55 protein-coding genes and 3 rRNA genes (2 of these 58 only partly in view) are annotated in these 56,388 nt (G+C 68.6%); 28 read left to right on the forward strand and 30 right to left on the reverse strand.

The genetic code is table 11. From position 1 onward, the window contains the following. The 4 genes from OHA64_RS22475 to OHA64_RS22490 all read right to left on the reverse strand — a co-directional run. On the reverse strand, window positions 1-66 hold the start of the coding sequence (locus tag OHA64_RS22475; RefSeq protein WP_405615803.1) for a hypothetical protein. Its footprint begins 2,172 nt before the window's first position; 66 of the gene's 2,238 nt are visible here — the first part of the coding sequence; the start codon lies at window positions 64-66; the stop codon falls past the left edge of the window. Window positions 67-131: 65 nt separating this feature from the next. After that, window positions 132-545: a DUF6507 family protein gene (locus tag OHA64_RS22480; RefSeq protein WP_405615806.1), complete on the reverse strand. Its 414-nt coding sequence runs from the start codon at window positions 543-545 to the stop codon at window positions 132-134. A 147-nt stretch (window positions 546-692) separates the two neighbouring features. After that, complete coding sequence (locus OHA64_RS22485) at window positions 693-896, reverse strand: DUF397 domain-containing protein (RefSeq protein ID WP_405615808.1); 204 nt, start codon at window positions 894-896, stop codon at window positions 693-695. Further along, entirely contained in the window at window positions 893-1,720 is an 828-nt protein-coding gene (locus OHA64_RS22490) for a helix-turn-helix domain-containing protein (protein WP_405615810.1), read from the reverse strand. The genes OHA64_RS22485 and OHA64_RS22490 overlap by 4 nt, the downstream gene beginning before the upstream one ends. A 136-nt stretch (window positions 1,721-1,856) precedes the next feature. Between OHA64_RS22490 and OHA64_RS22495 the strand changes: the two genes are divergently transcribed. Together OHA64_RS22495 and OHA64_RS22500 are read left to right on the forward strand one after the other, a co-directional pair. After that, window positions 1,857-2,189, forward strand: a complete 333-nt coding sequence (locus OHA64_RS22495) for a hypothetical protein (protein ID WP_405615813.1) — start codon at window positions 1,857-1,859, stop codon at window positions 2,187-2,189. Next, window positions 2,186-2,497 (forward strand): hypothetical protein, encoded by a 312-nt coding sequence (locus tag OHA64_RS22500; RefSeq protein ID WP_405615815.1) that lies wholly within the window; start codon window positions 2,186-2,188, stop codon window positions 2,495-2,497. The genes OHA64_RS22495 and OHA64_RS22500 overlap by 4 nt, the downstream gene beginning before the upstream one ends. An 83-nt stretch (window positions 2,498-2,580) precedes the next feature. Here OHA64_RS22500 and OHA64_RS22505 read toward each other — a convergent pair whose 3' ends face one another. Both OHA64_RS22505 and OHA64_RS22510 read right to left on the reverse strand, forming a co-directional pair. Beyond that, a complete protein-coding gene (locus tag OHA64_RS22505) occupies window positions 2,581-3,870 on the reverse strand; it encodes a DUF2993 domain-containing protein (protein WP_405615817.1) in 1,290 nt (429 codons plus the stop codon). Window positions 3,871-3,962: 92 nt separating this feature from the next. Then, the gene (locus OHA64_RS22510; RefSeq protein WP_405615819.1) at window positions 3,963-5,789 is read right to left on the reverse strand and encodes a bifunctional metallophosphatase/5'-nucleotidase; all 1,827 of its coding nucleotides are present in this window, start codon (window positions 5,787-5,789) and stop codon (window positions 3,963-3,965) included. Window positions 5,790-5,935: 146 nt separating this feature from the next. Here OHA64_RS22510 and mshD point away from each other — a divergent pair, with 146 nt between their 5' ends. After that, on the forward strand, window positions 5,936-6,862 hold the full coding sequence (gene mshD, locus OHA64_RS22515; protein ID WP_405615821.1) for a mycothiol synthase: 927 nt from the start codon (window positions 5,936-5,938) through the stop codon (window positions 6,860-6,862). Window positions 6,863-6,934: 72 nt separating this feature from the next. On the opposite strand, the gene OHA64_RS22520 is transcribed toward mshD, so the two are convergent. The 5 genes from OHA64_RS22520 to OHA64_RS22540 all read right to left on the reverse strand — a co-directional run bounded on the left by OHA64_RS22520 (window position 6,935) and on the right by OHA64_RS22540 (window position 11,536). Continuing rightward, complete coding sequence (locus tag OHA64_RS22520) at window positions 6,935-7,624, reverse strand: ABC transporter (protein WP_405615823.1); 690 nt, start codon at window positions 7,622-7,624, stop codon at window positions 6,935-6,937. Next, entirely contained in the window at window positions 7,615-9,138 is a 1,524-nt protein-coding gene (locus OHA64_RS22525; RefSeq protein WP_405615825.1) for an ABC transporter permease, read from the reverse strand. Before OHA64_RS22525 ends, OHA64_RS22520 begins: the two co-directional genes overlap by 10 nt. Continuing rightward, on the reverse strand, window positions 9,135-10,001 hold the full coding sequence (locus OHA64_RS22530) for an ABC transporter ATP-binding protein (RefSeq protein ID WP_405615827.1): 867 nt from the start codon (window positions 9,999-10,001) through the stop codon (window positions 9,135-9,137). Before OHA64_RS22530 ends, OHA64_RS22525 begins: the two co-directional genes overlap by 4 nt. Window positions 10,002-10,092: 91 nt before the next feature. Continuing rightward, a complete protein-coding gene (locus OHA64_RS22535; RefSeq protein ID WP_405615829.1) occupies window positions 10,093-10,929 on the reverse strand; it encodes a zf-HC2 domain-containing protein in 837 nt (278 codons plus the stop codon). Window positions 10,930-10,993: 64 nt separating this feature from the next. Beyond that, a complete protein-coding gene (locus OHA64_RS22540; RefSeq protein WP_405615832.1) occupies window positions 10,994-11,536 on the reverse strand; it encodes an RNA polymerase sigma factor in 543 nt (180 codons plus the stop codon). 111 nt (window positions 11,537-11,647) lie between these two features. Here OHA64_RS22540 and OHA64_RS22545 point away from each other — a divergent pair, with 111 nt between their 5' ends. The 6 genes from OHA64_RS22545 (at window position 11,648) to OHA64_RS22570 (ending at window position 17,585) form a co-directional block, all read left to right on the forward strand. Beyond that, window positions 11,648-12,034, forward strand: coding sequence for a GntR family transcriptional regulator (locus OHA64_RS22545; RefSeq protein ID WP_405615834.1), 387 nt, complete (start codon window positions 11,648-11,650; stop codon window positions 12,032-12,034). 168 nt (window positions 12,035-12,202) lie between these two features. Further along, window positions 12,203-14,569, forward strand: a complete 2,367-nt coding sequence (locus OHA64_RS22550) for an RNA degradosome polyphosphate kinase (protein ID WP_405615836.1) — start codon at window positions 12,203-12,205, stop codon at window positions 14,567-14,569. Then, a complete protein-coding gene (locus tag OHA64_RS22555; RefSeq protein ID WP_405615838.1) occupies window positions 14,550-15,686 on the forward strand; it encodes a CHAD domain-containing protein in 1,137 nt (378 codons plus the stop codon). The genes OHA64_RS22550 and OHA64_RS22555 overlap by 20 nt, the downstream gene beginning before the upstream one ends. Window positions 15,687-15,711: 25 nt before the next feature. Beyond that, entirely contained in the window at window positions 15,712-16,137 is a 426-nt protein-coding gene (locus tag OHA64_RS22560) for an NUDIX hydrolase (protein ID WP_405615840.1), read from the forward strand. 332 nt (window positions 16,138-16,469) lie between these two features. Beyond that, window positions 16,470-17,303, forward strand: a complete 834-nt coding sequence (locus OHA64_RS22565) for a hypothetical protein (RefSeq protein WP_405615842.1) — start codon at window positions 16,470-16,472, stop codon at window positions 17,301-17,303. A gap of 114 nt (window positions 17,304-17,417) precedes the next feature. Beyond that, a complete protein-coding gene (locus tag OHA64_RS22570) occupies window positions 17,418-17,585 on the forward strand; it encodes a hypothetical protein (RefSeq protein WP_405624446.1) in 168 nt (55 codons plus the stop codon). Window positions 17,586-17,618: 33 nt separating this feature from the next. Here OHA64_RS22570 and OHA64_RS22575 read toward each other — a convergent pair whose 3' ends face one another. Further along, window positions 17,619-17,978: a metal-sensitive transcriptional regulator gene (locus OHA64_RS22575; RefSeq protein ID WP_405615844.1), complete on the reverse strand. Its 360-nt coding sequence runs from the start codon at window positions 17,976-17,978 to the stop codon at window positions 17,619-17,621. Window positions 17,979-18,178: 200 nt separating this feature from the next. On the opposite strand from OHA64_RS22575, the gene OHA64_RS22580 reads away from it, so the two are divergent. Together OHA64_RS22580 and OHA64_RS22585 are read left to right on the forward strand one after the other, a co-directional pair. Further along, entirely contained in the window at window positions 18,179-18,799 is a 621-nt protein-coding gene (locus OHA64_RS22580) for a DUF47 family protein (RefSeq protein WP_356767878.1), read from the forward strand. Between the two features lie 7 nt (window positions 18,800-18,806). Next, window positions 18,807-19,805, forward strand: coding sequence for an anion permease (locus OHA64_RS22585; RefSeq protein WP_405615846.1), 999 nt, complete (start codon window positions 18,807-18,809; stop codon window positions 19,803-19,805). A 356-nt stretch (window positions 19,806-20,161) separates the two neighbouring features. Here OHA64_RS22585 and pstB read toward each other — a convergent pair whose 3' ends face one another. From pstB to pstS, 4 genes are all read right to left on the reverse strand, one after another. After that, a complete protein-coding gene (pstB, locus tag OHA64_RS22590) occupies window positions 20,162-20,938 on the reverse strand; it encodes a phosphate ABC transporter ATP-binding protein PstB (protein WP_405615848.1) in 777 nt (258 codons plus the stop codon). Between the two features lie 64 nt (window positions 20,939-21,002). Beyond that, a complete protein-coding gene (gene pstA, locus OHA64_RS22595) occupies window positions 21,003-22,061 on the reverse strand; it encodes a phosphate ABC transporter permease PstA (RefSeq protein WP_405615850.1) in 1,059 nt (352 codons plus the stop codon). Continuing rightward, complete coding sequence (gene pstC / locus OHA64_RS22600) at window positions 22,058-23,065, reverse strand: phosphate ABC transporter permease subunit PstC (protein WP_405615852.1); 1,008 nt, start codon at window positions 23,063-23,065, stop codon at window positions 22,058-22,060. Before pstC ends, pstA begins: the two co-directional genes overlap by 4 nt. Window positions 23,066-23,208: 143 nt before the next feature. Beyond that, window positions 23,209-24,333 (reverse strand): phosphate ABC transporter substrate-binding protein PstS, encoded by a 1,125-nt coding sequence (pstS, locus tag OHA64_RS22605; RefSeq protein WP_405615854.1) that lies wholly within the window; start codon window positions 24,331-24,333, stop codon window positions 23,209-23,211. A 403-nt stretch (window positions 24,334-24,736) separates the two neighbouring features. On the opposite strand from pstS, the gene OHA64_RS22610 reads away from it, so the two are divergent. Beyond that, window positions 24,737-26,281: an FAD-binding oxidoreductase gene (locus tag OHA64_RS22610; protein ID WP_405615856.1), complete on the forward strand. Its 1,545-nt coding sequence runs from the start codon at window positions 24,737-24,739 to the stop codon at window positions 26,279-26,281. A 96-nt stretch (window positions 26,282-26,377) separates the two neighbouring features. Here the strand turns inward: OHA64_RS22610 and OHA64_RS22615 are convergent, their stop codons facing one another. From OHA64_RS22615 to OHA64_RS22635, 5 genes are all read right to left on the reverse strand, one after another. Then, window positions 26,378-27,085 (reverse strand): phosphatase PAP2 family protein, encoded by a 708-nt coding sequence (locus OHA64_RS22615; protein ID WP_405615858.1) that lies wholly within the window; start codon window positions 27,083-27,085, stop codon window positions 26,378-26,380. Window positions 27,086-27,285: 200 nt separating this feature from the next. After that, window positions 27,286-28,293 (reverse strand): NlpC/P60 family protein, encoded by a 1,008-nt coding sequence (locus OHA64_RS22620; RefSeq protein ID WP_405615860.1) that lies wholly within the window; start codon window positions 28,291-28,293, stop codon window positions 27,286-27,288. Window positions 28,294-28,382: 89 nt separating this feature from the next. Further along, on the reverse strand, window positions 28,383-29,123 hold the full coding sequence (locus OHA64_RS22625; protein WP_405624054.1) for a trypsin-like serine peptidase: 741 nt from the start codon (window positions 29,121-29,123) through the stop codon (window positions 28,383-28,385). A gap of 113 nt (window positions 29,124-29,236) precedes the next feature. Further along, window positions 29,237-29,509 carry a hypothetical protein gene (locus OHA64_RS22630; protein WP_405615863.1) on the reverse strand — a complete coding sequence of 91 codons (273 nt, stop codon included), beginning with the start codon at window positions 29,507-29,509 and terminating at the stop codon, window positions 29,237-29,239. Window positions 29,510-29,579: 70 nt separating this feature from the next. Continuing rightward, complete coding sequence (locus OHA64_RS22635; protein ID WP_405615865.1) at window positions 29,580-29,999, reverse strand: MerR family transcriptional regulator; 420 nt, start codon at window positions 29,997-29,999, stop codon at window positions 29,580-29,582. A 53-nt stretch (window positions 30,000-30,052) separates the two neighbouring features. Here OHA64_RS22635 and OHA64_RS22640 point away from each other — a divergent pair, with 53 nt between their 5' ends. Then, window positions 30,053-31,006: an SDR family NAD(P)-dependent oxidoreductase gene (locus tag OHA64_RS22640; protein ID WP_405615867.1), complete on the forward strand. Its 954-nt coding sequence runs from the start codon at window positions 30,053-30,055 to the stop codon at window positions 31,004-31,006. A gap of 72 nt (window positions 31,007-31,078) precedes the next feature. Here the strand turns inward: OHA64_RS22640 and OHA64_RS22645 are convergent, their stop codons facing one another. Beyond that, a complete protein-coding gene (locus OHA64_RS22645) occupies window positions 31,079-31,975 on the reverse strand; it encodes a LysR family transcriptional regulator (protein ID WP_405615870.1) in 897 nt (298 codons plus the stop codon). A gap of 129 nt (window positions 31,976-32,104) precedes the next feature. Here OHA64_RS22645 and OHA64_RS22650 point away from each other — a divergent pair, with 129 nt between their 5' ends. Then, window positions 32,105-32,470 (forward strand): YybH family protein, encoded by a 366-nt coding sequence (locus OHA64_RS22650; protein ID WP_405615872.1) that lies wholly within the window; start codon window positions 32,105-32,107, stop codon window positions 32,468-32,470. Between the two features lie 94 nt (window positions 32,471-32,564). Here OHA64_RS22650 and OHA64_RS22655 read toward each other — a convergent pair whose 3' ends face one another. Both OHA64_RS22655 and OHA64_RS22660 read right to left on the reverse strand, forming a co-directional pair. Beyond that, window positions 32,565-33,335, reverse strand: coding sequence for a Uma2 family endonuclease (locus OHA64_RS22655; protein WP_405615874.1), 771 nt, complete (start codon window positions 33,333-33,335; stop codon window positions 32,565-32,567). A gap of 46 nt (window positions 33,336-33,381) precedes the next feature. Next, window positions 33,382-33,801: an ATP-binding protein gene (locus OHA64_RS22660; RefSeq protein ID WP_405615877.1), complete on the reverse strand. Its 420-nt coding sequence runs from the start codon at window positions 33,799-33,801 to the stop codon at window positions 33,382-33,384. A 203-nt stretch (window positions 33,802-34,004) separates the two neighbouring features. Here OHA64_RS22660 and OHA64_RS22665 point away from each other — a divergent pair, with 203 nt between their 5' ends. The 11 genes from OHA64_RS22665 to OHA64_RS22715 all read left to right on the forward strand — a co-directional run bounded on the left by OHA64_RS22665 (window position 34,005) and on the right by OHA64_RS22715 (window position 45,155). Then, the gene (locus OHA64_RS22665; RefSeq protein ID WP_405615879.1) at window positions 34,005-34,850 is read left to right on the forward strand and encodes a helix-turn-helix domain-containing protein; all 846 of its coding nucleotides are present in this window, start codon (window positions 34,005-34,007) and stop codon (window positions 34,848-34,850) included. Window positions 34,851-34,858: 8 nt separating this feature from the next. Continuing rightward, complete coding sequence (locus OHA64_RS22670) at window positions 34,859-35,047, forward strand: DUF397 domain-containing protein (protein ID WP_405615881.1); 189 nt, start codon at window positions 34,859-34,861, stop codon at window positions 35,045-35,047. Continuing rightward, the gene (locus OHA64_RS22675; RefSeq protein ID WP_405615883.1) at window positions 35,040-35,300 is read left to right on the forward strand and encodes a DUF397 domain-containing protein; all 261 of its coding nucleotides are present in this window, start codon (window positions 35,040-35,042) and stop codon (window positions 35,298-35,300) included. The genes OHA64_RS22670 and OHA64_RS22675 overlap by 8 nt, the downstream gene beginning before the upstream one ends. Then, complete coding sequence (locus OHA64_RS22680; protein ID WP_405615885.1) at window positions 35,293-35,667, forward strand: VOC family protein; 375 nt, start codon at window positions 35,293-35,295, stop codon at window positions 35,665-35,667. Before OHA64_RS22675 ends, OHA64_RS22680 begins: the two co-directional genes overlap by 8 nt. Before the next feature lie 340 nt (window positions 35,668-36,007). Beyond that, window positions 36,008-37,363 (forward strand): peptidase S8, encoded by a 1,356-nt coding sequence (locus OHA64_RS22685; RefSeq protein WP_405615888.1) that lies wholly within the window; start codon window positions 36,008-36,010, stop codon window positions 37,361-37,363. 474 nt (window positions 37,364-37,837) lie between these two features. Continuing rightward, the gene (locus OHA64_RS22690; protein WP_405615890.1) at window positions 37,838-38,146 is read left to right on the forward strand and encodes a hypothetical protein; all 309 of its coding nucleotides are present in this window, start codon (window positions 37,838-37,840) and stop codon (window positions 38,144-38,146) included. Between the two features lie 200 nt (window positions 38,147-38,346). Further along, on the forward strand, window positions 38,347-39,153 hold the full coding sequence (locus tag OHA64_RS22695) for a hypothetical protein (RefSeq protein WP_405615892.1): 807 nt from the start codon (window positions 38,347-38,349) through the stop codon (window positions 39,151-39,153). Continuing rightward, window positions 39,143-40,471, forward strand: a complete 1,329-nt coding sequence (locus tag OHA64_RS22700) for a hypothetical protein (protein WP_405615894.1) — start codon at window positions 39,143-39,145, stop codon at window positions 40,469-40,471. The genes OHA64_RS22695 and OHA64_RS22700 overlap by 11 nt, the downstream gene beginning before the upstream one ends. Continuing rightward, on the forward strand, window positions 40,468-42,027 hold the full coding sequence (locus OHA64_RS22705) for an SCO6880 family protein (protein WP_405615896.1): 1,560 nt from the start codon (window positions 40,468-40,470) through the stop codon (window positions 42,025-42,027). Before OHA64_RS22700 ends, OHA64_RS22705 begins: the two co-directional genes overlap by 4 nt. A 10-nt stretch (window positions 42,028-42,037) precedes the next feature. Beyond that, a complete protein-coding gene (locus tag OHA64_RS22710) occupies window positions 42,038-43,453 on the forward strand; it encodes an ATP-binding protein (protein WP_405615898.1) in 1,416 nt (471 codons plus the stop codon). A gap of 28 nt (window positions 43,454-43,481) precedes the next feature. Next, window positions 43,482-45,155, forward strand: a complete 1,674-nt coding sequence (locus OHA64_RS22715) for a type VI secretion protein (protein ID WP_405615900.1) — start codon at window positions 43,482-43,484, stop codon at window positions 45,153-45,155. Window positions 45,156-45,179: 24 nt separating this feature from the next. Here OHA64_RS22715 and OHA64_RS22720 read toward each other — a convergent pair whose 3' ends face one another. Next, on the reverse strand, window positions 45,180-45,734 hold the full coding sequence (locus tag OHA64_RS22720; RefSeq protein WP_405615902.1) for a GNAT family N-acetyltransferase: 555 nt from the start codon (window positions 45,732-45,734) through the stop codon (window positions 45,180-45,182). A gap of 85 nt (window positions 45,735-45,819) precedes the next feature. Here OHA64_RS22720 and OHA64_RS22725 point away from each other — a divergent pair, with 85 nt between their 5' ends. Continuing rightward, a complete protein-coding gene (locus OHA64_RS22725) occupies window positions 45,820-47,091 on the forward strand; it encodes a sensor histidine kinase (RefSeq protein WP_405615904.1) in 1,272 nt (423 codons plus the stop codon). Beyond that, window positions 47,088-47,762, forward strand: coding sequence for a response regulator (locus OHA64_RS22730; RefSeq protein ID WP_405615906.1), 675 nt, complete (start codon window positions 47,088-47,090; stop codon window positions 47,760-47,762). The genes OHA64_RS22725 and OHA64_RS22730 overlap by 4 nt, the downstream gene beginning before the upstream one ends. Window positions 47,763-47,850: 88 nt before the next feature. On the opposite strand, the gene rrf is transcribed toward OHA64_RS22730, so the two are convergent. From rrf to OHA64_RS22750, 4 genes are all read right to left on the reverse strand, one after another. After that, a 5S ribosomal RNA gene (gene rrf, locus OHA64_RS22735) occupies window positions 47,851-47,967 on the reverse strand. A 92-nt stretch (window positions 47,968-48,059) separates the two neighbouring features. Then, a 23S ribosomal RNA gene (locus OHA64_RS22740) occupies window positions 48,060-51,182 on the reverse strand. A gap of 319 nt (window positions 51,183-51,501) precedes the next feature. Then, window positions 51,502-53,027: ribosomal RNA gene (locus tag OHA64_RS22745) — 16S ribosomal RNA — on the reverse strand. The 16S, 23S and 5S rRNA genes sit together here, the layout of an rRNA operon. Window positions 53,028-53,689: 662 nt before the next feature. Then, on the reverse strand, window positions 53,690-54,241 hold the full coding sequence (locus OHA64_RS22750; RefSeq protein ID WP_405615908.1) for a MarR family winged helix-turn-helix transcriptional regulator: 552 nt from the start codon (window positions 54,239-54,241) through the stop codon (window positions 53,690-53,692). Between the two features lie 145 nt (window positions 54,242-54,386). On the opposite strand from OHA64_RS22750, the gene OHA64_RS22755 reads away from it, so the two are divergent. Beyond that, complete coding sequence (locus tag OHA64_RS22755; RefSeq protein WP_405624056.1) at window positions 54,387-55,670, forward strand: MFS transporter; 1,284 nt, start codon at window positions 54,387-54,389, stop codon at window positions 55,668-55,670. 25 nt (window positions 55,671-55,695) lie between these two features. Here the strand turns inward: OHA64_RS22755 and OHA64_RS22760 are convergent, their stop codons facing one another. Then, a protein-coding gene (locus tag OHA64_RS22760) for a SpoIIE family protein phosphatase (protein WP_405615910.1) crosses the window boundary here: on the reverse strand, window positions 55,696-56,388 show its 3' end. It continues 963 nt past the right edge of the window; only the last 693 of its 1,656 coding nucleotides appear in the window; the start codon falls outside the window, past its right edge; the stop codon is at window positions 55,696-55,698.

The raw sequence follows: 56,388 nt of genomic DNA on the forward strand, positions 1-56,388 counted from the left end.
GAAGCGGGAATGCACGTCCTGGCCGCTGTTGCGGATGCCGGTCGCGTGCTTGCGCAGCTCGGTCACGGCGGTGGCCACCTTGGCGAAGTCGCCGGTGTACTGCGGTATTCCCCCCGGACTGATCACCTCGGCTACTCCCCGCCCTTGCCGTCCGCTCGCTCCCCGACGGCTCGGAGTTCAGCCGGGGTGGGTGCCTTGGCCGCCTCACGCTGAGTATCGGCGGCCATGGTCAGGTCGCCCTCGATGTACGCGGTGGTGGCCTCCACCGTCCCGTCCATCGTCTTCTTGGTGCGGGCCGCCATGAACCTGATCTGGTTCTCGGTGTCGGACACGAAGTTGGCCACTGCGGCACCCACCGGCCCGACGGGCACGGAACCGCAGAACGGGCCGCTGATCGTCCCCGCCCACATCGCGGCGTCCTCCACGCTCTCGCCGTAGCCCTTGACGTCTTTGCTCAAGTCGTCGGCGGCAAGACCCACCAACGACAGAATGGACTCAACTCCGCTGGGCGTGATGTCCCACCCCGTCACGACAACCCCCCGCACATCCCCCGGCTGATGCGTCTCCTAGCTTCGCCCAGCATCACACACGGCACTGACAACAGGATTTTCATCTGTACCAGGCCGCTCGTTGCAGCAGCAACGCACTTCAAGCCAAAGGCAGCGTTGGAGGTCAGACGGGCGTGGACTGGGTTACGCGCTGCGCGCTGCGTGAGTCAGGAACGTCGCCCACGTGGTCGCACCGAAGACCAGCACCTGTCCGTCCGGAACCTTGCTGTCACGGACGGGGACGAGACCGGCGTAGCCGTCGGCGACCTCGACGCAGTTGTTGGCTCCCCCGTCGCTGTAGCTCGACTTGCGCCAGGCGGCGATGCTGAGGTCTGGGGTGTGCTTCATGATCTGTGCTCCTCCAGTACGTCCCTGATGAACGTCAGCGAGTCCGACGGGGACAGCGCCTGGTCCCGGAGCCGATCGTAGGACAAGCGGTGCAGAAGGACGTCCTCCGAATCATCCATCAACAGACCGCTGCTGCCGCTTTCCGTGTAGGCCACACCGCTGCCGTCCTTTTGCCAGAGAAGGGTCAGCGATCCCTTCCCCATGAGGTGGTGGATCCCTGCGGAGAACGGCAGCACCTGGACGACGACGTTGGGCCACTGCGCGACCGCTTCGATGTGCATCAGCTGGCATTCCCAGGTCTCCGCGCTGGCCGAGGGGCGTCGGAGGGCGGGTTCATCGATGACGAAGCGGACGCTGGGCGCCGGTTTCTTGTTCAGCAGCAGCTGGCGTCCCAGGCGGGCGGCCACCTGTTCCTCAAGCGCCTCCCGGTCCTGGTCCGTTGTCTGGGGCCCAGACAACACCTCCCGGGCTAAATCCTCGGTCTGCACCAGCCCAGGTACGTTCGGCGAGTACACCCAGATGATCCGCGCTGTCGCCTCCAGCCGCATGTACTCCTTGTACTTGTCCTTGAAGGCGTCGATCCGTGCCACCTTCCAGAGACTGACCAGCAGGTCAGCGCACCCGTAGTAGCCGTCCAGATCCTCCATGACCGTGACCTTGGACAGCCGCTCGCCCGACTCCAGCCGACTCAGATAGCTCTTGTCGTACCCGGTCTCGTCGGCCAGCCGACCCAGGGACTTGCCTTCCTTCTCCCGTAGGAAACGAAGCATCCGCCCGAGCACCGCACGCCCCGACTCGACTTCCACGTCAACCTGTTCGGTCACGTCACCCCTCCCCGTTGCCTGGGGGCGCGGACAACGCCACCCCCCTTCCGCAGCGTACGTCCGGACAGTGACGATGGAGGCACGAACGGTAATCACCGCTCGTCAGGACACCGCATCGCTGCGAAGGAGCACCGGCATGAGGGAACGAGTCGCGGGATTATGCGAGTTGGTACTGCTGGCGGTGGTGCGGGTGCTGCTCCCCGCCCGAGGCCGGCACCGGGCCTTCGGCGCCCGACCGCCGGTGCGGGAGCGGCTGTCGGGTCCGGTCGGCAACACGGCGGGAGCCGACCGCTCCCTCGACGCCTGGCCCTATCAGCCCGACGCCCACCTCGTACGGCCGTATCTCCTCACACCGGAGGAACGCCACGAGCGGAGGCTCCAACGGCAGCGACGTCGAGCCCTGTGGCTCGCTGTCCACGGCATCGACGTCGGCCCGCGTCACATCCACGGGTGGGAGGCCCCCGCATGAACACCCCCGCGGAACCACCCACGGTCGGCGACCTCCGGCTGCTGCCCTGGACCACTCCGGACGGCAAACCCTGCTACCTCAGTACTGACAGCGACCGCAGCATGCTCTCCCGGCTCGCCGACGAGATCGAGGCGGCTCAGCTCGCCTCCGGGGAACAGGTGCTCGCGGGAGCCCGGGAAGTGCTCGCCGACCCCAGCGCCGGGGAACGAGCGGTGCGCTTCGCGCTCACCAGGGCGGCGGAGTGCCTGGAGGACGCCCTCCGTGTCGCGGCGAGCCGGGGAGGGCGCATCCGCGAACGCGCGGTGTGACACCGAGCCATCGTCCGATCGGCCTCCCGGGCCCGTCGCACCTGCCGTCAAGACCAACGGAACCGTCAGGAACCACCGACCCGTCAGGACCCCCCGACCGACACCCCCGACCCCTCGATCCGCACCTGGATCCCGTCCTCACGCACCCGTACGTCCCGCAGCCGCAACTGGCCCTGCTCCGGCTTGGGCAGTTCGAACCCCAGTGACAACTGGTCGGCGAGGACCGGTCGGGTCAGCCGGGGCAGGGCGTCCATCAGCGCGGGATCGAAGCCGAGGCGGTCCAGCAGCTCGGGCTGTTCCAGGGCGAGGTCGACGAGGTTGAGGCGCATGGCCTGCTGCACGAAGGCCGGCCGGCCGGTGAGCCGGGACAGCGCGGAGTCGGAGCGCTGCGCCTCGCGCACGTCGGAGTCGGGCACACCCAGCGCCCGCACCACCGACGGAACCGCCAGCAGCGCCTTCGCCTTGCGGGTCTCATGGGCGAGGTCGGCGGCGGCCTTGCGGGTCAGATGGAGGCCCTCGGAGGCCGAGGTGCCCGGGCGGTACGTCGCCAGGTCCCCGATGTCCAGGCGCATTCCGCCGATCTCGGTGGCGATGCCCCGGTCGCCGTCCCGCCGCAGGCTGGCGTCGGCCCGCAGCCGCAGATCGTGTCCGGCCACCGGCAACGTGCCGCGCGCCAGCACACGGTCCCGGCCCTGCCCGGTGAACGTCACCTGGGACGCGCCGAGTTCGCGGTTCAGATCGTCGAAGGAGAGCAGCACCTCGCCGTCGAACCGGGGGATGTCGGCTCCCCTGATGGCGGTCAGCCCGTCCGCGTTCAGCTGGACGTCGTGCGCGGTCGCCGTCACACGGGCCAGCGAGACCCGGTCGGCGGCGACGTCCGGCACGGTCAGCCGTACCGTGTCGAGCCGCTTGTCGGCGACCTGGGTGAGGAACGGGAACCCGCCGATCTCCACCTCGGGCGCCGCGCTCAGCTTCAGCCGGTCCTTGAGCGTGTCCGCTGCCCGGTGTTCGGCGTACAGCAGGGCCCAGCGGTCGGCGAGCGTGAGGAAGGCGGCGAGGACGACGAGGCCGCAGACCGCCTTCAGCGCGAACGGAAGTCCGGCGAACCGGCCGCGCTTGCGACGGCGGTTGCTGCCGCTACGGCCGTGGTTCGGCGGAGCCCAGGGTTCGTCCTCCTCGGGCCCCCGTTCGAAGCCCTGCTCGGAGTCAGGGCCCCACTCGGGGTTCCATTCGGAGTCCCGCTCGGAGCCCCGCTGAAGGGCCCCCTCCAGGGGGCCGTCGTCGAGGGCACCGAGTTCGTCGTACGGATTTACCTGCGGGTTTGCATCGGGGTTTGCATGGGGGTGCGTAGGGATGTGGTGGGGGGCGCGCATCGATCCATCCGATCACGCGCGTACCCCCCACCCGCAAGCTGAACCGGCTCTGTGGGACTCAACTCACGATCCACCGGCCAACTGAACGTTCGCTACTGCACGATCGTGATGCGGTTCGTCGCCGGCGGTGCGATCGGTCCGGCGGCCGAGGAGTTGGCCGTCAGGTACTGCTCCAGGGCCGTCAGGTCGTCCGTGCCGACGAGGTCGTTCGCGCCCTGGCCCAGGGTGGTGAAGCCGTCGCCGCCGCCCGCGAGGAAGCTGTTCGTCGCGACCCGGTAGGTGGCGGCCGGGTCGATGGCCGTGCCGTTCACCTTGATGGAGTCGGTGACGACCCGGTCCGCGCCGGTCTTCGTCAGGTCCAGGGTGTACGTCAGGTTGGCGGAGGGCTGGAGGATCTTCGGCGCGGCCGAGTTCGTGCCGCTCACCTGCTCCTTGAGCACCTGGATCAGCTGGGCGCCCGTGAAGTCCTGGAGGTTCACCGTGTTGGAGAACGGCTGCACGGTGAAGCCCTCGGCGTACGTCACCACGCCGTCGCCCTCGCCGCCCTTGGCCGCGTAGGTGAGGCCCGCCCGGACACCGCCCGGGTTCATCAGGGCGAGGTCGGTTCCGGCGTCCAGCTCACGGCCGTACCAGAGCTGGGCGTCCGCAATCAGGTCGCCCATCGGGGACTCGGTGCCGGTGCTCGGCACGTCGGCGGAGATGTAGCCGATCGCGCGGTTGCCGATGGGCGCCGCGAGGGTGTTCCACTTGCCGATCAGCGCGGTCATGTCCGTCGCCTTGGGGACGGTCCGGGTGACCACGTGGTTCGCCGACTTCACGGACGTACGGGCGATGTCACCCGTCCACCGGTCGTAGGTGAGCGTGGTGTCCGTGTAGAGGCGGCCGAAGGACGCGGCCGAGGTGACCATGCGCGGCTTGCCCGCGGGGTCGGGGATCGTGCAGACGTACGCCGCGTGGGTGTGGCCGGTGACCAGGGCGTCCACCGACGGCGTGATGTTCTTCGCGATGTCGACGATCGGGCCGGAGATGCCGTTGCCCGCGCCGCCCGCGTCGCAGTCGTAGTTGTACGAGGAGGAGGCCGGGAGCCCGCCCTCGTGGATGAGGGCCACGATCGACTTCACGCCCTGCTTCTGCAGCACCTTGGCGTACTTGTTGATCGTCTCGACCTCGTCCTTGAACTTCAGGCCCTTGACGCCCTCGGCGGAGACGACGCCCGGGGTGTCCTCCAGGGTCACGCCGATGAAGCCGACCTTGACGCCCTTCTTCTTCCACACCCAGTACGGCTTGAGGATCGGCTTGCCGGTCTTCTCGTTCAGCACGTTCGCCGCGAGATAGGGGAAGTCGGCGCCCTTGAACTTCTTGTCCGTGTAGCAGCCGGCGGTGGGGTGACAGCCGCCGTTCTGCAGCCGGCCCAGTTCCTTGGCGCCCTCGTCGAACTCGTGGTTGCCGACCGACGTGACGTCCAGATCGAGCTTGTTCAGCGCCTCAATGGTGGGCTCGTCGTGGAACAGGCCCGAGATCAGCGGGGAGGCGCCGACCATGTCGCCGCCGGCCGCGGTGACGGAGTACGGGTTGCCCTTGCGGGCCTCGCGCAGATGGGTGGCGAGGTACTCGACGCCGCCCGCGTCGATCGTCTTCGTGGTGCCGTCCGCCTGGAGTTCGGTGACCCGGCCGGAGGAACCGGACGGCGGCTCCAGGTTGCCGTGCAGGTCGTTGAAGGACAGCAGTTGTACGTCCTGGTAGCGGCCCGGCAGGTGACCACCCGGGCGGCCCTTGCTCTCGCCCGCGCTCGCCGTGGCCGGCATCACGGCGGCCAGCGCGCCGACGGTGGCGAGACCGGCGGCAGCGGCGAGGAGCCGGCGGGTACGACGTCTGCGGCGCACGGCTTGAGCCGGCTGCGGTTGGGATGTGGCTGGCATACGCCCCCCTGTGATTCAGGTGTGGAAGTGGGCCCCGTCCGGCGCAGCCTAGGGTCAACGCGCGTAGCGCGACAGAGGTTTCGCGGTTACATCCTGGTTGCTTCTTTGCCGCCACTTTGCCGGGTGCTCCCCTTACTCTCGTACGCATGACCAGCGACGACACCGCACGCCCCGGTATCCCCCGCTCCATCGAGACCCGCTCCGAGCTCTCGCCGGACCAGACCGAGTCGGTGCTCGGGCTGCTCGCGACGGCGGCGCGAAGTGATGGGCAGCAGGCGGTGTCGGAACAGGGCCGGTTGCAGTTGCGGGGCGGCCCGCGCGCGGGGGTGGCTCATCTGCTGCTGTCGGTCGGGGACGAACTCGTCGGCTACGCCCAGCTGGAGGACACCGACCCGGTGGAGGCGCCGACGGCGGAACTCGTCGTCCATCCCTCGCACCGGGGTCACGGCCACGGCCGGGCGCTGGGTTCCGCGTTGCTCGCCGCGTCCGGGAAGCGGCTGCGGGTGTGGGCCCACGGGGGGCACTCGGCCGCCCGTCATCTGGCGCAGGTCCTCGGGCTGACCCTCTTCCGCGAACTTCGGCAGATGCGGCGGTCGTTGGACGATCTGGGCCTGCCGGATCCGGTGCTGCCCGAGGGCGTGACGGTACGGACCTTCGTCCCCGGCACCGACGACTCGGCCTGGCTCGCGGTGAACGCGGCGGCCTTCGCGCACCACCCGGAGCAGGGGTCCCTGACCCAGCGGGACCTCGACGACCGCCTGGCCGAGCCGTGGTTCGACCCCGCGGGGTTCTTCCTGGCCCTCCGCGGCGACGAACTCGTCGGCTTCCACTGGACGAAGGTCCACGCGGCGGAACGGCTCGGGGAGGTGTACGTCCTGGGAGTCCGGCCCGGTGCCCAGGGCGGCGGCCTGGGCAAGGCACTGACGACCGTCGGGCTACGGCATCTCGCGGGTCAGGGACTGCCGACGGCGATGCTGTACGTCGACGCCGACAACGAGGCGGCGGTCTCGGTGTACGAACGACTGGGCTTCGGGACGTACGAGACGGACCTGATGTACCGCACGGAGAGCTGAGACCCGCGCGGGCTGTAACGGACAGCCGGTGACCGGCCCCGGGACAGGGCCGGTCACCGGGACCAGGGGCCCTCAGGTGCGCGACGGTTTCAATGGACCCGCCGCCCACCGCCGCCGTACCGGCTCCATCCCGCACATCGCAAACACCGCCAACGCCGCCGCCAGCAGCGCGCCCCACCGTTCGTGCGCGGCCGCCCACCGCTCGTCCGTCACCGTCACGACGAGCTCCCAACAGTCCGGCAGCAGCAGCGGAGACAGCACGGCCCCTATGAGGAGCACCGCCGTCACCCCCGTCCCCGGCCGGGGTTCCTCGCGGAAGCGGATCGCCGCGGCGGACAGGGCGAGCGCCAGCGTGAACATCGTCGCGGCCTCCAGAGTGACCGCGCCCACCGGCGGACGGACCGCCGTCGGCACCAACAGGACGGCCGCGGTCCAGAACAGCGCGGCGAACGGGACCACCAGAACCACCCTCAGCAGCTGGCGGACCGGCCGCCGTACCGGTACCGGGGTCGTCGTGTGGCGGGCCGGGTCGTCCAGGAGGAACGCCAGGCCCGCGGCGAGGGCGAGGGCGGCGGCCCGCAGCAGGTTGAGCGCCAGCCAGTCGTCGGGCTCGTCGCCGAGCAGCCGGGGCACGGCGGCCAGCAGCAGACCCACCGCACCGGCCGCGCTCAGCGCCCGCCACGGCAGCGTGCGCGCGAGGGGGACCAGCAGCACCCGTACCGTCGCCGCCAGGGGCACTCGTACCGTCGCCGCTACAGGCACTTGTCCGCCTTCTTCGGCGCCTCGACGCCCAGCAGCCGGGCCACCTCGGCGGTCGTCACCTTCGGCGCGGTCAGCTCCGTCCAGTGCGACCTCACGCGCTCGGCGACCGTCTGCCGGGGCTGGTCGAGCAGCTGCCGTACGACACTGGTCTGGCCGCTCGTCATGTACAGGCCCTCGGTCGGCGAGATGACGACCGCGGAGCCGCTGATGCTGTCGTCGAGACGGACCCGGGCCAGGTCGCCGATCGGGTCGGGCCGGCCGGCCACGCCCAGCCACATGATGGTGACCATCCGCCCGTCGCACAGGCCGTCGGTCGCCTTCTTCTCGCTGCCCGCGACCAGCACTCCGGCGACCGCGACCGAGAACTCGGGGACGCGGTTGCCGCCCCAGTCGGTGCCCACGGTCACCTGGTGCGGGGTGGTGGACGGTTCGAGCGCGCTGTCGGAGCTCAGGCCGTAGCGGGCATCGATCCGCTGCCGGACGAGGAGCTTCTGGTCGTGCGCGGTACCGCCCGTGAGGGACTGGACCTGCTTCACCGTGTCGGCCCAGGTGCCGGTCCGCGGGGTCCACTCGGGGAACGCGCAGTACGTGGACCCGTCCCGCTCGACGCAGGTCTGTTCCTTCTCCGGGGTGGTCGAGGCCCGTTCACGGGCGGCGGTCGTGGCGGCCGGGACCCCGGTCATCTGGGCGGACGCGCCGAGCACGGTCACCGCGAGCATGGCCACGAAGGCACCCTGCACGGTCCGGATCCGCCGCCCGCCGCCGCACAGCACGGCGAGCAGACCGATCGTCAGGGCGAGCGCGAGGAGGTACAGGGCGTGCCAGGCGGCGGGCCGGCCCAGCAGGTCCGACGGGAGGGCGGTGGAGACGTTCTCGCTGATCACCGGGTACAGCCAGCGCGTGCCGTCCTCCTCGCCGGTGGAGGTGGTGCTGAAGAGGAAGACGAAGAGAAGGAAGACGATCAGCAGCGGCGACGCGACCACCGACGCCACCAGCCGGGCGAGGAGAACCCCTGCGGTCCCGGCCAGCAGTACCGTCAGCGGGCCGACGAGCAGTTCGCCGACCGAACCGTGGCCGACCGCCCCGGACTTGAGCGCCTCCCAGGTGAACTGCCCGGCCACGCACAACGCGACGACCGCGGCCACCAGCACGACGGACAGCACGTGTGCGGCCGTACGTCGCCACGGCGGCATCACCAGAACCGCGAAGTGCCGTTCCGTGTCCCGGCGCTTGGCGCGCAGAACCGCCTGGTTGGCGCTCAGCAGCACCGCCAGACCGACGAGCATCGGCCCGCCCTGGGTGGCGCGGTCGGCGTCCTGGAGGGCCGGGAAGCCGTCGAAGGAGTGCCGGGTCCGCCACACGATCCAGCCGATGTACACGAGGAAGGCGAAGAGGACCGGGATCCGCGTCAGCAGTCTGCGCGCCTCGAACAGGGCGAGGCCCGTCACCGCCCGCCACGGCCGTCCGGGCTCGGTGCGCACCACGGTGGGTGCCGCTTCCATGACCGCGCTCATGCCGCCTTCACCTCCTGGGCACCCTCGCCGTCGAGGGTGAGCAGGTAGCCGTCCTCCAGGGTGGGTTCGAGGAGCTCCGCGTTGGGCGGCGGATCACCCACGTTGCGGAAGGTGCCGGTTCCGGTGCGCCAGCCCGCCTTCGCGCCCGGGGCACGCTCGGTGCTGCTCCACACCCGGCCGGCCGCCCGTGCGGTCAGGTCGGCCGGGGTGCCGTCGAAGCGGACGCGACCACCCGCCATCACCAGGACACGGTGGCAGAGCATCGCCACGTCCTCCGTCTGGTGGGTCGACAGCAGCACGGTCCGGCCCTCTCCCGCCTGGGCGATCAACTCCCGGAACCGCATGCGCTGTTCGGGGTCCAGGCCGACGGTCGGCTCGTCGAGGACGAGGAATCCGGGGTCGCCTACGAGGGCGGCGGCCAGCGCGACCCGCTGCCGCATACCGCCGGACAGCTTCTTGATGCGTCTGCCGCGTACGTCGGCCAGGTCGACCTCGTCCAGGACGCGGCGCACCTCGCGGTGGCGTGCGGTGCGGTTGGTCAGCTCCTTCAGGATCGCCACGTAGTCGACGAACTCGAAGGCCGTGAAGTCCGGGTGGAAGCCGGGCGTCTGGGGCAGGTAGCCGAGCGCGCGCCGCACCTCCTGCCGGCCGCGTGCGGTGGCCGGGTCGTTGCCGAGCACGGTGAAGGCGCCGTGATCGGGCGGCAGGGCCGTGGCCAGCACCCGCAACAGGGTGGTCTTGCCGGCCCCGTTGGGCCCGAGCAGCCCGGTCACGCCCGGCGCGAGCCGCAGCGACACGTCGTCGAGGGCGTGCGTACCGCCGTAGCGGAGGCTGAGCCCGGAGGCGGAGACGGTGGGGGTCATACGGAACTCCCAAGAAGGTGTGCGAAGTGGGCGGGAGTCATCCGGGCCTCCCCTGGAACAGCTGGAACAGGTGGACGAGTGAGAAGAGTGGTCATACGGCCCTGCCCTGGAAGCGGTCGAAGCCGTCCCGCCAAGCGAACAGCAGCCCGGCCGCGAGCGCGGCGACCGCCGCGGCCACTCCCTGTCCGAGCGCGGTGAACGGCACCAGCGTCCCCTCGCCGGCCGGATCGGCGGCGTCCGCGACCAGCAGCAGCGCGATCCACGCGCCGCCGACCAGCGAGGGCGCGCGCACCGGGCCCAGCCGGGGGGTCAGTGCCAGCCCGGTCGTGGTGAGGGCGAGCGCGGGCAGCAGCCAGGCGAGGGCCCGCAGCCCGAACCCGGGCAGCGCGAGCGTGGCCAGGCCGTTGAGGCCGAGTCCGGCGACGAGCACCGCGACCGTCCGGATCATCAGCAGCCGGAAGCCGTGCAGCGGGGCCACCACGGCCATCTCGTACGTCGGGTCCAGTACGGGCCCGAACGAGAGCGCCACACCGGCCAGCGGCAGCAGCGGCGCGAGGGCGAGGAAGAGCGTGGGCGAGTCCGTGGTCCGCAGCGCGTTGCTCACCAGGACGGTCATGCCGAGCACGCCGAGGACCGCGCCCAGCCAGGAGCCACGCAGCACCGGGGTGGCCGCGAGCAGCCGCGCGATGTGGTCGGGGACGCCGGTGCGCACCAGCAGCGACTCGAACAACCCGGGCCGGGGCGCGTCGAGTTCGGCGTCCAGCCGCTCCCAGCCGGCGTCCAGGGCGGCCGGGTCGCCGACGTCGGCCAGCACGGCCCGGCACCGCGCGCAGGCGCCGAGGTGGGTGTCGGCGGCCCAGAGCACGGGCGGCGCCAACTCGCCCCGCGCGTAGGCCCGCAGATCCTCTTCGGTCACATGCCAGGTCATGCCGCCACCTCCCACCGTCGTCCATCCGTACTGATGCCGGTCTCTTGGGGTCGTTCTCGCGTCCTCATGCCAGTGCCTCCCGCAGCTGCCGGCGGGCCCGCATCGCCCGGGTCTTGACCGTGCCCGGCGGGATGCCGAGCAGGACGGCCGCCTCTCGGGTGGTCAGGCCGTCGATGACCGTCGCCTGGAGGACCGCCCGCAGTTCCGGCGAGAGCCGGACGAGGGCGCCCGCGAGGTCCCCGTGTTCCACCCCCGCGAGCACGCGTTCCTCCGCGGACGCCTCGTCCCGGTGCCGCAGCCGTGCCAGTGCCTGCCGCAGCCGCCCCCGTGCCCCGTCCCCGCGCAGCGCGTCGACCAGCCGCCGCGACCCGATGCGCCAGAGCCACCCCGCCACGTCTCCTTCCTGCCGGTACCGGGCCTTGCCCCGCCACACCGCCAGGAAGGTCTCCTGTACGACGTCGTCGACGAGCCCGGCGTCGGCGCACCGGCCGCGCAGGCGTGCGGTGAGCCACGGCGCGAACCGCCGGTACAGCTCCTCGAAGGCACGCCGGTCCGCGTCCGCCGCGATGGCCCGCAGCAGCTCCCCGTCGCTTCTCGTTTCGCTCACGTCCCCTCATCGGACGAGCCCGCCCGATCGGTTCACGCGATCAGGCTTGACTTTCGAAGGCTCCTTCAACCACCCTTTCACTACTCAATTAGTGAAAGGGTGGTTGTCCCAGTGGTCGAGTACCGCATCGACCGGCACAGCGGCGTGGCCACCTACGTCCAGATCGTCCAGCAGACCAAGCAGGCCCTTCGGCTGGGCCTGCTGGTGCCGGGCGACCGGCTTCCCACCGCCCGCGAGGTCGTCGAGGCCACCGCCATCAACCCGAACACCGTCCTCAAGGCCTACCGCGAGCTGGAGCGGGAGGGTCTGGTCGAGGCGCGGCGCGGCCTCGGGACCTTCGTCCGGCGCTCGCTGGGCACCGCCCCGGCCGGCTCCCCCCTGCGCGGGGAGCTGGACGCGTGGGCGGCCAGGGCCCGCGAGAGCGGGCTGGACCGGGACGACGTGACCGCGCTGTTCACGGCCGTTCTCGAGAAGCACTTCCAGGGGGATCCCTCCTGACCGGCACAGCCTCGGCCCTGGAGGCGGTCTCGCTCGGCAGGCGCTTCGGCCGCCGGGGCGTCCGGGCAGGCCCGGCGACCGCCTCCGACGCCCCAGAGCCGCCCCCAGATATCCCGCACGCCATGTCGCCGTAACCGTTGGTTCAGACGGGCTTGCGACGCTCGCTCAATGAACCCAGCCGTGCCAGAGCCTTCGCCTCCCCCCGGGGGAACCGCGAGGAACGGGGACGTCCGCGCGTCCGCCGCGCTCACGCCAGCGCTGTCCGACGCGCCTGTATTGCTCGTGGCGCGGAAGAATGGGTCCATGAGCCAGCCAAACGCCCAGGCACAGGTCCAGCACGCACAGCCCTCCGTGGGTTCCATAGCCGCGCACCGCCCGCACACCGTGTCGGCGGCCGTCTCCGACCTGGAACCCGACATCGACGCCGACCTCGACGCGTACGAGGAGGCGCCCTTCGACGGGCCCCAGCTTCCGCAGGGTCGTTTCCTCGACCGGGAGCGCAGTTGGCTCGCCTTCAACGAGCGCGTCCTCGAACTGGCCGAGGACCCGAACACGCCGCTGCTGGAGCGCGCGAACTTCCTCGCGATCTTCGCCAGCAACCTGGACGAGTTCTTCATGGTCCGGGTCGCCGGTCTCAAACGCCGTATCCACACCGGTGTCGCCACCCGGTCCGCGTCCGGCCTCCAGCCCCGCGAGGTGCTGGAGATGATCTGGGCCCGCTCCCGCGAGCTGATGGCCCGGCACGCCGCCTGTTACCACGAGGACGTCGCCCCCGCCCTGGCCGAGGAGGGCGTCCACCTGGTCCGCTGGAACGAGCTGCAGGAGAAGGAGCAGGCCCGCCTCTTCACGCTCTTCCGCCACCAGATCTTCCCGGTGCTGACCCCGCTGGCGGTCGACCCGGCGCACCCGTTCCCGTACATCTCCGGCCTGTCCCTGAACCTGGCCGTGCGGGTGCGCAACCCCGTCACCGGCACCCCGCACTTCGCACGCGTCAAGGTGCCCCCGCTGCTGTCCCGCTTCCTGGAGGTCTCCCCGGGCCGTTACGTCCCCCTGGAGGACGTCATCGGCGCCCACCTGGAGGAGCTGTTCCCGGGCATGGAGGTGCTGGAGCACCACGCCTTCCGGGTCACCCGCAACGAGGACCTGGAGGTCGAGGAGGACGACGCCGAGAACCTCCTCCAGGCCCTGGAGCGGGAACTCATGCGGCGCCGCTTCGGGCCGCCGGTGCGCCTGGAGGTCGAGGAGAACATCGACCGGGAGGTGCTCGACCTGCTGGTCCGGGAGCTGAAGATCAGCGAGGCCGAGGTGTACCCGCTGCCGGGTCCCCTGGACCTCACCGGCCTCTTCCGTATCGGCTCCCTCGACCGGCCCGAGCTGAAGTACAAGAAGTTCATCGCCGGTGTCCACCGTGATCTGGCCGAGGTCGAGTCGGCGTCCGCGCCCGACATCTTCTCGGCCCTGCGCACCCGGGACGTGCTGCTGCACCACCCGTACGACTCGTTCTCGACGTCGGTGCAGGCGTTCCTTCAGCAGGCGGCCGAGGACGACGACGTCCTCGCCATCAAGCAGACCTTGTACCGGACCTCCGGCGACTCCCCCATCGTCGACGCGCTCATCGACGCCGCCGAGGCCGGCAAGCAGGTCCTCGTCCTGGTCGAGATCAAGGCCCGCTTCGACGAGCACGCCAACATCAAGTGGGCGCGCAAGCTGGAGGAGGCCGGCTGCCACGTGGTGTACGGCCTGGTCGGCCTGAAGACCCACTGCAAGCTGTCCCTGGTGGTCCGCCAGGAAGGCGACACGCTGCGGCGCTACAGCCATGTCGGCACCGGCAACTACCATCCGAAGACGGCCCGGCTGTACGAGGACCTCGGCCTGCTCACGGCGGACCCGCAGGTCGGCGCGGACCTCTCCGACCTGTTCAACCGCCTGTCGGGCTACTCGCGCCGGGAGACCTACCGGCGCCTCCTGGTCGCCCCCAAGTCCCTGCGGGACGGACTGATCGCGCGGATCAACAAGGAGGTCCAGCACCACCAGGCCGGACGCCCCGCGTTCATCCGTATCAAGGTCAACTCGATGGTGGACGAGGCGATCATCGACGCCCTGTACCGCGCGTCCCAGGCGGGTGTGCAATGCGACGTGTGGGTGCGCGGCATCTGCGCGGTGCGCCCCGGCGTCACGGGCCTGTCGGAGAACATCCGGGTCCGCTCGATCCTCGGCCGCTTCCTCGAGCACTCCCGGGTGTTCGCCTTCGGCAACGGCGGCGAGCCCGAGGTGTGGTTCGGCAGCGCCGACATGATGCACCGCAACCTCGACCGCCGTATCGAGGCGCTGGTGAGGGTCATAGACCCGGCTCATCGCGCGTCGCTCAACCGGCTGTTGGAGACCGGCATGTCCGACTCCACCGCCTCCTGGCACCTCGGCCCGGACGGTGAGTGGACGAGGCACGCGACCGACGCCGACGGCCAACCCCTGCGCAACGTCCAGGAGATGCTCATAGACGCCCGGAGGCGCCGGCGTGGCACAGCAACACCTTGACCCGACGGATCCGCAGTCCAGGCGCGCCGGGCCAACCCCCACTCTCGGCTCGGCGGGCGGGGCCGCCCCCACCGGGGACGCCCTCGCGGGCTACCTGCGGGCCCAGGCCACGGAGTTCCTCCGCGCCCTGCGGCTGCACCGGGAGACCGGCTCCGGCCCGCACGGCTCGGGCCCGCAGGGCTCCGGCGGCCCGGCGGACCCCGTCGACGCGGCCCGCGCCCTGCGCCGCGCGGTCCGCCGCATCAGCGGCAGCCTGCACACCTTCCGGCCCCTGCTGGACTCCGACTGGTCGGAGTCGATGCGCCCCGAACTGGCCTGGCTGTCCGGCACGTTGGCGATGGAACACGCCTACGCGGCCCGCCTGGAGAGGCTGCTGCTGGCCCTGCACAGGCTGTCCGGGGCGGTGTTCCCGGCCCAGCCGGCCGGCGCCACGGTGGGTGCGGCGCAGGCCGGCAACCCCGGCCCGCCGGCCCCTCCCGCGGCCCCGGACCGCGGCAACCTCACGGTGGGCGCGGCCAAAGCGGGCGCCCTCCTCGAGCGCCAGCTGACCCTGGCCCGGACCCGCGCCCACTCGACCGCGCTCCAGGCCCTCGGCTCCTCCCGCTTCCACGCGGTCGCCGACAACATCGCGGTACTCGCCAGCGAGGTCCCGCTGGTGCCCACCGCGACCACCACCAACCTCCACCCCCAGGCCGCCGCCGCCCAGGAGAGGCTCACCGCCGCGGTGACCGCCCTCCCCCTCGTCACGGCAGGCCACCCCTACAACGCCGAGGCCCTGATCCACGGCCTCTCCCCCGACCCCGCCCCGCACCCCCAGGACGCCCCCTGGCACCAGGTCCGCCTGCTCCTGCGCCTGCACCGCTACGCCCGCGAGGTCCTCCAGGGCACGGACGCCCCCGTGGACGTACGCCTGCTGACCGCGGGCCAGGCCCTGGACCGGCACCGCGACGCCTCCGAGGCGGCCGGAGCCGCGGCGCAGGCGGCCAGGACCCCGCGTATCGCACCGGCCACCGCCTACGCCCTCGGCGTGCTCCACGCCGACCAGCGGCACGAGGTGGAGGCGGCACGTTTCGCCTTCCAGCAGTCGTGGCAGAAGCAGACGGTCGGCACGCCCTGACCCCCTTCAGGAGGCGGTGGACGACATGAACGACCCGAACGAGAGCCCCGTCCAGGCGGCGGGGTGCGTCCTGTGGCGCCGCTCCCCGGTGGACGGCGCCCTGGAGCTCTGTCTGGTGCACAGGCCGAAATACGACGACTGGTCCTGGCCCAAGGGCAAGCTGAAGCGCGGCGAGGACCACCTCGTCGGGGCCCGCCGCGAGGTCGCCGAGGAGACGGGCTACAACGCCGCGCCGGGCGCCGAGCTGTCCACCGTCCGCTACATGGCCAACGGGCGCGCCAAGGAGGTCCGCTACTGGGCGGCCGAGGCCACCAGGGGCACGTTCGTCCCGAACGACGAGGTGGACCGCATCCTCTGGCTCCCCCCGTCGGCCGCCCGCAACCGCCTGACCCAGCACCGGGACCGCACCCTGGTAGACGAGCTGCTGTTCCGAGTCTTCGAACGCACGTAGACACGCGAGGCCGAAGTCGAAGGGCCGAGCGACCGGACCCTCAGTCCCGGTTGTGTCCCTCGGCGTCCGAGCGGGCCTGACTGCGGGCTCTGCGCGCCGGGCCGCGCCAGCCGCAGCTGCAGCGGGCAAGGCAGAAACGGCCCTGCTCGACCGTATGTGTGTGGTGGGCCGGTCGGTCGGGGGGTGGGGGAATCCTGTCCTGCTGCGCCACGCTGACAACGTTACCCAGCCAAGGTAAAGGGCCGGTGTACGCGTGACGAGGCCTCATACCCGTCGTTAAGGGGAACGACACGGGGCCCGTGACGGACATACCGGCTGGGGGTAGACAGACGATGGCGGAGCGGCAGAGACGCGCCGGTGGGGCGGTCGTCGTGGCGGGGCTCCTGCTCTGCGGGTGCGCCGGTCTCGTCGGCTGCGGCAGCGAGACGGCCACGGAGGACGCCCGCTCGGCCGACCCGGTCCAGACCCTGCGCCAGGTCGCCGACACCATGGCGGGCGCCGGGAGTTCGAAGGCCCGTACGTCGATGGAGATGGCCAACGGCGGGACCCGGGTCGCCATCCGCGGCGAGGGCGTGTACGACTACCGCCGCCGGCTCGGGCGGCTGAAGGTGCTGCTGCCGCAGGACCCGGCGGGCACCGTCGAGCACCGTCCGATCACCGAACTCCTCGCGCCCGGCGCCCTGTTCATGAAGAACCGGGGCGCGGGTGTGCCCGCCGACAAATGGGTCCGGGTCGACACCACCACCCTCTCGGACGGGAACCTCGTCACCGGCGGGGTCACCGATCCGCTCACCGCAGCCGAGGTGCTGCGCGGGACGCGGACGGCGACGTACGTGGGCGAGACCGAGGTCGCGGGGACCTCGGTGCGGCACTACCGGGGGACGGCGGATCTCGGGGCGGCGGCCGGGCAGGCGTCCGCCGGGAGCCGGGGGCCGCTGGCGGCAGCGGCGAAAGGGTTCGCCTCGGCCAGCGTGCCCTTCGACGTCTACCTCGACGCACAGGGGCGCATCCGCAAGATCCGCCACCGGTTCAGCTTCGTCGGCGGACAGCCGAACGACTCCGTCGCGGTCGCCTCCACGACCCTGCTCTACGACTTCGGGACACCGGCGAAGGTACGGTTGCCGGCGTCCGGGGACATCTACGCCGGCCGGATCGCCGAGGAATGAGGTCCAGCACGGACTCGTGACGGACGTCAAGAACTAGCCCGTCCGTGCCATGCGCCGCACGTAGGCGGCTCCCTACTCTAGGAAGTCGGTGACGGCAGAGACGAGGTGACGCACGTGGCTCCGGTCGGCGGTACGGCAGTTCAGGACCACGTGGCTCTGGCCGAGATAGAACTCTGCGGAGAGCTGATCATCGCGGCCTCGGCCGCCGGCGAGGACCGGCTCAGCCTGGAGAGCATCGACGAGGTGCTGCGAGTGGCCGAGGAGCGCGCCTCCGGCGCATGAGCCGGGCCGACTGTTTTCGGCCACGCAACGCCCTCAGGTGCGCAGCAGACGGCCGATCGCCTTCGTCGCCTCCGCCACCTTCGCGTCGGCCTCCGCGCCGCCCTGGAGGGCCGCGTCGGCGACGCAGTGGCGCAGGTGCTCCTCCAGGAGTTGCAGGGCGAAGGACTGCAGGGCCTTGGTGGAGGCGGACACCTGAGTGAGTATGTCGATGCAGTAGACGTCCTCGTCGACCATCCGCTGAAGGCCGCGGATCTGGCCTTCGATGCGACGCAGCCGCTTGAGGTGCTCGTCCTTCTGCTTGTGGTATCCGTGCACGCCGCGGTCGTGGTCCGTCACGACGGTCGGCTCCTCGGCGGCGGAGGGCGCTTGCGCGCCGGCCTCGGTGGTCGTCATCGCGTCCTCCACATCATGGAACAGACATATACCCCTACAGGGTATATCCTACCGAACTTTACGGGGTAGAAGCGCTGCGGGCGGCCCCCCTGCCGAACACTCTGCCCCATGGGCGACACTGGGGGACGGCCCATTAGCCGTGGCCGGATGATGCACCTAGCATCAGCCTGACCGAAACCGATGCACCCCGAGGACCCCTTGTGCGCTTTCGTCTGACCCCCAGGGAGACGAGCTTCTACGACATGTTCGCCGCGTCCGCGGACAACATCGTCACGGGCTCGAAGCTCCTGATGGAACTGCTCGGGGCGGACGCTTCCGCCCGGGCCGAGATCGCAGAGCGTATGCGGGCCGCGGAACACGCCGGTGACGACGCCACGCATGCGATCTTCCACCAGCTGAACTCCTCGTTCATCACGCCGTTCGACCGCGAGGACATCTACAACCTCGCGTCCTCCCTCGACGACATCATGGACTTCATGGAGGAGGCCGTCGACCTGGTCGTCCTCTACAACGTGGAGGAACTGCCCAAGGGCGTCGAGCAGCAGGTCGAGGTACTGGCACGGGCGGCCGAGCTGACCGCCGAGGCGATGCCGAACCTCCGCACGATGGACAACCTCACCGAGTACTGGATCGAGGTCAACCGGCTGGAGAACCAGGCGGACCAGATCCACCGCAAGCTGCTCGCCATGCTCTTCAACGGCAAGTACGAAGCCATCGAGGTGCTCAAACTCAAGCAGATCGTGGACGTGCTCGAGGAAGCCGCCGACGCGTTCGAGCATGTGGCGAACACGGTGGAGACCATCGCAGTCAAGGAGTCCTGACCTCTCCATGGACACCTTGGCTCTGGTCGCGACCATCGCGGTCGCGCTCTTCTTCACGTACACGAACGGCTTCCACGACTCGGCGAACGCGATCGCCACGTCGGTCTCGACGCGCGCGCTCACGCCTCGGGCCGCGCTCGCGATGGCTGCTGTCATGAACCTTGCCGGTGCGTTTCTCGGCTCCGGGGTCGCCAAGACCGTCAGCGAGGGGCTGATCGAGACACCGCAGGGGTCCAAGGGGATGGGCATCCTCTTCGCGGCGCTGGTCGGTGCGATCACCTGGAACCTGGTCACCTGGTACTTCGGGCTGCCGTCGTCCTCGTCGCACGCGCTGTTCGGCGGGATGGTCGGGGCGGCGCTGGCCGGCGGTACGACCGTGTACTGGAGCGGGGTGCTGGACAAGGTCGTCATCCCGATGTTCATCTCGCCGGTGGTGGGCCTGGTCGTCGGCTACCTGGTGATGACGGCGATCCTGTGGCTCTTCAGGCGCTCCAACCCGCACAAGGCCAAGCGCGGCTTCCGGATAGCGCAGACCGTGTCGGCGGCCGGTATGGCACTCGGACACGGCCTCCAGGACGCGCAGAAGACCATGGGCATCGTGGTGATGGCACTGGTCATCGCGGACGCCGAGGACTACGGCGACCCGATCCCGGTCTGGGTCAAGATCGTGTGCGCGGTGATGCTGTCACTGGGCACGTACGCGGGCGGCTGGCGGATCATGCGGACGCTCGGCCGGAAGATCATCGAGCTGGACCCGCCCCAGGGGTTCGCGGCGGAGACGACCGGCGCGTCGATCATGTTCACCACCGCGTTCATCTTCAAGGCACCGATCTCGACGACCCACGTCATCACGTCCGCAATCATGGGCGTCGGCGCGACGAAGCGGGTGAACGCCGTGCGGTGGGGTGTCGCCAAGAACATCATCCTCGGCTGGTTCATCACGATGCCGGCAGCGGCGCTGGTGGCGGCGGGGGCGTTCGGCGTGGTGAACCTGGCGTTTCTGTAGGGGACCGTCGCGCTGAGGGGCGGAACCCGGCGGAGGAAGGGTCGCGTGGGGCAAAGGCCACGGCGCGAACCCGTCGCGCTGAGGGCAGAACCCAGCGGGGCGAACCCTCGCGTGGGGGCAGAGCTCGGCGGCGCGAACCGTCTCGCTGAGGGCAGAGCCCGGCGGCGCGAACCCTCGGGGGCGAAGCCCACGGCGCGAGCCCTCGCGTGGGAGCGAAGCCCACGGCGCGAACCGTCTCGCCGGGGCCATGCCCCGGCCACGACGGAGGGCCCGCCCCCGGGAGCCGGGGGCGGGCCCTCTTCGTCCTCGCGGTGGCACCGCCATGCAGCACCGCGAGGGGTCATGGAAGCGTCGGCTCAGCCGAAGCGGCCGGAGATGTAGTCCTCCGTGGCCTGGACCGACGGGTTGGAGAAGATCCGCTCCGTGTCGTCGATCTCGATCAGCCTGCCGGGCTGCCCGACCGCCGCGAGGTTGAAGAACGCGGTGCGGTCGGAGACACGAGCCGCCTGCTGCATGTTGTGCGTCACGATGACGATCGTGAAGCGTTCCTTCAGCTCACCGATCAGGTCCTCGATGGCGAGCGTCGAGATCGGGTCCAGGGCCGAGCACGGCTCGTCCATGAGCAGCACGTTCGGCTCCACAGCGATCGCCCGCGCGATGCACAGACGCTGCTGCTGGCCACCGGACAGACCGGAGCCCGGCTTGTTCAGGCGGTCCTTCACCTCGTTCCAGAGGTTCGCGCCCTTGAGGGACTTCTCGACGGTGTCGCTCAGCTCCGACTTCTTGTAGCTGCCGTTCAGCCGCAGCCCCGCCGCCACGTTGTCGAAGATCGACATCGTGGGGAACGGGTTCGGACGCTGGAACACCATGCCGACCTCGCGGCGCACGGACACCGGGTCGATGCCATGCCCGTACAGGTCCTCGTCGTCCAGCAGCACCTTGCCCTCGACCCGGCCGCCCGAGGTGACCTCGTGCATCCGGTTCAGCGTGCGCAGGAACGTCGACTTGCCGCAGCCGGACGGGCCGATGAAGGCCGTCACCGAACGCGGCTCGACCGTCATCGAGATGTCCTCGATCGCCTTGTGGGATCCGTAGTAGGCGGTGAGCCCGCTTACGTCGATTCGCTTGGCCATGTCTCTACTTCTCTTCCAGATCAGTCGCTGTTGGCCCCGCCCGGCGGAGCCGGAAGTTGTCGCCTTAGCGACCGGTCTTGGGGGCCTTCCAGCGGGCGATCCCGCGGGCCACCAGATTGAGGATCATCACGAACGCGATGAGGGTCAGAGCCGCCGCCCAGGCACGGTCGTAGGCCGCACCGGAGCCCGCGCTGTTCGCGTACTGCTGATAGATGTACAGCGGAAGCGACTGCTGCGCACCCTCGAAGGGGTTGCTGTTGATGAGCGAGTTGCCCCACACCAGCAGCAGCACCGGCGCGGTCTCGCCCGCGATACGGGCGACCGCCAGCATGATGCCGGTCGCGATGCCGCCGATCGAGGTCGGCAGGACCACCTTCAGGATCGTGCGCCACTTGGGGACACCGAGCGCCAGGGAGGCCTCACGCAGCTCGTTCGGGACGAGCTTGAGCATCTCCTCGGTGGAGCGGACGACGACCGGCATCATCAGGATGGCCAGCGCGAGCGAACCGGCGAACCCGAAGGGCTGCATGTCGAACATCAGCATGATGCTCAGGATGAACAGGCCCGCGACGATCGACGGGATGCCCGTCATGACGTCCACGAAGAAGGTGACCGAGCGGGCCAGGTTGCCGCGCCCGTACTCGACCAGGTAGATCGCGGTGAGCACACCGATCGGGGCGGCGATCAGCGTGGCCAGGCCCACCTGCTCCAGGCTGCCGATGATGGCGTGGTAGATACCTCCGCCCGGCTCGGTGTCCGCGATCAGGCCCATCGAGTGGGTCAGGAAGTAGATGTCGAGGACCTTCACACCGCGCGTGACGGTGGTCCACACCAGGGAGACCAGCGGCACCACGGCGAGCAGGAAGGCGACCCAGACCAGCGAGGTCGCGAGCCGGTCCTTGGCCTGCCGACGCCCCTCGACGCCGGCGGCGGCCCCGAACATGGCGAGGAGGAAGATGATCCCGGCGATCAGGCCCTGCTGGACCTTGCTGTCCAGGCCCGCGGCCAGGCCGATGCCGATGGCCACGACGACGGAGCCGGCCGCGATGGCGTACGGCGCCCACTTGGGGAGTCTGGCGCCCTGCAGGGTGCTGGGGCGCTTTTCGGCGACTGCGTGGCTCATGCGTTGGCCCCCGAGTACTCCTTGCGGCGGGCGATGATCGCGCGGGCCGCGCCGTTGACCAGCAGGGTGATGACGAACAGGACCAGACCGGAGGCGATGAGCGCGTCCCGGCCGATTTCGCTGGCCTCACTGAACTTGCTGGCGATGTTCTGGGCGAAGGTGCCGCCGCCCGGGTCGAGCAGGCTGGCCTGGATGTCGAAGGTCGGCGAGAGCACGGTGGCGACGGCCATCGTCTCGCCGAGCGCGCGGCCGAGGCCGAGCATCGAGGCGGAGATCACGCCGGAGCGGCCGAAGGGGATCACCGCCATGCGGATGACCTCCCAGCGGGTGGCGCCGAGGGCAAGAGCCGCCTCCTCGATCATCTGCGGGGCCTGGCGGAAGACCTCGCGGCTCACGTTGGTGATGATCGGCAGAATCATGATCGCGAGCAGGATGCCGACGGTCAGCATCGAGCGGGGCGCGCCGCCCTGCCAGGAGAAGATGCCGGTCCAGCCGAGGTACTCGTCCAGCCAGCCGAAGAGGCCGGTCATGTTCGGCACCAGGATCAGGGCGCCCCACAGGCCGTAGACGATGGACGGCACGGCGGCGAGCAGGTCGATCACATAGGCGATGGGACCGCTGAGTCTGCGCGGGGCGTAGTGGGTGAGGAACAGCGCGATCGCGACGGCGATCGGGACCGCGATCACCATGGCGATGATCGAGGAGACGACCGTGCCGAACGCCAGGACGGCGATGCCGAACTTCGGCGGGAGCAGGGTGGTGTTCCACTCGAAGGCGGTGAAGAAGTTGGCCTCGTCCTTGCTGATCGCCATCGAGGCGCGATACGTCAGGAAGCCCGCGATCGCGGCCATGATCACGAGCAGCAGGATGCCCGACCCACGGGAGAGACCGAGGAAGATCCGGTCACCGGGTCGGGTGGCGCCCCGGGCCGCGCGCTTCTGCTCGGCCGCGGTCGGCTGTGGGACGGGGGGAGGGGCTTCGGTGTTCTTAGTGGATATGTCCATCGGGTTCTCCGGTCTGCGGAGCCGTACGTGCCGTACGGCCCTGTGGAGCCGGTCACGATGTGCGGCGGCTCCTGGCGGCGGTGCACCGGACGGTGCGGTCCGGTCCGGGGTTCTTGAGGCCCCGGACCGGACCGCACGCTCAGTCAGCTCAGGCCATCGATCGTGGTGCGGACCTTGGCGATGATGTCGTCGGGGATGGGCGCGTAGTCGTTGTCCGCGAGAACCTTCTGGCCGTCCTCGGAGGCGATGAAGCGCAGGAACGCCTTGGTGGCGGGCAGGGTCTCCGCCTTGTTGCCCTTGTCGCAGACGACCTCGTACGTGACCAGGGTGATCGGGTAGGCGCCGTCGGCCTTGGTCGCGTAGTTCAGCTGCAGCGCCAGGTCCGTGCCGGTGCCGACGACCTTGGCGTCGGCGATGGCCTTGGTGGCGTTCTCCACGGTGGCGTCGACCGGGGCGGAGGCGCCCGTGTCGATGCTGACCGGGGTGATGCCGTCCTTGGCGTACGACAGCTCCATGTAGCCGATCGCGCCGGAGGTCTGCTTGACCTGCTGGGCGACGCCGGAGGAGCCGGACGCGGACTGGCCGCCCTTGGCCTGCCAGGCCTTGCCGCCCTCGTAGGGCCAGTCGCTCTTGGCGGAGGCGATCAGGTACTTGGTGAAGTTGTCCGTGGTACCGGAGTCCTCGGAGCGGTGGAACGCCTGGATCTTGAGGTCGGGAAGCTTCGCGTCGGGGTTCAGCTTCTTGATCGCCGCGTCGTTCCAGTTCGTGATCTTGTCGTTGAAGATCTTGGCGAGGGTCGGCGCGTCCAGGACGAGCTTGTCCACACCCGGAACGTTGAAGCCGATCGCGATCGGGCCGCCGACCATCGGGAGGTCGATGCCCTGGCCGCCGGTGCAGACCTTCTTGGAGGCGGTGACCTCTTCGGGCTTCAGCGCGGAGTCGGAACCGGCGAAGGCGACCTGACCCTGGGTGAACGCGGTGATACCGGCGCCGGAGCCGCTGCCCTTGTAGTTGATCTGCACACCACAGGCCTGGGTGAACTGCTTGACCCAGGCGTCGATCGCGTTCTTCTGCGCGGACGAGCCGTCGGCGAGCAGCTGGCCCTTGGCGTCGTCGCACTTGATGTTGCCGGCGGCGGCGGACGAGGACGCGCCGCTGTCCCCGCCGGAGCTGGTGTCGTCGGAGCCGCACGCCGTGAGGGCCAGGGCGCCGGAGACGGCGAGAGCACCGAGGGTGAGGGCCCGCCGGTTCATGCGCTGAAGCTTCACTTGAGGGAGTTCCTTCCAGGAGCCGCCGTCCTGAATCCGGCGGCGTGCGCGAAGTCTGGGTGATGCGGACACGTACTCGCGGTACGCGACCGCACCGCGTAAGGCCGAAATTAGACAGATCAGGTGAAGGCGCCTACGGCCACAAGTGAACGGAGGGTGAACCCCTGAGGACGGTGCGGTTAGGTCACGGAACGCTTACGGGAAGGGCACACAGGGGTCCCGGCACGGGCACCTCGACTCGGTGGCCGGCCGGACGACCTGCGTACTCGCGCAGTGAGGCATCAATTGCCACGGTACCGACAGGCCGGATACCCGGCGCGATGTGGAACCGTGGCGTGCGTCGCGTGGAACCCGTGGCCTCGCGAGGCCGTCTCGTTCCACGAAGTCGACGGAAGGCACGGACATGGAACGGCGCACGTTCATCGGCGGCACCGCCACCGCACTGGCGGCGGTGGCGACGGGCTGCAAGACCGGCGGCGGCTCCGCCGCGAGTACGTCGGCGTCGACCTCCCGCACCTCGTTCAGGACGACCAGCGCAACTGCCGCCAACTGGTCCGCCCTCGCCCGCGACCTCGACGGCCTCCTCGTCCGCCCCGGCGACGCCGCCTGGCCGGCCGCCCGCCAGCTCTACAACACCCGCTTCGACTCGCTGACGCCCGCCGCGGTCGCCTACGTCGCCGGCACCGACGACATCCGCACGGCCCTGTCCTACGCCCGCGCCCACAGCCTCCACGTGGCGATCCGCAACGGCGGCCACTCCTACGCCGGCTGGTCCTCGGGCAACGGCCGCATGGTGATCGACGTCTCCAAGCTCAACCGGGTGCGGGCGAGCGGCGGCAGCGCCGTGGTCGGCGCCGGCGCCAAGCTGATCGACGTCTACCGGGCCCTCGCCGCGAAGGGCGTGACGATCCCGGCGGGCTCCTGCCCCACGGTCGGGGTCTCCGGCCTCACCCTCGGCGGCGGCCACGGCGTGGTCTCCCGGGCGTACGGCCTGACCTGCGACAGCCTCACCCAGGCCACCCTGATCACGGCCGACGGCAAGCAGCTCACCGCGAACGCCACCGACCACAAGGACCTCTTCTGGGCCCTGCGCGGCGCCGGCAACGGCAACTTCGGCGTCGTCACCGAACTCCACTTCAAGACCCACCCGGCCCCGCAGGCGGTGACGGCATACCTGTCCTGGCCGTGGTCGAAGGCGGCCGCCGTGATGAAGGCCTGGCAGGAGTGGGGCCCGTCCCAGCCGGACGAGATCTGGTCGTCCCTGCACCTGGCGGGCGCGCCCGGCGGCCACACCACCGTCTCCGTCGCCGCCTTCTCCATCGGCACCTACGGCGAACTCCAGAACGCCGTCGACCGCCTCGCGGACAAGGTCGGTGCCCCGGCGAGCAGCGTCTCGCTGCGGCGCCGCGGCTACGAGGAGGCGATGGAGATCTACGCGGGCTGCTCGGCCTTCTCGAACGACGCGCAGTGCCATCTGCCGGGCTCGACGCCGGGCCGCTCGGGCCAGGGCGCGCTGGGCCGTGAGACCTACGCGGCCCGCTCGGACTTCTTCGACCGCTCGCTCTCCCCGGCCGGCATCCAGACGCTGCTCAAGCAGATGAACTCGGTGCGCGGCGGTTCGGGCAGCATCGCGTTCACGGCACTCGGCGGGGCGGTCAACCGGGTCTCCCCCACGGCGACGGCGTTCGTCCACCGCCGCTCGCGGATGCTGGCCCAGTACATCGCCGCCTGGCGGGCCGGCACCAGCGGCTCGACCGCCCAGTCCTGGCTGACCTCGGCCCACACCGCGATGAAGCCGCACGCCTCGGGCGCGGCCTACCAGAACTACACGGACCCGACTCTGAAAAACTGGCGCACGGCGTACTACGGCGCAGCGGCGACCCGCCTGACAACGATCAAGAAGCAGTACGACCCGAACCGCTTCTTCACGTATCCCCAGGCGCTGTGAGCCAGGGACAACCACCGGACGGATCCTGCGCGGCCCTACGCGGCGAGGCCCCGCTCAGGCCCTACTCGGCACCCGGCTGGCTGGCTCTGCGCGGCCCTACGCGGCCAGGTCCCGCTCCTCGGTGCCCGTCGGCTCCTTGTGCGCCCCCGGGACCACCGCGTCCCGCCCGTCGTACGACCGCCCCCGGGCCCGGATCAGCCAGCCGGCCCGCGGGGACCGCTCGATCGCCTTGGTGAGCGGCGTCAGCAGGGCCGTGGCCACCGGGGACAGCAGCAGCGCGACAGCGGTACCGAGCGCGAACCCGCCCACGACGTCGGTCGGGTAGTGCACGCCCATGTAGATCCGGCAGAAGCCCTCGAGCAGCGCGAGCCCGAGGCCGAGAAGCCCGAACTTGCGGTTGGCGACGAACAGGGCGACGGCCATGGCCATGGTGATCGTCGCGTGGTCGCTGACGAACGAGTAGTCCGTCTTGCCGGAGACCAGGACGTCGAGCCCCTCGTGGGTGCGGAAGGGCCGGGGCCGCTCGACGAAGCCCCGTATCGGCACGTTCACCAGGACCGCGACGCCGGCTGCCAGCGGCGCCCAGACGAGTGAGGCCACGGACGACGCCGCGTCCTCGGCACCCCGCCGGCGCACCGACCACCAGCACCACAGCACGAGCAGCACCATGGCGAGCAGCAGGCCGTACTCGCCGACGTACTCCATGCCCCGGTCGAACCAGGCGGGGGCGTCCTTGGCGAGGCCGTTGATGTCGTACAGCAGATCGACGTCAGGGTTCGACCCGGATTCTGCGAGTCCAGCCATGGTGCGCGGCCCCTTCGTCGTCTCTCTCGGCGCGCCCTTGCGCACGCCGTTTCTGCCCACCCCCGCTGGTTTGCAGATGCGCTATGTCACCAGGAACGCACGACTCCCGTAAATACGTTCCACACTCCACCGAATGATCACTCAGACGTTATCGAAGAGAGACTCATCGCCGCAGCTCAGGGGGTGGGTTCACGCTCGGTTCACACCGTCGTGGGGAGCGCTTTCGCGCCATCTTCCGTCACCCTCGTGGCCCCGAAGTAGTCGGGGGTGTCGATCGGGTCGAACCGGATCACAGCCCCTGTTCTCGGCGCGTCGATCATGTATCCGCCACCTACATAAATCCCCACATGACGGATGGCCCGGGAGTTGCCGAGGTCGTCCGAGAAGAACACCAGATCACCGGGCAGCAGTTCGTCCCGCGAGGGGTGCGGACCGGCGTTGTACTGATCGTTGGCGACCCGCGGAAGCGTGATGCCCACACTCTCGTACGCGGCCTTGGTCAGCCCGGAACAGTCGAACCGCCCGTCGTCCGCGGCGGTCCCGTTGCCACCCCACAGGTAGGGCGTGCCGAGCTTCTTCTGGGAGTAGTAGATGGCGCCGGCCGCCTGCTCGGACGGATCGACCCGGCTCACGGGAGCCGCGAAGCTCTCCTCCAGGGTCGTGATCGTCTTCACGTAGTTCCGGGTCTCCTGGTACGGCGGCACACCCCCGTACTTGATGACCGCGTAGGCCCCCGCGTTGTACGAGGCCAGCATGTTTTCGGTCAGATTCCCGGGAACGTTCCTCACATACGAAGCGAGTGAGCAGTCGTATTCCGCGGCGGACGGAATCGCGTCCTTCGGATCCCATACGTCCTTGTCGCCGTCGCCGTCGCCATCGACCCCGTGCGCCGCCCACGTCCCAGGAATGAACTGCGCTATCCCCTGGGCGGCCGCCGCGCTCTGGGCCTTCGGATTGAACCCGCTCTCCTGGTAGAGCTGGGCGGCGAGCAGTGCCGGATTGATGGCGGGGCACTTGTTGCCCCACTTCTGCACGAGCTCTCGGTAGGCGACGGGCACGGCCCCCTTGGCCAGCGTCTTGGTGCCACCGCCGACCTCGTTGGCCAGGTTCCCGGCGACCACGAACACGCCGACGACGAGCAGCATCACGAAGCCGAGCCCCGCCCCCAGGGCGGCACCCCCCACGATCCACGCCTTACGCACCGTCAACCGCCCCTCGGCCACTGGGATTCCGCCCGCGTCAGTCTAGGAGCTTCCCACCGGGAATCCCGCGCAACCAGGCGCGATCAGGCCGCGGCTCACGGATCCCCCGCCGCGTTCCGGTACAACCGCGCCGCCTCCGCCCCGAGCACCACGCTGTACGACACGTCCGCCGTGGCCCCGCCCTCCTCGTGCCCGCCCAGGACCCCCACGACCTCCCCGTACCCGTTGACCCACGGACTGCCGCTCGTGCCCCCGCTGAACCCGGGGCACTCGATGCGCTGCTGCGTACGGCTGTGGGAGGTCGGCCTGTTGGTGCAACTGATCGGCACCTCCCGGGAGCCGGGATACCCGGTGACGGTCACGGCGGTGGCCCCGGTGCCGGTCCGGGTGACGAAGCGGTAGCCGCCGCCGACCACGTCCTCGACCGCCTTCCCGCCCCGCTCGCCGACGACAGCGAAGCCGACATCACTGTCCTCACCGCCGCCGCTCTGTCCCTCGGCCCACCCGCCGGGCAGAAACCGCCGCTCGACCTTCCACACCCCGTACGGCGACCGCCCGTCCCGGTACCCGGGCACGAACACGACGTCCCCCGCACTCCCGTCGAGACAGTGAGCGGCGGTCACGATGAGATCCCGTCCCTGACTGTGCACCACGGACGCCGTACAGAAGTGCCCCCCGCCGGCGAACAACGCCCCCACCCGCGCACTCCGCGCTGTCGAAGCGGCAACGGCGGTCACCCCGAGGGGCCCCGCCCCGTCATCGGCGGCCGCCTCGGAGGCCGAGGTGACGGCGAGCAGGACGGCGAGGGCGAGGACGCGACGTGGGCTGCGCTTCATCATCGGAACTCAGGGTTCCGTACGAAGGTGAGAAACGGGTCAGGGTGGCCGGGGCCGGCTCAGGGGCGATCTTGTGGGCCACCAGGGCGTAGTCGGCGTCCATTCCGGATCGCTCAGAAGACGTCGAGCCCGTCGAGGAGGACCCGTACGTCCGCCTCCTCGTTGCGAAACCGCCACAACTCCACGTCACTCAACAGGCCCTTGGCGAACCCGAGCACGAAGTTCATCCTGAACTCGTCATGCGCCAGGATGATCTGCCCCGGATCCGCGTCGCCTCCGGCAGTCCTGAGAGGCTCCCATTCACGTGCCGCGCGTCCCGCCTCCTCGACCGACATCCCGAGTCGGAACACCGAGACACCGACATGCGGCAGCAGTTCCACGTCCATGATCTCTCACCCCAGTGCTTCTCGATCGAGTCGACCGCCCATCCCTCGGACGTGGCGAGCACGCACTGAGTCAGCGAGACGGCGTCGGCGCCCAGACTCCCGCAGCCGTCCCGGCGCGGACGTGCTTCTCGTAGGCGACGACCTTGCTGTGGATGACCTTCAGGTCTGCGTTCAAGTCGGAGATCTTGGCCCGCACGGCCTTTTCATGGTCCCGTAGCAGCGCGAGACGTTCCGCTTCGTTGCCCGGACCCGAGCGGACGAGCTGGGCGAACTCCTTCAGCAGGGCGATGGGCATGCCGGATGCGCGGAGCCGGTTGCACAGGAGGAGCCAGTCGACGTCCGCTTGCTCGTAAACCCGCTGCCCGCCGCTGGAACGTGGGATCGGGCGGAGGAAAAGCCCCTCGCGTTCGAAGAACCGCAGAGCGTGCACGCTCAGTCCGGTCGCGTTGGCGACGTCCCCGATCGACAGATCATCCGCACCCTTGGCCATGTCACCGACCGTACCTTGACCTAGAGCGCGGTCTAGAAACTAGCGTCGCCGTCATGATCACAGAGCAACACAAGTCCAGCACCGGATTCGGCGCCCACAGCACGGCGGACGAGGTCCTCGCCGGGATCGACCTGTCGCGCAAGAGGGCCCTGGTCACCGGCGGCTACTCCGGCCTCGGACTGGAGACCACGCTTGCCCTCGTCCGGGCGGGAGCGCACGTCATCGTCCCCGCACGCAGGCCTGCCGCAGCCAACGAGGCCCTGCGCGGCCTCCCTCGGGCCGAGGTGCACGGCCTCGACCTGGCGGACCTGGAGAGCGTCCGGGCGTTCTCGGCCGACTTCCTGGACACCGGCCGCACCCTCGATCTCGTCATCAACGGCGCGGGCGTCATGGCCTGTCCGGAGACACGCGTGGGCCCGGGCTGGGAGGCGCACTTCGCGGTCAATCACCTCGGCCACTTCGCTCTCGTCAACCTTCTCCGCCCGGCATTGGCTGAAGGGGCACGGGTGGTTTCGGTGGCCTCGTCCGGTCACTTCCTCTCCGACGTGCGCTGGAACGACCTTCACTTCCACGAGGGCTACGACCGGTGGCTCGCCTACGCGCAGTCCAAGACAGCGAACGCCCTCTTCGCAGTGCATCTCGACACGCTCGGCGCCGACAGCGGACTTCACGCCTTCGCGGTGCACCCAGGCAGCATCCTGACCCCGCTGCAGCGGCACATCCCCCACCACGAGCAGGTGGCCCAGGGCTGGATCGCCCCGGACGGCACGCCGGCGACCGGATTCAAGACGCCGGCACAGGGCGCGGCGACGGCCGTATGGGCGGCGACCTCACCGCTGCTCGACGGCCACGGTGGGGCGTACTGCCAGGACTGCGCCATCGCCGAACCCGCCCAGACCGACGACATGCTCATCGGCGGGGTCAAGCCCTGGGCCGTCGATCCAGAGGCCGCATCCCGGCTCTGGCAACTCTCCGGCGAACTCACCGATTTGGACTCGTTCATCTGACGCGGGAGTCCCGTCGTGAGGCCACACCAATCGAGTAAATCTTGAAGGTGTTGTCGCCAAGCAGGGAAGGTGTTATCGCCACGCAGGGTCGGACTTGGTGAAAGCTTTCCGGCTGTACGTGAGCAACTCGCGCACCGACGGGTTGTGCGTGCCCTTCCAGATCAGGGCGAGCAATGCTGGTTGTTCGACGTCGTCGATGGGGCGGACGGTGAGACGGTCGCGGTAGCTCTCGGCCATCGAGTCGCTGAGGATGGCGATGCCGAGTCCGCGGGCGGCGAGGTCGGCAATGGCGTCCGCTGCGCTGGCTTGCAGCGCGATCGCGGGTTGGATGTTCTGTGCGGCGCAGGCCCGGTCGAATACGGTGCGCAGCCCAGTGCCCGGCGGCATGCACACGATCGGATGGGCGGCCAGGTCGCGCAGAGTGACTCGCCGCTTGTTCGCCAAGGGATGTCCGGCCGGAACCGCTGCGACGAGCCGCTCGCTGATGATGGTCAGCGCGTCCAGCCCGTCCGGGGTGGCGGTCGCGGTACCGACAAGAGCCAGGTCGACGGCGCCGGCGCGCACCCCCTCGACGAGCCGGTCGGAGTTGTCCTCCAGCAGTGAGATCTCCACGCCGGGATGCGCCCGGTGGAACGCGGCGAGGGCATCGAACAACGGGGTGAGGGTGCAGCCCGTGACCATCCCGACCGTGAGCCGACCCCGGATCAGACCGGTCACCTGACCTACTGCCTGTCCGACCGCACCAGCTGCGGCGAGTGCGGCACGGGCGGGTTCGAGCGCGGCCTTTCCCGCGACGGTAAGGGTGGCGGTGCGCGTCGACCGGTCGAACAACTCGGCACCGAGCTCACGTTCCAGCTGCCGGATCTGGGCGCTGACGCCGGACTGGCTGATGTGCACCCGCTCGGCCGCCCGGGTGAAGTTCTGCTCTTCGGCGACTGCGACGAAGTACTCCAGCTGCCTCAGTTCCATGACTGCGGATTCTAGCTTCGAGCACATCCATCTGTTGGACTTCTGATCAGCTGGCAACCAGGCTGGGAAGCACCGAAAACAACACCGAAGAAGCGCCGAAGCGACGAGTCACCACGCCAGGAGGAACCCATGCCGGAGCACGAGAAGGCCCTGCGCCCCGAGGACATCACCCGCCTGTTCGTCGAGCGCTCCAACGCCGGTGACGCGGCCGGGGTCGCCGCGCTCTACGAAGAGGACGCGGTGATGGCCTACCCGCCCGGCGAACTGACGGTGGGGCGGGAGGCGATCCGCGCGCTCTGGGAGAAGGTGCTGGCCAACCGCCCCCGCTTCGAGCCGGAACAACCGCTGCCGACGCTGATCAGCGGCGACATCGCCCTCACCGCGACCCCGCCGAAGGACGGCGCCGGCGCCCGCGCGCAGGTCGTCCGGCGCCAGCCCGATGGAAGCTGGCTGCGTCTGCTCGACCAGCCCGAGTTCGTCTCGCCGACCCGCTGAACCCGCGGAGTCCCGTGAGTCCTTGCCGAGTCGGAGGCGGATGGACGGAACCCCGAGAGGTCGGCCTGGCCATCAGAGGCGGCTCCGTGGGTTGTCAGCGGCGTCCACGGGGCGTGTCCCCGTACACCGGGAAGCCGTCCGTGGCGATCTCCAGGTGCAAGGGCTCGGGGAGCCGCACGGTCTCTCCGAACTTTCCAGGCATCACGTCCCGGTAGGCGCCGTTGTCGGGGCGGGTGTGCAGGGTCCAGGTGCCGTTGCGCGGGTCGACGACCAGGAGAACGGGCACACGGGCGACGGCGTACCAGTCGGCCTTGTCCCGGATCTCACGGGACTTCTCGGACTGGGAGATGACCTCGACGGCGAGCTCGATGTCACGAGGGTCGAGCAGCCAGTCGTCGGAGTCCAGGAATTGCCGGGGGCAGACCACGAGAACCGGCGTCACGAAGTCATCCGGTTCGCCCGGCATCTCGACGGAGGACATCTCCGTCGCGACGAGTCCATGCGGGAGTTTCGGCCTGATCAGCTCCTCAAGCTCGTAAATCACTCCCGCATGCTTGCCACGCGGCGTCGGGGACATCACGAGCTTTCCTCCCACGATCTGCACCCGCAGACCGGTCGCTTCCTCGATTTTCTCGGCGACCTCGCGCAGGTTCCCCGAGCGGGGTTTGGGATGGATCCGCGACACGATGCGTCCCCTCCGTCCCTCCGGCTCCGACACCTTGATCACGCGAGCGGGATCGGTGGGAGGCCCGATGTCCCGCTCAGCGGTGAATCCACCGTCCTGCGCGGCCTCCTCGGCCCCCTCCCCTTCAAGATCCGTCCGGGTACACGGCCGGCCCCTGAGCCGACGGTCGACCTCAGTCATGCGGACCCCCTCACTCTGCGACCGCCGATCAACACGGTAAGTCACCCTACTGACACTCGGCCCAGAGCAGCTTCCCGCCCTTCGACGCGCCCAGGTGCCCCAGCACGGAGGAACCCACCGTGTCCGCGCAGGCCCGCACGAGGTGCAGCCCGCGTCCGCCTTCGGCGTCGCACGGGGGCAGGCCACCGGCGACCTCGAATCCGTGCGGCACCCTCGGGTCCGTATCCCATACGCCGACACGGAGGCGGCCGGGTTCCATCGCGCGGAGTCGGAGGGCGTAGGTGCCGGCGGTGTGGAGGTGGGCGTTCGTGAGGAGTTCGGAGGCGAGGAGTTCGGCGGTCGGGGCGAGGGAGGAGAGGCCGTGCGCGTCGAGGACGGTACGGAGGGTCGCGCGGGCGATCCCCGGTGCGTGTGGATCGTGCGGGAGGTGGAGGGTGTACGCCCAGGGCGGGGATACGGTGGCCATGAAAGTCTCCGGTCACTGAGGGGAGTTGGGGCTGTGCGAACGGTGGCCCAGTGGCGGTGTCGTCCCGTCGAACGGTGCGCTTCTGGGTGAGGGGCCCAGTTGTAAGGTAGCGGCCCGTCGAGTAATGCATTACTCGGATCCCCTAAAATCCATTCCTATCCACCCTTGTGGGTGACGTCCGCGGCGAGGAGGGAGACAACCCCGTGAGGACCAACCCAACGGGCCGTCAACTCCGCTTGGGCACTGAGCTGCGCAAGCTTCGGGAGCGCGCAGGCCTGACCGCGACGGAGGCAGGTCAACTGCTTGGCTCCAAGCAGGCCCTGGTCAGCAACATCGAGGCCGGCCGGGCAGGAGTGAGCCCGGAGCGAGTACGCACTTTGGCCTGCCATTACGACTGCCAGGACCCGGCCCTCGTCGAGGCGATCGCCGGAATGGTCGGCGACCGCAAGCGCGGCTGGTGGGAGGAGTACCGCGAGATCCTCCCCGGCCCCCTGCTCGACCTCGCCGAGCTGGAACACCACGCCCGGTCTCTGCGCACGACCATCACGGCACGCGTCCCCGGCTTGCTCCAGACCGTCGACTACGCCCGCGAGATCTTCCGTCAGGGCGTGACCGAGCTGTCCCCACCCGACATCGAGCACCGGCTCTCGTTCCGCATCAAGCGCCAGACAGTGCTGTACCGGGAGGAGCCGACCCCGTACGAGGCGATCATCCACGAGGCCGCTCTACGGATGAAGGTCGGCGGCTCCTCGGTGGCGCGGCAGCAGCTCAAGCACCTGCTGGACATGAGCGACCACGAGCACATCACCCTGCGGGCCATCACGTTCGAAGTCGGCGCGTATCCCGGTTCGGGCCAGTCCATCTACTACGCGCGCGGCCCCGTACCCGAACTCGACACGGTCCACCTGGACCAGTCCCACGGCCTGACTTTCCTCGACGCCGAGGCACAACTGCGCAAGTACCGCACGCTCTTCGACCGGCTCGACGCCGTCGCCCTCGCCCCAGAGAAAACCCGAGACCTCCTCAACACCGTCATCAACGACCTCTAGGAGCCTCCTTGACTCCGTACGCCTGGCAGAAGTCCTCGCAGTGCTCCGAGGGAGACTCCTGCGTCCACATAGCCACCACCCCCAAAACGATCCACCTCACCGAAAGCGGCGACCCACGCGGAGCGATACTCACCGCCACCCCCGTCGCCTTCGACGCCCTCCTCGCCGTACTCAAGGAAGAACCGCCCCGTGTCTGACGTCCCCCCCGACCTCGCCTGGACCCGCGCCGCCCCGCCCGACGCCACCGGTCCGGGCCCCTGGATCGAGATCGCCTTCGGCGAGGGAGACGACGGGGAAGCGCCGGTGTACCTCCGCGAGACCAGTGACCCCGACACCGTGGTCACCACGAACCGCCGCAAGTGGGACGCCTTCGTACTCGGCGTCCAGGCAGGCGAGTTCGACCACTTCGTGGAGGGCGTCGAGCAACTGGGGAACTCACCGCATGCATAAAAGCCGCGTCTCCGCGCTGCTGATCGACAGCCCCGAGCCGGAGGCCGCCGCGGCCTTCTGGTCCGCCGCGCTGGGCGCACCCGCCCGTCCGGTCCCGTCGGAGGAGCAGTTCACGTCGTTGCACGAGGCCATCCCCGGCCTGGAGGTCGCCGTACAGGCGGTCGACGACGCGCCCCGCTTTCACCTCGACATCGAAACCGACGACGTGGAAGCCGAAACCGCCCGCCTGCTCGGCCTGGGCGCCACTCAGGTCGGCCGCTGGCTGGAGTGCCGCGTCCTACGCGCCCCCGGCGGCCACCTCCTGTGCGTCCTGCCGGTGCACAGCGATCCGGACGTCTTCCACGCCCAGGCACGCACCTGGTCGTGAGCCGCGTCCCCGTGGGCCCACGGGACCGAGGACCGGGGACCGAGGACCGGGGACCGGGGACCGGGGACCGGGGACCGGGGACCGAGGAAGCCTCACCACCTGTGCACCCCCTGTGAGCCCGGTCAAGCCGCCGCCATCCCCCGCCCATCGAGCGGCCATTGATCCGCAATCCCCCAACCGCCTTCAGTAAGGCGGAAGTCAGGATTCCGCTACTCATCTTGTTGTCACGTACTCAACAAGCCACAGTCGTCGGCGGGCCGCCGCCCGCTGCCGGGGACCACGTACCGGTGGCAACACCACCCGCACCGCCCCTGTTCAACCACTATCAGGAGGCAGTCCGTTGCGTACGTCACCCCCCAACGCCCGCCCCATACGCCCCATACGCCCCAGATGGACCCGAATCGGATCCACCGCCGTAGCCACAGCCGCGCTCGTCTTCGCCGGACTCGGCGCCGCGGCCGCCCCAGCGAGCGCCACCCCCGCAGCCACGACGGCAGCCACCACCACCGCCACCACCGCCAAGGCCGCTTCCACCAAGGTCACTTGGGCAGCGACCCCCTGCGCCACGCCCAAGAAGAAGGGCGAGCTGGCCTGTAACTCCCTCCGCGTGACCGGCGGCATCACCGCCTTCCAGAAGCACGAGGCCGCGGTCGACGGCGTCACCCCCAAGGCCGCCGATGCCTCCACCCCCTCCGGCTACGGCCCGTCCGACCTCCAGAGCGCCTACGGCCTGACCTCCGCGGCAGCGAGCAGCGGCTCCGGCAGGACCATCGCCATCGTCGACGCGTACGACGACCCGAACGCCGAGGCCGACCTCGCGAAGTACCGCTCGTACTACGGCCTCACCGCCTGCACCACCGCCAACGGCTGCTTCAAGAAGGTCAGCCAGACCGGCTCGACGACCTCCCTGCCCACCGCCGACAGCGGCTGGGGCCAGGAGATCTCCCTCGACCTGGACATGGCCAGCGCGACCTGCCCGAACTGCCACATCCTGCTGGTCGAGGCCAAGTCCTCCTCCATGGCCAACCTCGGCACCGCGGTGAACGAGGCGGTCACGCTGGGCGCCAAGTACGTCTCCAACAGCTACGGCGGCTCGGAGTCCTCCTCGGACACCTCGTACGACTCCTCGTACTTCAACCACGCCGGCGTCGCCATCACCGTCAGCGCGGGCGACGAGGGCTACGGCGCCGAATACCCGGCCGCCTCCAAGTACGTGACCTCGGTCGGCGGCACCAAGCTCGCCACCTCCTCCACCACCCGCGGCTGGACGGAGTCCGTCTGGAAGACCAGCAGCACCGAGGGCACCGGCTCGGGCTGCTCGTCGTACGACGCCAAGCCGAGCTGGCAGACCGACACCAGCTGCACCAAGCGCATGATCTCGGACGTCTCGGCCGTCGCCGACCCCGCGACCGGCGTCTCCGTCTACGACTCCTACGGCGTCACCGCCGGCTGGTACACCTTCGGCGGCACCAGCGCCTCCTCGCCCATCATCGCGGGCGTCTACGCCCTCGCCGGCACCCCGTCCAGCGGCTCCTACCCGGCCCAGTTCCCGTACGCGCACACCTCGGCACTCAACGACGTGACCTCCGGCAACAACGGCACCTGCTCCACCAGCTACTTCTGCACGGCCAGGGCCGGCTACGACGGCCCCACGGGCCTGGGCACCCCGGCGGGGGTGAGCGCCTTCACGGGCTGATCAGCCGACCAGCTGATCCTCTGTCACCGGATCTCGCCACAGTGGGCCGTGGGGGCCCCTGGGCGAAATGGGGGAACGGGCCGCGGCACCTGCCGCGGCCCGTTCGCCATGCCCGGGTTAGCCTTCCACCTGGGGCTCACCCAGGTCACCCGCAGAACATCGGCGCGATCACCGAACCGTGCCGTAAGAGGGGACAACGACGGAACCACACGACAGGTTCCGCCCAGTCCTCATTGCCCGGCGTGACCTGCCGTGATACACAGAGTTACCATACGACTCCCTCATTACCGTTCCAACGTCTGTTCGACGGAATCCCGGAGAGCCAACGCGGACCGGTGGCAAGGTATTCGTACGAAACCCGCCAATCAATGACGCCAAGTCGACATACGACGGCGCTGTTGTCGGCGAGAATGAGGCCCGACCTCTGCGCCAAGGCAGGGGGAGCGGAACTACCCACCAGGGGCGGTGACTTACATGTTCTTTGCGGCCGACAAGGGAGACATCAACACCATCATCGGCGGTATCGCTCCGGACTGGGGGCCCTTCGGCAGCCTGGGCAACGAGGCGAAGGTGATGATCGAGGTCGTGATGGCGGTGGCCATCCTGCTCTGCCTCGGCATCGCCATCTGGGGCGCCGCCAAACAGCGCATCGGCGCCACGGCCCTGCGCGACACGTTCAGCGCGGAACAGGGCAAGGGCCTCATCGTCGCGGGTCTGACGGGCGTCTTCATCATCGGTTCACTGGGCACGCTGTTCACCATCGTGTACGGCATGGCCGTGTAGCGGGCGACCACCGCCCGTGCGTGGCGCGTCCGTTCGATTCCCCCTCCACCCCACCCGTCCGTCGTGCCCACCGGCTGAGGTTGCGTTTCCCTGATGTCGAGTCACCACACCGCGCCCGCGCGGGAACCAGCACGGCTACCGTCGTACTCGTACGCGTATTCCTACGCGTTTCCGCACGACGTCGAGGGGGCGTACGCGGCATGAGTCTCGAGGACGACGAGGAGACCTCCGGCGGCTACGGCGGCACGGGCCACACCCGCACCCGCCTGCCCGACCGGAGCGGCGACGTGTACGGCGGCGCACGGCGCGGCCGCTCGTCCTCAAGAAGCCTGGTCACGGTCGTCGGGGTCGTCGTCCTCCTCATCGCCGCGATCGCCTTCGCGAACCGCGGAGAGGACGACCCGGACCCGACAGCGACTTCGGGGTCCCAACCGGACGCTTCCAGCACGGCGGCGAGCGGATCGAAGCCGGTTCAGTCGGGCTTCGCCCGGAATGAGCAGGGGGCGGAGAGCGCGGCGGCGAACTACGCGGTATCACTCGGTTCGGCGGAGATGTTCAACAAGGTCCAGCGTGACGCCATCCTGCAGACCATCATCGCCCCCTCCAAGGTCTCGGGCTTCAAGTCGACGTTGGACAAGGCGTACACGCCAGCGTTCAACAAGGCTGTCGGCCTGAACGAGGACGGCACCGCACCAACGGGCTACACCTTCGTGTCACGTACGAGCCCGATCGGCACCAAGGTCACCGAGCCCTCCAGCACCAACGCAACCGTCGAGGTCTGGTGCAGCGGACTCCTCGGCCTCGCCGGCGAGCAATCCACGAACCCGGTCACCAGCAGCTGGTTCACCATCACGATGAAACTGGAGTGGACCGACGGCGACTGGAAGATCGTGACGCACTCTCAGAAGGACGGCCCATCGCCCGTTCCAGGCGACGAGAGGGCTTCCAGCGCCGACGACATGGCCAAGGCTGTCCAGCAGTACGGAGGGTTCACATATGCCCGCTAGCCACCACGCACTCAAGCTGACTGCCGCCGTCACGGCGGTGCAAACCGCAGCCGTGCTCATGGCCACGCGGGCCTTCGCCGCACCCACGCCTTCGCCCACTCCGAGCAACGACCCCTGCGACCTGATCCACGGCCCCGCCAAGGACTACTGCCAACAAGACGGAGGCGGCGGTGCCCGCCGATCCGCCCCCACCACCCCCCTCACCGACACCCTCGACCCCCTCTCCTCCCTCGCGAAGGGCTGCGCCGACGCCGCCTCATGGACCGTCGACCAGCTCAGCAAGGCCGTGAAGGAGACGGCGAACGTCGACTTCACCAACCCGAAGTTCCTCAAGCAGTACGCCGTGGTCTTCGCCGCCTCCGCGATCCTCACGCTCCTGCTGTGGCTGCTGGCCGTCGCCAAGCGGGCCGTACGCGGCGTCCCCCTCACCACAGCCATCAGCGAAGCGATCGGCTTCCTCTGGCTGACCGTCCTCGCCTCCGCCTTCACTCCGCTGATCCTCTACACAGTCGTCTCCGCGACGGACGGCGTCAGTGAGGTCCTGGCGAAGACGACGGGCAATCAGACGGACGCGTTCTTCGGCACGTTCTCCGAGGCCCTCGACAAGGGCGACGACATCGGCGGCGGCCCGATCATGCTGATGCTGGTGTCGCTGGTCTCCGTCGTCGCGGCCGGCGTCCTCTACCTGGAGCTGTACCTCAGGGCCGTCCTGCTGTACGTCGGCGCGCTCCTCGGCGTCGTCGTCTACGCCGGCCTCGTCGACAAGAACCTGTGGGGCCACGTCCGCCGCTGGGCGGGCGTGATGATCGCGGTCATCCTCGTCAAGCCGGTGATCGTGATCGTCCTCGGCCTGGCCGGGGCCCTGGCCTCCGACGGCGGCCCCGACTCGGTCGCCGCGATCGTCTCCGGTCTCGCCATCATCCTGCTCGCGATCTTCGCCAGCGGCATGATCTACCGCTTCGTCCCCGGCTTCGGCGACGAGATCGCCAACTCCCGCAACAACCGCATCATGCAGGGCGCGGAAGGCAAGGCCGCGGCCGTCATGACCTCCCCGGCGACCTTCGTCGCACAGGGCATCAAGACCCACAGCACCCGCGCCGACAGCGGCGGCGGAGGCCAGGGCGGCTCGGGCGGCGCCCGCCCGAGCAACCCGGCGTCCGGCGGTGTCGCCGCACACAGCTCGCGCAACGCGAACGGAGGCGGCGGATCTGTCCCCTCCGCCGCCCCCGCTCCCCGCGCGGGCAGCCCGGTGAACACCCCGCACGCCAGCAACAACCGCAACAGCAGTACCAACCGCACGGGAGGTGAAGGGCGTTGACGACCGAGTCCCACGTGTCCCATCCGGTCACGCCCCGCCGTACATATCTGATCGGCCGCGCCCGGCCGAACGCGATCGTCGGCAGGAATCGTGAAACCGGCGAGATCGCGCTCATCATCGGCGGCGCGTTCCTCGGAATGATGTGCGGGCTCCTCGTTCCGGTGCTGTCACTGCGCATCGTGACGCTGGTGGGCTTCCCCTTGATCGCGCTGGCCGCGGTCTACGTGCCGTACAAGCGCCGCACGTTCTACAAGTGGTTCGAGATCAACCGCAGCTACAAGCGCAGCCTCAAGCAGAGCGCCACCTACCGCTCCGGCGTCGTCGAGGCAGGCACCGGCCTCGACGGCCGCGAGGTGGAGATCGGCCCGCCGCCCGGAATCGGCCGCATCACCTGGCTGGCCGCCCCGTTCGGCCCCGACGAGATCGCCGTACTCCTGCACGCGGACCGCCGTACGGTGACCGCGGCGATCGAGATCGAGGGCCCCGGCGTCGGCCTGCGCGACAGCGAGGACCAGGAGGCCCTCGTCGACCGCTTCGGCACCCTCCTCAAGCACGTGGCCAACGGCGACGGCTTCGTCACCCGCCTCCAGATGCTCGCCCGCACCCTCCCCGCCGACCCCGACGCCCACAACAAGGACGTCGCCGTACGCGGGGACGAGAAGGCACCGACCTGGCTGCAGCAGTCGTACGACCAGCTGCAGTCGATGGTGTCGACCAGCAGCGAGCAGCACCGCGCGTACCTCGTCGCCTGTATGCACTTCACCCGCGAACTGGCCGCCGAGGCGAACGCCATGGCGCGGGCGGCACGGCCCCACAACGGCCGCAAGCTCGACCGGGACGCCGGCCTCGCCGTCGTCATGGCCCGCGAGCTGACGGACATCTGCTCCCGCCTCCAGGAGGCCGACATCCGCGTCCGCCAGCCCCTCGGCCAGGGCCGGCTCGCCTCCCTCATCCACTCCATGTACGACCCGGACCACCCCATCGACCACATCCAGGCGATGACCAAGCGCAACGCCTGGCCGGCCGAACTGGACGCGATGGAACCGACGTACCTCCAGGCGAAGACGCGCGAGTCCTCCACCCGCGCCCCCTGGTGCCACGCCACGGCCTGGGTGAAGGAATGGCCGATGACCCCGGTGGGCGTCAACTTCCTTGCGCCCCTGCTGGTGCACACCCCGGACGTCATCCGCACGGTCGCCGTCACGATGGACCTCGAACCCACCGAGGTCGCCATCGAGCGGATGCTCACCGAGAAGACCAACGACGAGGCCGAGGCGTCCCGCGCCGCCAAGATGAACCGCACCGTCGACCCTCGCGACGTCGCCTCACACAACCGCCTCGACCAGCGCGGAGAAGACCTCGCCAGCGGCGCCGCCGGCGTCAACCTGGTCGGCTACATCACCGTCTCCTCCCGCAACCCCGAGGCCCTGGCCCGCGACAAGCGGACCATCCGGGCGTCGGCCGGAAAGTCGTACCTGAAACTGGAGTGGTGCGACCGCGAGCACCATCGCGCCTTCGTGAACACGCTTCCGTTCGCCACCGGCATTCGAAGGTAGGGGCCGCCGCATGCGGGATCCGATGTCCATCCTCACCGACGCCTTCACGTCCTTCCTCTTCGGGAAGGTCGAGACGACCCGCCTTCCGGTACGCACCTCCACAGGCCAGGCCCAGGCCGTCTACCTCCCGACCGCCGCCCCCGGCCTCGGCGACTCCGGCGTCATCATCGGCCGCGAGGTCTACTCCGGGAAGGGGTACATCTACGACCCCTTCCAGCTGTACGGCCAGCAGCTCCCGGCGCCGCACTGGCTGGTCCTCGGCGAGTCGGGCAACGGCAAGTCGGCCCTGGAGAAGACGTACGTCCTGCGCCAACTGCGCTTCCGCGACCGTCAGGTCGTCGTCCTCGACGCACAGGGCGAGGACGGCGTCGGCGAATGGAACCTCGTCGCGCAGGAGCTGGGTATAACCCCCATCCGGCTCGACCCGACGGCGGCCCTGGACCACGGAATCCGCCTCAACCCGCTCGACCCCGCGATCACGACCACGGGGCAGTTGGCTCTGCTCCGGACCATCATCGAGGTCGCGATGGGGCACGGCCTGGACGAGCGCTCGGGCTTCGCGCTGAAGGTCGCGCACGCCTACGTCAACGAGACGATCGTCGAACGCCAGCCGGTCCTCACGGACATCGTCGACCAGCTACGGCACCCCGAGCCGGAGTCGGCCGAGGCGATGAACGTCGACATAGAGGACGTCCGGGCATGGGGCCTGGACGTGGCGCTGGTCCTCGACCGCCTGGTCGACGGTGACCTGCGCGGCATGTTCGACGGCCCCACGACGGTCGGCATCGACCTCGACGCCCCCCTGATCGTGTTCGACCTGTCCCACATCGACCGCAACTCCATCGCCATGCCGATCCTGATGGCGATCGTCGGCGTGTGGCTGGAGCACACCTGGATCCGCCCCGACCGGAAGAAGCGCATCTTCCTCGTCGAGGAGGCCTGGCACATCATCAACAGCCCCTTCGTGGCCCAGCTCTTCCAGCGGCTGCTGAAGTTCGGCCGCCGCCTGGGCCTGTCGTTCGTCGCGGTCGTCCACCATCTGTCCGACGTCGTGGACGGAGCGGCGGCGAAGGAAGCCGCCGCGATCCTGAAGATGGCGTCCACCCGGACGATCTACGCCCAGAAGGCCGACGAGGCGAGGGCGACGGGCCGGGTACTGGGCCTGCCCCGCTGGGCGGTGGAGATCATCCCGTCCCTCACGCCCGGCATCGCCGTGTGGGACGTCAACGGCAATGTCCAGGTCGTCAAACACCTGGTCACCGAGACGGAACGGCCACTGGTCTTCACCGACCGCGCCATGACCGAGTCGTCCGTCGACCACCAGCTGCTGGACGACGCCCTGCACGCGGCCGAGGTGGAGGCGGAGGAACGGGCGGCGGCGTTCGTGGAACAGCACCTCGGCGACTCCGAGTCGACGGTGGCGTAGGGCGAGCACGAGCGGGGAGCGGGGAACCATGAGACCGGGTGACGAGCGCTACCGCCGACCGGACGGCCAGGGAGGCATGCCCGACGGCATGCTGGTCGGCCTGCTCGCCTTCGTCCTCGGCATGACCGTCCTGGTCTGGACGGCCACGGGCCTGGCCGGCCTGTTCGCGCACGGCGCCTGGCCCACCGGCGTCACCTTCACCCGCACCCCCCTGGCGATGCGCCACCTGATCGCCCAACCCCACGACATCACCGGCGCCTGGCCCGACGCCGACCCCACCGCCGTCTCCGGCTACGGCCTCTTCTGGGGCCTGTTCATCGGCCAGCTGATGATCCTGGTCGTCCTGACGGTGTTCATCCTGGGCACCCTGGCCCGCTGGAGAGCAGTCCGGGTGAGGAAACGGGCAGGGGGCACCCACGCCGGGCCGACACCGGGCACCACCGCGTACGAGGTCCCGGCCCAGAGGCCAACGCCCGAGCCGCACCACCCCGGCACCGCCGCCCCCTATCAGCCACCACTGGAGCAACTCCCCGCACAGACGGCGACGGAGCCCACCCACCAGCCGCGACTCGCACAGCCCTCCGCCGCCCACCCCACGGCCCCCCACACCGCGGCACAGGCACCCGCCCAACCCCTCGCAGCCCAACCTCTCGCAGCCCAACCGGTCGCAGCCCAACCGGTCGCAGCCCAACCGGTCGCGTCACAGCCCCTCGCGTCCGAGCCCCTCGCGTCCCCGACCACCAGCGGACAGGCGGGCGCATGGGAAACCCACCGTGCCGAAGGCCCGGTGCACTACGGCCCCCCGGCGATTCGCCACGCCACCGCGATCCAGGCCGTACGCGACGCGGAGGGCCCCGCCCTCATCCTGACCTCGAACCCCGCCCTCTGGCAGGACACCAAGGACGCCCGAGCCAAACTCGGCCCGGTCCACGTCTACGACCCCACCCACCTCTGCGACACGCCGGCCCGCCTCCACTGGTCCCCCACGGCCGGCTGCGAGAACAAACAGACCGCGGCATCCACAGCCACCGCGCTCCTCGCCCCCATCCGCCCCACCGCGAAAATCGACCAAGCCGTCACCGACGTGGCCGAAACGCTCCTCCGTAGCTACCTGCACGCCGCCGCGATCGACGGCCGCACGATCCGCCACGTCCACCGCTGGTCCCAGGGCATCCAGATCCAGGACGCCGTACGAACCCTCCGTACGAACGCCAAGGCGGCCTCCGGCTCCGCGGGCGAGCTCGAGGCGGCCCTCACCGCCCACCCCGAACGCCGGGACATCGCCCAGGAGCTGGCCGCCCGAGCCCTCTCGGCTCTCTCCACGGTCAACATCCGCGAGGCCTGCACTCCCAACCGAGGTGATGCCCTCGCCCTGGATTCCTTCGTGGACGAAGGGGGCACGCTTTACGTGGTGGGTGAATCCATCGAGGACCCCCGAACACACCCGGGCGCGATGCCACTCCTCACGGCCCTCACCTCAAGCGTGGTCGAGCGCGGCCGGCACATGGCCGAACGGTCATCCTCCGGTCGCCTCGACCCACCACTCACCCTCGTCCTGGACGACGTCGCCGCCGTGGCCCCGCTGCCCCAGCTCCCGGAGCTGCTGGCCGCCGGAGCGAACCGCGGTCTGCCGACCCTGGCCCTGCTCCGCTCCCGCGAACAGGCCCGCACGCGCTGGCCGAACGCCGAACTCCCGGCATAACCCCCTCGACCACGCACACCGGCGTCAGTCCTGCCCCCGCTCGAGGACGAACTCCAACTCGTTCTCCCCCGGCGCCACCGTCAACGGCACGGTACGCCCAGTCGGCACGAACCCCACCCGGCGATAGAACCGCTGCGCCCGCCCGTTCTCCTCGTGCACGATCAGCCGCACCCGCTCCGCCCCCCGCCCCCACGCCCACTCCAGGCCCGCGTCGAACAACACCTCGGTCAGCCCGCTCCCCCGCTCCTCGGGCCGGACGAACACACCGACGACGTGCCCCTGCAGCAGCTCCACCGGAAACCCGGCCCAGTCCGTCGTCCCGGGCTCCTCCAGCAGCACGGTCAGCGTCCCCACCCACTGTCCGTCCGGCCCCTCGGCGATGATCTGCTGCGTCCCGGCCGCCCCTTCGGCACCACCGGCCGTCCGCTCCTTCCAGAAGGAGTCCGGCCTGGCAGCCGCCTCTTCGTAGGTCTCCAGGAAGGCGAGGTGCGCGACCGGATCCCGCAGCGCCGAAAGCCTCAACTCCTTGGCGGCAGGCCACTCGTCAGCACGCACGGACCGGATCACGTAGCTACTCATACGTCCCACGCTAGTACCCCGGTACTACACCGCTCACCGCATATACGGCCCCCGACCTGTGACGACGGCGCCCACACCCTTCACCATGGACCTCGTGGCGGAAGAACAGGCGACGCGGAACCTCGCACCTCAGGACCGCACGACGGAACCCCTCACCGAGTACGTCCACCGCGCCGGCCGACGAGTCCGCGCCTTCGACCGGCGCCACCCTCTCGTCTGGGACCTGCACGTCACCGGCTTCTGGGTGACGGCGGCCCTCATCGACTACCTGGGCGGCGGCTGGCGCAACGTCACCCGCAACCCCGACACCCCCGGCTGGCTGCTCCTCACCCTCAGCCTGGCCCTCTCGCTCCCGCTCCTCCAGCGCCGCGCCCACCCCAGGTCCGTACTCCTCATGATGGCCCCGTTCGCGCTGGTCAACGCCTGGACGGGAGCGGCTCTCCAGGCTTCCATGCTCCAAATGCTCGTCGTCTTCCACCTCGCCCTGCGCCGCCCTCCGCGCACCCTGTGGTGGACGACGGCCCTGATCCTCACGATCGACACCGTGACGACCCTCCGCCACCCCCAGGAAAGCCCGGACCACCGCATCGTCCCGATGCTGATGTCGATCATCGTAGCGGCAGCGATCGGTATCACGGTCCGCACCCGCCGCAACTACACCGAGGCCCTGGAGGACCGCGCCCGCCGTCTGGAGATCGAACGCGACCAGCAGGCCCGCCTCGCCGCCGCCGCCGAACGCGCCCGTATAGCCCGCGAGATGCACGACATCATCGGCCACAATCTCTCCGTCATCACCAGCCTCGCCGACGGCGGCCGCTACGCCGCGACCAAGGCCCCCGAACGCGCCGCCGAGGCCCTGAACGCCATCTCCACCACCAGCCGCCAGGCCCTGACGGAACTCCGCCGCCTCCTGGACGTCCTACGCGACGAGACCAAGGCCCCCGCCCCGGAACTCACCCCGCAACCCACCCTCACCGACCTCGACCACCTGATAGCCGGCGTACGCTCCGCCGGCCTCCCCGTCCACACCACCGTCCACGGCACACCGACCCTCCCCCCGGGCCGCCAGCTCACCGTCTACCGAGTCATCCAGGAAGCCCTCACCAACACCCTGAAACACGCCGGCCCCGGCGCCACCTCACACATCACCCTCTCCTACGAGGACCAGGGCGCCGTCACCGTCACGGCGACCGACACCGGCCGCGGGGGCGAACCCGACGGCACCGCGGGCCGCGGACTTCCCGGCATGCGCGAGCGAACGGCCCTGTACGGCGGCACACTTGAAGCCGGCCCCCGCCAACCCCCCGACCGGGGCTGGCGCGTCCACCTTCACCTCCCGGAGGAATCCCCGCAGTGACCACGGTCCTCATCGTCGACGACCAGCCCCTCCAACGCCTCGGCTTCCGCATGCTGCTGGAGAGCCAGGACGACATGACGGTGCTGTCAGAGGCGACCAACGGCAGTGAGGCGGTCCGGCTGGCCGCCGAACTCCACCCCGACGTCGTCCTGATGGACGTCCGTATGCCCGGCCTGGACGGCATCGAGGCCACCCGCCGCATCACCGCCGTCGGCGACCGCACCCGAGTCCTGATCCTCACGACGTTCGACCTGGACGAGTACGCGTACGCGGGCCTGCGCGCCGGCGCTTCCGGCTTCCTGGTGAAGGACGCCCAGCCGGAGGACCTTCTCTCCGGTATCCGCTCGGTGGCGACGGGCGACGCGGTGGTGGCCCCCAGCCTGACCCGCCGCCTCCTGGACGCCTACGCCCAGCACCTCCCGCGGCCGGACACCCCCACCGACGGCCTGGAAAGACCGGATGCCCGCCTGACAGCCCTCACGGACCGCGAACGCGAGATCCTCACCGTCATCGGCCTGGGCTGGACGAACACCGAGATAGCCACGCGTCTCCACCTGGCCGAATCCACAGTGAAGACCCACGTGGGCCGCATTCTCTCGAAGACGGGCTCCCGGGACCGTATCCAGGCGGTCATCCTGGCCTACGACACAAGGCTGGTGAATCCGTCCTGAGAACCTTTTAGAACCCTGAAGTCCTGGCCCAAGTCCCTTAAACGCAGAAAACCCCCGTGCCCATGGCACGGGGGTTTTCCCAAAAATTGTTCGGCGGCGTCCTACTCTCCCACAGGGTCCCCCCTGCAGTACCATCGGCGCTGTAAGGCTTAGCTTCCGGGTTCGGAATGTAACCGGGCGTTTCCCTCACGCTAAAACCACCGAAACACTATGAAACTGAACTGCCGCACCACACCCGTGGCCCTGGGTATGGGGCTGTTCGTGGTTTCAGAACCAACACAGTGGACGCGAGCAACTGAGGACAAGCCCTCGGCCTATTAGTACCGGTCACCTCCACACGTTACCGTGCTTCCAGATCCGGCCTATCAACCCAGTCGTCTACTGGGAGCCTTAACCCCTCAAAGGGGGTGGGAATACTCATCTCGAAGCAGGCTTCCCGCTTAGATGCTTTCAGCGGTTATCCCTCCCGAACGTAGCCAACCAGCCATGCCCTTGGCAGAACAACTGGCACACCAGAGGTTCGTCCGTCCCGGTCCTCTCGTACTAGGGACAGCCCTTCTCAATATTCCTACGCGCGCAGCGGATAGGGACCGAACTGTCTCACGACGTTCTAAACCCAGCTCGCGTACCGCTTTAATGGGCGAACAGCCCAACCCTTGGGACCGACTCCAGCCCCAGGATGCGACGAGCCGACATCGAGGTGCCAAACCATCCCGTCGATATGGACTCTTGGGGAAGATCAGCCTGTTATCCCCGGGGTACCTTTTATCCGTTGAGCGACGGCGCTTCCACAAGCCACCGCCGGATCACTAGTCCCGACTTTCGTCCCTGCTCGACCCGTCGGTCTCACAGTCAAGCTCCCTTGTGCACTTACACTCAACACCTGATTGCCAACCAGGCTGAGGGAACCTTTGGGCGCCTCCGTTACTCTTTAGGAGGCAACCGCCCCAGTTAAACTACCCATCAGACACTGTCCCTGATCCGGATCACGGACCCAGGTTAGACATCCAGCACGACCAGACTGGTATTTCAACGACGACTCCACCTGAACTGGCGTCCAAGCTTCACAGTCTCCCAGCTATCCTACACAAGCCGAACCGAACACCAATATCAAACTGTAGTAAAGGTCCCGGGGTCTTTCCGTCCTGCTGCGCGAAACGAGCATCTTTACTCGTAGTGCAATTTCACCGGGCCTATGGTTGAGACAGTCGAGAAGTCGTTACGCCATTCGTGCAGGTCGGAACTTACCCGACAAGGAATTTCGCTACCTTAGGATGGTTATAGTTACCACCGCCGTTTACTGGCGCTTAAGTTCTCAGCTTCGCCAAGACGAATCCTGACTAACCGGTCCCCTTAACGTTCCAGCACCGGGCAGGCGTCAGTCCGTATACATCGCCTTACGGCTTCGCACGGACCTGTGTTTTTAGTAAACAGTCGCTTCTCGCTGGTCTCTGCGGCCACCCCCAGCTCGAGGAGCACGTCCTCTCACCAGTGATGGCCCCCCTTCTCCCGAAGTTACGGGGGCATTTTGCCGAGTTCCTTAACCATAGTTCACCCGAACGCCTCGGTATTCTCTACCTGACCACCTGAGTCGGTTTAGGGTACGGGCCGCCATGAAACTCGCTAGAGGCTTTTCTCGACAGCATAGGATCATCCACTTCACCACAATCGGCTCGGCATCAGGTCTCAGACTATTGCCAGGCGGATTTACCTACCTGACGTCCTACACCCTTACCCCGGGACAACCACCGCCCGGGATGGACTACCTTCCTGCGTCACCCCATCACTCACCTACTACAAGTCTGGTCCGTCGGCTCCACCACTTTCCTTTCCCCGAAGGGTCCGGAACGGCTTCACGGACTTAGCATCGCCTGATTCAATGTTTGACGCTTCACAGCGGGTACCGGAATATCAACCGGTTATCCATCGACTACGCCTGTCGGCCTCGCCTTAGGTCCCGACTTACCCTGGGCAGATCAGCTTGACCCAGGAACCCTTAGTCAATCGGCGCACACGTTTCCCACGTGTGTATCGCTACTCATGCCTGCATTCTCACTCGTGAACCGTCCACCACTCGCTTACACGGCGGCTTCACCCGGCACACGACGCTCCCCTACCCATCACAGCGGGCGTTGGCCCTCATGCTGCAATGACACGACTTCGGCGGTACGCTTGAGCCCCGCTACATTGTCGGCGCGGAATCACTAGACCAGTGAGCTATTACGCACTCTTTCAAGGGTGGCTGCTTCTAAGCCAACCTCCTGGTTGTCTGTGCGACTCCACATCCTTTCCCACTTAGCGTACGCTTAGGGGCCTTAGTCGATGCTCTGGGCTGTTTCCCTCTCGACCATGGAGCTTATCCCCCACAGTCTCACTGCCGCGCTCTCACTTACCGGCATTCGGAGTTTGGCTAAGGTCAGTAACCCGGTAGGGCCCATCGCCTATCCAGTGCTCTACCTCCGGCAAGAAACACACGACGCTGCACCTAAATGCATTTCGGGGAGAACCAGCTATCACGGAGTTTGATTGGCCTTTCACCCCTAACCACAGGTCATCCCCCAGGTTTTCAACCCTGGTGGGTTCGGTCCTCCACGAAGTCTTACCTCCGCTTCAACCTGCCCATGGCTAGATCACTCCGCTTCGGGTCTTGAGCGTGCTACTGAAACGCCCTGTTCGGACTCGCTTTCGCTACGGCTACCCCACCCGGGTTAACCTCGCAACACACCGCAAACTCGCAGGCTCATTCTTCAAAAGGCACGCAGTCACGACGCACCAAGCAAGCTTGATGCGCGACGCTCCCACGGCTTGTAGGCACACGGTTTCAGGTACTATTTCACTCCGCTCCCGCGGTACTTTTCACCATTCCCTCACGGTACTATCCGCTATCGGTCACCAGGGAATATTTAGGCTTAGCGGGTGGTCCCGCCAGATTCACACGGGATTTCTCGGGCCCCGTGCTACTTGGGTGTCTCTCAAACGAGCCGTTGACGTTTCGACTACGGGGGTCTTACCCTCTACGCCGGACCTTTCGCATGTCCTTCGCCTACATCAACGGTTTCTGACTCGTCTCACGGCCGGCAGACCGTAAAAGAGAGATCCCACAACCCCGCATACGCAACCCCTGCCGGGTCTCACACGTATACGGTTTAGCCTCATCCGGTTTCGCTCGCCACTACTCCCGGAATCACGGTTGTTTTCTCTTCCTGCGGGTACTGAGATGTTTCACTTCCCCGCGTTCCCTCCACTTGCCCTATGTGTTCAGGCAAGGGTGACAGCCCATGACGACTGCCGGGTTTCCCCATTCGGACACCCCCGGATCAAAGCCTGGTTGACGACTCCCCGGGGCCTATCGTGGCCTCCCACGTCCTTCATCGGTTCCTGGTGCCAAGGCATCCACCGTGCGCCCTTAAAAACTTGGCCACAGATGCTCGCGTCCACTGTGCAGTTCTCAAACAACGACCAGCCACCCATCACCCCGAACCAACCGGTTCGAGTGCACTGGGGCCGGCAACTGAAGATCCAGACTCTCAAGCCCGTACCCTCAGACACCCAACAGCGTGCCCGGCATCCCTGCCGCTTCCCTCAACGTTCCACGCTCCGAAGAGCAGTACTGGAAGGAGAAGACGATCAAGTATGCCGAATAGTCAACGTTCCACCCTTGAGCAACCAGCACCGGACATTCGCCGATGTACTGGCCTCTGACCTCACCCCGGAGGGATCGGTAAGAAGTGCTCCTTAGAAAGGAGGTGATCCAGCCGCACCTTCCGGTACGGCTACCTTGTTACGACTTCGTCCCAATCGCCAGTCCCACCTTCGACAGCTCCCTCCCACAAGGGGTTGGGCCACCGGCTTCGGGTGTTACCGACTTTCGTGACGTGACGGGCGGTGTGTACAAGGCCCGGGAACGTATTCACCGCAGCAATGCTGATCTGCGATTACTAGCAACTCCGACTTCATGGGGTCGAGTTGCAGACCCCAATCCGAACTGAGACAGGCTTTTTGAGATTCGCTCCACCTCACGGTATCGCAGCTCATTGTACCTGCCATTGTAGCACGTGTGCAGCCCAAGACATAAGGGGCATGATGACTTGACGTCGTCCCCACCTTCCTCCGAGTTGACCCCGGCGGTCTCCTGTGAGTCCCCATCACCCCGAAGGGCATGCTGGCAACACAGAACAAGGGTTGCGCTCGTTGCGGGACTTAACCCAACATCTCACGACACGAGCTGACGACAGCCATGCACCACCTGTACACCGACCACAAGGGGGGCACCATCTCTGATGCTTTCCGGTGTATGTCAAGCCTTGGTAAGGTTCTTCGCGTTGCGTCGAATTAAGCCACATGCTCCGCTGCTTGTGCGGGCCCCCGTCAATTCCTTTGAGTTTTAGCCTTGCGGCCGTACTCCCCAGGCGGGGAACTTAATGCGTTAGCTGCGGCACCGACGACGTGGAATGTCGCCAACACCTAGTTCCCACCGTTTACGGCGTGGACTACCAGGGTATCTAATCCTGTTCGCTCCCCACGCTTTCGCTCCTCAGCGTCAGTAATGGCCCAGAGATCCGCCTTCGCCACCGGTGTTCCTCCTGATATCTGCGCATTTCACCGCTACACCAGGAATTCCGATCTCCCCTACCACACTCTAGCTAGCCCGTATCGAATGCAGACCCGGGGTTAAGCCCCGGGCTTTCACACCCGACGTGACAAGCCGCCTACGAGCTCTTTACGCCCAATAATTCCGGACAACGCTTGCGCCCTACGTATTACCGCGGCTGCTGGCACGTAGTTAGCCGGCGCTTCTTCTGCAGGTACCGTCACTTTCGCTTCTTCCCTGCTGAAAGAGGTTTACAACCCGAAGGCCGTCATCCCTCACGCGGCGTCGCTGCATCAGGCTTTCGCCCATTGTGCAATATTCCCCACTGCTGCCTCCCGTAGGAGTCTGGGCCGTGTCTCAGTCCCAGTGTGGCCGGTCGCCCTCTCAGGCCGGCTACCCGTCGTCGCCTTGGTGAGCCATTACCTCACCAACAAGCTGATAGGCCGCGGGCTCATCCTTCACCGCCGGAGCTTTTAACCACCATTCAGGAGAATGGAAGTGTTATCCGGTATTAGACCCCGTTTCCAGGGCTTGTCCCAGAGTGAAGGGCAGATTGCCCACGTGTTACTCACCCGTTCGCCACTAATCCCCACCGAAGTGGTTCATCGTTCGACTTGCATGTGTTAAGCACGCCGCCAGCGTTCGTCCTGAGCCAGGATCAAACTCTCCGTGAATGTTCTCCCGTAATCGGGATGACACCACGAGAGCGGAACAGCCAGGCGGAATAAGCCCGGCCGTTCACAGCGTCCTCGCTGTGTTTTCTTCAAAGGAACCTCGCCCTCCCAATGACTGAGAGAGACGGGGTATCAACATATCTGGCGTTGACTTTTGGCACGCTGTTGAGTTCTCAAGGAACGGACGCTTCCTTTGTACTCACCCGAGAGACTCTCTCAGGCTTTCCTCCGGGCGCTTCCCTTCGGTCTTGCGTTCCCGACTCTATCAGATCTTTTTCTCGATCCGATTCCCTGTCGGCGGGTTGCTTTCCGGCTTTTCGGCCTTCCAGCGGTGTTGACTTTATCAGATCCTTTCGGTGTCCGACTCCCAGTCAACCGGGCTTGTCTTCGCGGCTGTTGGGCCGTTCCGACGTCTCAAACTCTAGCTGATTCCACCGGCAGGTCCCAAATCGAGGTGCCGGGCCCCAATCGAATTGCATTCGGGCACGCCGAATTCAATCCCGTTGGGAGATCGTGCTGATGGTTTGAGGTGCCGCTCATGCGGCGGAGGTGCCACCGCAGAACCGTTACGGCCCCGTGGCAACCCGAAGAACTTTACGGATCGGGCGAGTGGCTGTCAAGCGCCGCCTGTCAAGATCTTTTTATGGGCGCAGGGGTCGCCATCAGTCCAGGTCGGTGAGCCGACCGCCGGCGTCCGGCTGGGCGTGCTCGACTCTGCGCAGGAGACGGATGAGGACCTCACCGAGGGCCGTGCGGTCGTCCGGGGAGAGGTCCTGGAGGAGATCCTCCTCGAAGACGGTCGCGAGGCGCATCGCCTCCAGCCACTTCTCGCGGCCCTCCCCTGTCAGCTCGACGATCACGCGGACGCGGTTGGACTCGTCCCGTTCCCTGGTGACCAGACTCTCGGTGACCATGCGGTCGATCCGGTGGGTCATCGCGGCCGGTGTCAGGCCGAGTCGCTTGGCGAGGTCACTGGGACCCAGGCGATAGGGGGCACCGGAAAGGACGAGCGCCTTGAGGACCTCCCAGTCCGCGTTGCTGATGCCGAGGGCGGAGGTCTGGCGGCCGTAGGCGACGTTCATACGGCGGTTCAGCCGGGAGAGCGCCGAGACGATCTTCTCGACCTGGGGGTCGAGGTCCTGGAACTCGCGCTGGTACGCGGCGATCTGCTCTTCGAGTGTCGGTTCGCCGAGGGTGTCGGGGGTGTCGCCCATGAGCGCAAGTCTCGCACGGGGCCTGCTTGGCGTTGAAGTCCTTCTATGTGTACTATTCAACTTCTAACTTTAGCTTTGAAATCTTCAGCTCTGTATACCAACGGGGTTCAACAACTACCTGAGAGAGGTGAACGTGACCAGGGCGATGGGCGCAGCGATGCGCCGGATCCACGTGGGCAACGCACTCAGCGCGTTCGGGCTCGGTTTCACCGTCCCCTACCTGTACGTCTATGTGGCACAGGTGCGCGGGCTGGGAGCCATGACGGCGGGGCTGGTCCTCGCCGTCTTCGCCGTCGCGGCGCTGATCGTGTTGCCGTTCGCCGGCCGGGCGATCGTGCGTCGTGGCCCGCTGCCGGTGTTGCTCGTCGCCCTGGTCACCGCCGCGCTGGGCGCGTTGAGCCTGGGGCTCGCGAGCAACGCGCCCACCGTGCTGCTCTCGGCGGCCGCTCTCGGGGCCGGGCAGGCCGTGATGCAGCCGGCGCTGGCGACGATGATCGTGGACTGCTCGACGGCCGACACCCGCTCGCGTTCCTTCGCGACACAGTTCTTCCTGCAGAACCTGGGGCTCGGCGTCGGCGGGCTCATCGGCGGTCATCTGGTCGACACGACGAGCGCCTCCTCCTTCACCCTGCTGTTCTCGATCGAGGCGGCGATGTTCCTGCTGCTGGTCGTGGTGATGGCGACGGTGCGCACGCCGCACTCGCCCCGCTTCGAGGACGCGCCGGGGCGGCCGGGGTCGGCCCGGGGCAGCTGGAAGCAGCTGCTCGGCAACCGGGCGATGGTGCAGCTGTGTGTGCTGGGCTTCGTGCTGTTCTTCGCCTGCTACGGGCAGTTCGAGTCCGGGCTGAGCGCCTACGGGGTGGAGGCCGCCGGGATCTCGACGTCCGCGTTGGGGACGGCGTTGGCCGCCAACACCGCGATGATCGTGGTCGCGCAGTTCGCCGTGCTGAAGTTCGTCGAGCGGCGCAGGCGGTCTCGGGTGATCGCCGCCGTCGGGCTGATCTGGGCCGTGGCGTGGGTCGCCGCGGGGTATGCCGGGCTCGGGCACGGCAGCCGGGAGATGGCGACGGCCGCGTTCGTCTCCACGTACGCGTTGTTCGGTCTGGGTGAGGCGATGTTGTCGCCGACGGTGGCTCCGCTGGTGGCGGATCTCGCGCCCGCGGGGATGGCGGGGCAGTACAACTCGGCGTTCGCCCTGGTGAAGCAGCTCGCGCTGGCTGTCGGGCCGGCGGTGGGTGGGCCCATGGGGGCCTCGCTGCACGCGCCGTACATCGTGACGTTCTTGCTGTTCTCGTTGGGGATCACGTATTTGGCGGTGCGGTTGGGGCGGGGCCTGACCGTGGCGCAGGATCAGCCGTGGTCGGCGAGGAGCCGGGTGGTGGCCCAGGGCGGTCCCGCCCCGGCCGACCACACCCAGGCGCACGCCTGAGGTCTCCGGGGAACCGGACCTTCGGTCACTTCGTGCTCGCGGGGAGCGCGAACTCGCACCACACCGACTTCCCGCCCCCGCATGTCCGGCGGGCCCCCCATGAGGAGGCGATCGTCGCGACGATGGCGATGCCCCGGCCGGACTCGTCACCGGGCTCCGCTCGGCGGCGGCGGGGAAGGTGGTCGTCGCCGTCGGTGACCTCGACGATCAGGCGCCGGTCGGTACGGCGCAGGCGCAGCCGCATCGGCGGCGTGCCGTGTTGCAGGGAGTTCGCGACCAGCTCGCTGACCGCGAGGACACCCAGGTCGTGCAGCTCCACGGAGAACCGCCAACTGGTCAGCACGCCGGAGGCGAACGCACGCGCGCGTGGCGCCGCTTCCACACCGCCGAGGAGCTCCAGCGCCGCGTTGCGGAAGAGCTCGCTGTCCGGGCCCGTACGGGCGGGGTGCTGGAGGACCAGGACGGCCACGTCGTCGTCGTGGTCGGCGGTGACGCCGGCCGAGCGGACCAGACGGTCGCAGACGACCTGGGGTGTGCCGGTCGCGCCGGACAGGGCCCGCTCGAGCGAGGCGATTCCCTCGTCCAGGTCCTCGGTCCGGCGTTCCACCAGGCCGTCCGTGTACAGGACGGCGGTGGAGCCGGGGCCGAGCGGGATCGAGCCCGAGGCGTGCATCCAGCCGCCCGTGCCGAGGGGCGGGCCGGTGGGCTCGTCGGCGCG

Source organism: Streptomyces sp. NBC_00076 (assembly GCF_045041235.1).
In the GTDB taxonomy this organism is placed as follows: Bacteria; Actinomycetota; Actinomycetes; order Streptomycetales; family Streptomycetaceae; genus Streptomyces.

Bases quoted from the DNA above. Each gene is read 5' to 3' on its own strand.
- OHA64_RS22485 (WP_405615808.1), bottom strand. From the start codon at position 896: ATGAAGCACACCCCAGACCTCAGCATCGCCGCCTGGCGCAAGTCGAGC.
- OHA64_RS22495 (WP_405615813.1), top strand. From the start codon at position 1,857: ATGAGGGAACGAGTCGCGGGATTATGCGAGTTGGTACTGCTGGCGGTG.
- OHA64_RS22500 (WP_405615815.1), top strand. From the start codon at position 2,186: ATGAACACCCCCGCGGAACCACCCACGGTCGGCGACCTCCGGCTGCTG.
- OHA64_RS22505 (WP_405615817.1), bottom strand. From the start codon at position 3,870: ATGCGCGCCCCCCACCACATCCCTACGCACCCCCATGCAAACCCCGAT.
- OHA64_RS22510 (WP_405615819.1), bottom strand. From the start codon at position 5,789: ATGCCAGCCACATCCCAACCGCAGCCGGCTCAAGCCGTGCGCCGCAGA.
- mshD (WP_405615821.1), top strand. From the start codon at position 5,936: ATGACCAGCGACGACACCGCACGCCCCGGTATCCCCCGCTCCATCGAG.
- OHA64_RS22525 (WP_405615825.1), bottom strand. From the start codon at position 9,138: ATGAGCGCGGTCATGGAAGCGGCACCCACCGTGGTGCGCACCGAGCCC.
- OHA64_RS22530 (WP_405615827.1), bottom strand. From the start codon at position 10,001: ATGACCCCCACCGTCTCCGCCTCCGGGCTCAGCCTCCGCTACGGCGGT.
- OHA64_RS22535 (WP_405615829.1), bottom strand. From the start codon at position 10,929: ATGACCTGGCATGTGACCGAAGAGGATCTGCGGGCCTACGCGCGGGGC.
- OHA64_RS22550 (WP_405615836.1), top strand. From the start codon at position 12,203: ATGAACCCAGCCGTGCCAGAGCCTTCGCCTCCCCCCGGGGGAACCGCG.
- OHA64_RS22560 (WP_405615840.1), top strand. From the start codon at position 15,712: ATGAACGACCCGAACGAGAGCCCCGTCCAGGCGGCGGGGTGCGTCCTG.
- OHA64_RS22565 (WP_405615842.1), top strand. From the start codon at position 16,470: ATGGCGGAGCGGCAGAGACGCGCCGGTGGGGCGGTCGTCGTGGCGGGG.
- OHA64_RS22575 (WP_405615844.1), bottom strand. From the start codon at position 17,978: ATGACGACCACCGAGGCCGGCGCGCAAGCGCCCTCCGCCGCCGAGGAG.
- OHA64_RS22585 (WP_405615846.1), top strand. From the start codon at position 18,807: ATGGACACCTTGGCTCTGGTCGCGACCATCGCGGTCGCGCTCTTCTTC.
- pstB (WP_405615848.1), bottom strand. From the start codon at position 20,938: ATGGCCAAGCGAATCGACGTAAGCGGGCTCACCGCCTACTACGGATCC.
- pstA (WP_405615850.1), bottom strand. From the start codon at position 22,061: ATGAGCCACGCAGTCGCCGAAAAGCGCCCCAGCACCCTGCAGGGCGCC.
- pstC (WP_405615852.1), bottom strand. From the start codon at position 23,065: ATGGACATATCCACTAAGAACACCGAAGCCCCTCCCCCCGTCCCACAG.
- OHA64_RS22610 (WP_405615856.1), top strand. From the start codon at position 24,737: ATGGAACGGCGCACGTTCATCGGCGGCACCGCCACCGCACTGGCGGCG.
- OHA64_RS22615 (WP_405615858.1), bottom strand. From the start codon at position 27,085: ATGGCTGGACTCGCAGAATCCGGGTCGAACCCTGACGTCGATCTGCTG.
- OHA64_RS22625 (WP_405624054.1), bottom strand. From the start codon at position 29,123: ATGAAGCGCAGCCCACGTCGCGTCCTCGCCCTCGCCGTCCTGCTCGCC.
- OHA64_RS22630 (WP_405615863.1), bottom strand. From the start codon at position 29,509: ATGGACGTGGAACTGCTGCCGCATGTCGGTGTCTCGGTGTTCCGACTC.
- OHA64_RS22635 (WP_405615865.1), bottom strand. From the start codon at position 29,999: ATGGCCAAGGGTGCGGATGATCTGTCGATCGGGGACGTCGCCAACGCG.
- OHA64_RS22640 (WP_405615867.1), top strand. From the start codon at position 30,053: ATGATCACAGAGCAACACAAGTCCAGCACCGGATTCGGCGCCCACAGC.
- OHA64_RS22645 (WP_405615870.1), bottom strand. From the start codon at position 31,975: ATGGAACTGAGGCAGCTGGAGTACTTCGTCGCAGTCGCCGAAGAGCAG.
- OHA64_RS22650 (WP_405615872.1), top strand. From the start codon at position 32,105: ATGCCGGAGCACGAGAAGGCCCTGCGCCCCGAGGACATCACCCGCCTG.
- OHA64_RS22655 (WP_405615874.1), bottom strand. From the start codon at position 33,335: ATGACTGAGGTCGACCGTCGGCTCAGGGGCCGGCCGTGTACCCGGACG.
- OHA64_RS22660 (WP_405615877.1), bottom strand. From the start codon at position 33,801: ATGGCCACCGTATCCCCGCCCTGGGCGTACACCCTCCACCTCCCGCAC.
- OHA64_RS22680 (WP_405615885.1), top strand. From the start codon at position 35,293: ATGCATAAAAGCCGCGTCTCCGCGCTGCTGATCGACAGCCCCGAGCCG.
- OHA64_RS22690 (WP_405615890.1), top strand. From the start codon at position 37,838: ATGTTCTTTGCGGCCGACAAGGGAGACATCAACACCATCATCGGCGGT.
- OHA64_RS22695 (WP_405615892.1), top strand. From the start codon at position 38,347: ATGAGTCTCGAGGACGACGAGGAGACCTCCGGCGGCTACGGCGGCACG.
- OHA64_RS22700 (WP_405615894.1), top strand. From the start codon at position 39,143: ATGCCCGCTAGCCACCACGCACTCAAGCTGACTGCCGCCGTCACGGCG.
- OHA64_RS22710 (WP_405615898.1), top strand. From the start codon at position 42,038: ATGCGGGATCCGATGTCCATCCTCACCGACGCCTTCACGTCCTTCCTC.
- OHA64_RS22715 (WP_405615900.1), top strand. From the start codon at position 43,482: ATGAGACCGGGTGACGAGCGCTACCGCCGACCGGACGGCCAGGGAGGC.
- OHA64_RS22720 (WP_405615902.1), bottom strand. From the start codon at position 45,734: ATGAGTAGCTACGTGATCCGGTCCGTGCGTGCTGACGAGTGGCCTGCC.
- OHA64_RS22725 (WP_405615904.1), top strand. From the start codon at position 45,820: ATGGACCTCGTGGCGGAAGAACAGGCGACGCGGAACCTCGCACCTCAG.
- OHA64_RS22750 (WP_405615908.1), bottom strand. From the start codon at position 54,241: ATGGGCGACACCCCCGACACCCTCGGCGAACCGACACTCGAAGAGCAG.
- OHA64_RS22755 (WP_405624056.1), top strand. From the start codon at position 54,387: ATGGGCGCAGCGATGCGCCGGATCCACGTGGGCAACGCACTCAGCGCG.